Here is a 44,571-nt window from a genome sequence, read left to right as displayed (position 1 = left end):
CATCAATACCGACAAATAAATATTCTCTAGTTTGCTGTTTCGTTTCATTTTTAAGTAAAGGTAAACGTTTGGTATCAACGTGTAGCATTTCTCCCGGATAGGTTTTGTTATAGCGTTTAGCTTGCCGCCTTAATTTATCTTCAATCGATTTTTCGACTTTAACCAGACGGTTAATTCCATAACGAATGGTTTTATAACGTTCATTCTTACTGGTTAAAGGCACAAAAAGCTTCAATCGGGCTTTCCTTAGTACATTATAAATGGTAGGCCGACTGACCATAAAGCGTTTTGCCAAATCAGTGACCGTTATTTTTTCTTTATGATATAAGCGCCATATCTCTTGTCTGTGATAAGCCGTTAGTTTTGTTTTTTTATGTATACTCATTACAGTAGTTTCTCAAATTACTGTAAACAACGCTAGTAAATCCTACAACTAAAATTTTATTAAAAAATTTAAATTTAAAAATATTTCATATGTTTTTGTATTAATTTTAAACTTTTTTTTATCTCTATTACATCTTTTAATTTTTCTGCTTCACTAGGTATATTTCGAATCAATAAATTTGCATTTTTCTTTAATAGGTTAAACAAATAGGTGCATTCTATTTTACCGCTATATACTACTTCCTTTTTATCATATCTATTATCTATAAATTTAATATTACAGGTTTCACCAACAAAATGAACCTCAAAATAGAATGGTCCATCCATAAAACTAAAATGGGCTACATTATTTTTTTTAGCTATATTATTTTTTTTAATTTTACAAGCTTCTCTTAACCACCAATTTAATATAATGACAGTAAAATCATCCCATTTCTTGTCTGGAAAAAATATATTTCCGATTTGGAAATATATTTCCGAAAATATTTGAGTTGATACTTCACTTTTTGATACACGAATAGAATCAGGATTAATTATTAAATCAATCATTATAGGACTCCTTTAGGATAAGCAGTTTCAATTTTTTTAGTAACTTTATTTACCCAAATTTCAATTATCATATTATCAGATGTGCCTCGTTCCAATTCGTTCATCTTGAGATTTAAGGACTTTAATATTAGTATATGCTTCTCTGACAGCACGTTCAATTTGTTTTGGAGACATATTCTTAGGAAATAAATCTTTCTTTCCGCTTATTAATATTACTTTTCCTGCATACTATGTCGTTCAAAAATATGATCCATATCTATTTTAACCTTTTTCATACTAGGCAAATTAACTGGTTTCTTTCTTTTTGAAGGTACATAATTCCAACCCCACGGAGCAATACAAGTCAATCCATTAGCGGCATACTGATGCAGGTTAATTCCACCACAGCTAAACCAATCAGGTCCAACTGGGTAAAGCGTCCTATCTGGAGCATAATATCTGAAAGTATTGTAATATAAACTAGTTACTTGTCTAAATTCTATCCTTGATAATATGAATTATATTGTATCGGCTCATATACTATTTTCTGTATCATTATACTTCAAAACTAATAGCGGATTTTCTACAATAAGGTAGCAAAGAAATAAAAACTATGAATATTTAGATATGCGATCTTTTCTACATTTGTTAATTACTCTAATAATGAAAAAGCATGATGAAATTCTTCATTTTTTATCAAATCCTGTATCGTTTTATTTATTATTTTGTCATTTAAACTTTCAACAATAATCATATCTGATGCCCAAAAATATAAGCCATTACAACACTCTTTTGTTTCTTTATACTTATTTAAAATAGAAATTATATTTTCGATAGTGAAAAATGTTGCAGTATACCGCTTTCCATTGTCTAAAAAAACTTCAACATCAACATTATCATTTACCAGATTAAGATCTTGATCATATTTTAAAATTTTAATATTCAAAATACTTAAGCTCCTATACCAAATACTTTTAAAACTTCATTGATAACTGTTTGCTGGTTAGCCTTGTTAGATTTACCTAAACCTAATATTTCAATTATACTATCATTTATTTCTCTAAAATAAACATATGCCCCATATCGATCTCTAGCTTCAGAAATTCGTTGGTTCCAATACCTAGATTTTTATTATTTAAAAAGCTGTTCTATTAAATGATCGATACTTGATTAATGCGATTTTCCTGTAATCTCGACTTCTTTAACAAGATTATTACTTTCTTATTCGCGAATGAATTTTAAACAACTCAAACCCCACGATTCAAGCCACAAACAATTCAACTAGATATGGCTGAGTAAATCTACCTATACCCAGATCATAATACCCTGAAAGTATTGTAATGTAAGCTGGTTTCCACTATCTAAATATCGTCCCTGATATCTGATTTTGTACAATTGATTCGTGTTCGATTTCCTGAATCCGTTTTATCCCAAAGTTGAAAGCTGCATTCCCTTTGCGGTCTATTTGATGTTTTTGATGCACCGAGCTAATAAAAATTTATTTCATCTTTATTTTTAATTCCATCTTTCATCTATATAGGGAGTTATACTTTCTATAATTAAAAACTTTGATTTACAGTAAAGTTGTAATTTGTTATGTTGAACTGTTATTTCAGAATAATCAGTAAAAGAATTGATGGTTGGTGAACAGAAAAAACCAATTTTTGAACCAGACATATTTAACTGAACTATCTCATTAAAAGTAATAATTAAATTTAATGCATTAAATTCAACTTTATCCCATTTTTTAGGGTAAATTTTGGGGATTTCCTTGCAATTTAAATGACATTTAAACTCTGAATAGCTGTCAAATGAAACACTATTCAATTCAATAGATTGAAAATTAAATTCGTTATTAAACATAAATTGAATTTTTTCTCTGCCTAATGCATTTTCAAACCACATATCAATTCCTTTAGAGAAATTATGATGACCAGGAGTTCCAGAAACATAACCAGTATCCTGATTATTTGAAGGTCTAACATTATATTTGATTCAGTACCATGACTCTGTTCTGTTTTAGAGTACCCAAAACTATACTCTTGAATGAAGGTGGATTTTCTTTTTTTATCAATACATTCACTTTATTGCTGACCATTTCCAGCAATCATAATATTGCTATCTCGTAAAGATGACCGTGTAATGGTGATTGATTGGCATACCAACACCACGCTTACCTATCTAAATGCATCTCTTCGACTTTTACCATCATACGATGTTTTCTTATTTTTTAACCAAATAGATCAAACCAAATCAACCCATTAGGCACATAATGATACAGATTAACCTACCCCAACAGCTGAATCGAGATTATCAGGATAAAGCGTCCGCAGTTGAATATGTATTTATTTTATTTTTTCATTAAGAATATTAATAAACAAATTATATATATTCTGGCAAAAATTTGAATTTTCAATTGCTTCAGGTAACACGAGTAAATAATAACATACATTATCAAAATGCAAATTTATATCATAAGGTTCAAAATCAGAATCATTATCAAATTCAAATAGTGTAGCGATTCCATTCAACGTTGTATTTTTTGCCTCAACTCCAAAACAACCTTCACCATTAATATCCAAATTATAGCCATTCTCAAGGTGATAATCTTGCATTTCATCATTTTTATAGAAAAATAGAAATTCTTCATCTCGAAAACTATCTTGTTTATATTTATAATTAATAGACGCTATTTTTTTGATCAATGAAGAAAATACATCATCTATCAACTTATTAGTGTAAAAGCCATACATAACACCTGTCCATTCAGTCATATATTTATCTCCTAAACTGTTTGCATCCGGAAATGCAGTATTTAATATCATCTCGAAGCTTATTTGTAAATACCCCAAACGCAGTACACAACTCGCGTAGAAAATTAAACTGCTTGTTTTAGTGTTTTATACTCAATCGGTGTCATGTTATTTAATACCTCATGCGGTCTTTCGGTATTATAAATCGTTAACCATGCTTCAGTTATTCTCCTTGCTTGTGCTAAGTTGTTAAAAAGATATAAATCGAGTACTTCAGTACGATAGGTACGATTAAATCGTTCAATATAGCCATTTTGATAAGGGCACCGGGCTAGATATAATCAATGGTTATATCATGTGATTTAGCCCAGTTTATCTAAAATAGCCACGATTTGATGTTCAGTCATTTTTTTCATAATTAAATCCCCCATTTCTTTTATCATAGAGAATTTTCTACTTTTTTGCTGTACTATTTTAGGGAATAGTTACACTGAGCCTAATCGTTTCTCAAGAGCTAGATTTAAGTATAAGGGTGATGGATATCAAATATATGGACATGGCACGGATTTTTCCGCGGAAGCCAAATGGCTAACATCTAACTTAGCAAATGGTCTAATGGCTTGTATTACCAATACCTTAAATAAGCAGAATCATAGAACTGATGTAATATGGGAACCTTTTCGTAGTGACAATAATGGGGCTCAGATTTTATTAGATGGCTCAGGATATTAATTTATGAACGAGAATATACTATACAATTTTTTGAAAAATAAAACAACCTATTTAGATTATGACGATGAACTAAAGCTAATGGATATTATGACTAAACTACCTATGAGTTGGCTCATTAAAAATAAAAAGGAATTTATTGATGCTTTAGAGGAATTAGAGATCTCACATACAGAAACTGGATTTTTATATCAAGAGGAATGTGACGATATTATATTTGATAATTTTTGTGAATGGCTAAAAGAAGTAAATAATAAAACTGGCATAGCGACATTAATCTATATTAAAGATTTGAGTTCGGAAGGACTAGATGAATTTAGAAAAAATCTTAGAAAAGATGAAAATACAAATAAGTAAGATCTAAACAATATTAGATCTAAATCTTTATACGTCTTGAATTGGTATTCAGGGGTGTTATTATCATAATTTATTAAGAAAAATGTTTAGTCAATAAATATTTAACAAAATAAAAGGCTATTCATTAATACTAGAAAGTACCGGAAGAACTAACCGATGCAAACGGCGAAATACTGTGGGAATGCAGCTTTCAGCTATGGGGAAAAACTGATTCATGAAATCGAACACGAATCAGTAGAGCAAAACCTCAGATATCAGGGACAATATTTAGACAGGAAAACCAGTTTACATTACAATACTTTCAAGTATTATGCTCCGGATATAGGCTGATTTACCCAGCTAGATCCGATTGGGTTGCTGTAAGGGGGTTAATCTGTATCAGTATGCGTTTAATGGGGTGGTTTGAATTGATCTGTGGTGGGGGAGTTTACCAGAAGATATGTATAAAACGATTTTCAACTTAAGGCTTCTATTGAAAGTAAATATCCAGGAATTTTGGAGATAGTTTTATCCGGTAAAATGGTGTTTTCCTAGGAAAAGCACTGACTGGGATTGATTGGTCAACTAAATGGTACCATCATGAAAGAGTCGGTGGTTTATTGCAGTTAGTTGGCAAGAAAGATCATAACTCTAGATATCTTGATTATCACCTTAAAGGCTTATGAAGGAAAGAACTCATGGGGCGGTGGTTCGTATTGTAGTGAAATTTGAGGATACCAATGAATAGCTTTAAATCTATATATGAATTAATAAAGAACCTTAATCTTCTAGACCAAGGGGAATGGATTTATGCAAATTTAAATTCGTGGAATAGTAATCCAGAATATACAGAGTTTTATTATATTCCATGGGATTACATTCAAAATTTAGATGATGATGAGATATATCTTGATGAAGAAGATATGGAAATGCCTCTTGCTGTTAAAGGATTAAATTTAAGAGGATGGATGCTGGTTGGTTCTTTAGACTATGTAACCCAAAATAAATCAGACTTTGAGCATGATAATAAATGGCTGATTGATGAAATAAATTATTATCGAAATAATGATACATTTAGAACATAAATATAAATTTGGCAAAATTAATCTAATTCTTTTGCTCATCCATTAATTAATTCACTAATTATTTAATAATAACAAAGATTAGCGGCTAATTAAAAAAAACGATACCTAGAGCATACTGTTACACTATTATTATAACCCACAGGGCACATCGCTACTTATCCCGCCAATGATATGAAATTTGGTGAATATCAAAAGCTACTTAATCGAATTGAATGGAATTAACTTATAAATGGCGAAACTTATTATTGATGAAAAAGAAGCATTTACAGATTTAAAAAGAATAATGCGATCATGGAATCTGAATGATAACTCAGAGAAATTAATGGATGAATTTTTCGAAAAACTAATCCAATTTAAATGGAATAGAAAAAAGATATATAATTTTACATTTGTGTATATAAAAGATAACTTATCTGATTTGGATTACAATGATATACCCGCGGTTGCTTTTGATTATTTAAGTGATATAGAGACATCAATTATTGGTTATTGTAGCTATGGTTCAATTTTGAAAATTCCTGATGAACCACAAAATCCAGATGAACTAATAGCTTATGTTAGAGGTGAAAAATGGAAAGATTGTGTTGAGTAAAATATTTAACAAATAGGAGAACTAAACTAAATGAATTTAGAAAATGCAAAAAATACATTAAAAGAATTTATTATGGCGATGAATCACTGGGAAGTCCATTATTATCCATTAGTAAAAAATGATTTATCGAATGATGTTCGTTTAAAAATGATTAATAATTTAAATTTTGTACAAAAAAAGAACGAAAATATGGTAGGCAAATTTCATTAGGGTGTGGAAATCCGCCTGAATATTCGCCAGATGAAAAGATATTAAAAACTAAGGAATTAAAAGGCAATAAAGCAGCTATTTATACTCAAGAACAAAATGGGGTAGAAGATCAATTTTGTAAATATCCCAAACTTAGTACACAACTCACGTAGAAAATCATGCTGCTTGTTTTAGTGTTTTATACTCAATCGGTGTCATGTTATTTAATGCCTCATGCGGTCTTTCGGTGTTATAAATCGTTAACCATTCTTCGGTTATTCTCCTTGCTTGTGCTAAGTTGTTAAAAAGATATAAATCGAGTACTTCAGTACGATAGGTACGATTAAATCGTTCAATATAGCCATTTTGATAAGGACTACTAGGCTGGATATAATCAATGGTTATATCATGTGATTTAGCCCAGTTTATAAAGGTTTTTCCTGTAAATTCTGGTCCATTATCGACCCGTATTTTTAATGGATACCCTCGATATTCAGCCAGTTTATCTAAGTAACGGGTAATCCTTCCTGTTGGTAAGCTTACTGCAATATCAATCCCTAACGCCTCACGATTAAAGTCATCGATAACATTGAATGTCCTAAAGCGACGCTGATTACGACTACTGTCACTCATAAAATCCATTGACCAACATTCACCTTGTTTATTGGGTGCTGATAGCCTTTCTGGGCTTCGTGGAGGAATGCGCTGTTTACGCTTTATCCTGAGATTAAGCTTTAATTGGCAATACACCCGTTTATGATTCCATTTATAGCCGAGCTTTTTGATACGATTAAAGCATTTAGGAAAGCCCCAGCGTAAATGCCTGTCCGTGATAGCATTCAACACCGAAATAATCACTGAATCATCCTGTAACTTAGGTTGATAATAGTAAGCACAACGGCTTAAGCCAACAATGGCACAACTCATAGCAATAGTAACTGAATGATTTTGTTTTAGTTGCTGTGCCCACGTTTTACGTGCCTTTGTGGGCACTAAAGCTTTTTTATTATTTCTTCCTACAGCTGGGATTTTAAGCTCAGTTAGGCAAACATCTGCTTAAGCTTGCGGTTTTCAGCCTCCAGCTCCTTTAAGCGTTTGATATCCGAAGTTTCCATTCCGCCGTATTTTTCTCGCCATTTATAGAAAGTTGAATTACCCATGCCATATTTACGGCACAGTTCTTTAACCGGAATACCCGCTTCAGCTTCTTTTAAAATAGCCACGATTTGATGTTCAGTCATTTTTTTCATAATTAAATCCCCTTTTCTTTTATCATAGAGAATTTTCTACTTTTTTGCTGTACTATTTTAGGGGATAGTTACAAAGTTAAATAATGCTTGTTGAATTTAGGTGGTGAAAAGATGAGCTATATAATTTCAATAGAAGAAAATACATATAATATGCTTGATTATCTCCATGATATATCCATGGATTTCTCACTATTTAATGAGGGGATTAGCCTTAAAGGTCTTGATTGTACTTTAAAATATAAAGCTAAGAATAAATCCTGTTTTAATAAATTAAAAAAGTGTCACATGCTATCTACTACTGGACCTGAGTTAGTTAGCCTGGAGCTCAGGGCTATTCTTGAAAGTGTAGTGCCAACAGAAGTTGAATTTTTTAATGCCGAAATAATATATGGAAATGAAATTTTTGATGGTTTTAGTGTGATAAATCCCATAATAAAGATAGATTGTTGTGATATGAACAAAAGCGAATATCAGTTGACTAATTTCGATCCAAATAATCCTGCTTACATGTTTTTATATACAGTAATATTAGACGATATACCTGATGGTTATAATATTGTTAGATGCAAAGAACAACCAAATTTAATTGTGATCAATAATAAAGTAAAATCGGCTATTTTAAGTGCTGGCTTACAGGGAATTAAATTCTGTAAGGAAATTGATTTGACATATAAAGATCGGACTATATGTGAATCGAGTTGAATATATTTTCAATTAGATTAGTTATAAAAAATTCTAAAATTGTAACTATCCCTTAAAATAGTGGAATGGCAACACATATTCAAACAACAAAATTAAGGAGTGGTTGTTAGTTAAACTCTATCGGTGGCAAATAACATAACGATGAATGCAACCATTTGTGATTGTACCAATAAGCATAGGCTGCAAAAGATTGTCGCAATTCTAAGGAAAAAATAATAATAAAAGGAGAAATGTTTAAAGTTTCAAAAAGTGAACTAATAAATTTTATTCAAAAATCAATAGATATGGGTGATATGCGAGAATTTCTGATTTCACCGATTTCGACCAATAGTAAAAAGGAAGTTCTATATTTAACAGAAGATTCATATTATTTATATGAACCTTAGTTTTATTTAATTATACATATAGAAAGTAAATACATCACGACAACCTAGACAGGATGGTAAGCAAAAAACACAGCAAACACGGCCAAACCGATTACCGCCACGACGAGCACGGCCGAACCCAAACCAAACAGAGCATCGGCGCCACCCAGCACTACCACTACGACGCCGAACACCGCCTGAGCGAAGTACGCATCGAACAGCTCAACAAAACCGAACGATACCGCTACCTCTATGACGCCCTTGGCAGACGCATCGAAAAACAGAAGTTAGACCGCGAAGGCAAACCCTACAACCGTACCCGCTTCCTGTGGGACGGCTTAAGAATGATTCAGGAAACCGGCCCGAATCACCCCACCAGCCTGTATATCTATATCGACCAGAACAGCTACGAACCACTGGCGCGGATAGATAAACGAGGTAATGACCCAGAAAGAGTCATGTACTTCCACACCGACCTCAACGGCTGTCCGGAAGAGCTTACCGATGCAAACGGGTGTATTGCCAATTAAAGCTTAATCTCAGGATAAAGCGTAAACAGCGCATTCCTCCACGAAGCCCAGAAAGGCTATCAGCACCCAATAAACAAGGTGAATGTTGGTCAATGGATTTTATGAGTGACAGTAGTCGTAATCAACGTCGCTTTAGGACATTCAATGTCATCGATGACTTTAATCGTGAGGCGTTAGGGATTGATATTGCAGTAAGCTTACCAGCAGGAAGGATTACCCGTTACTTAGATAAACTGGCTGAATATCATGGGTATCCATTAAAAATACGGGTCGATAATGGGCCAGAATTTACAGGAAAAACCTTTATAAACTGGGCTAAATCACATGATATAACCATTGATTATATCCAGCCTAGTAGCCCTTATCAAAATGGCTATATTGAACGATTTAATCGTACCTATCGTACTGAAGTACTCGATTTATATCTTTTTAACAACTTAGCACAAGCAAGGAGAATAACCGAAGAATGGTTAACGATTTATAATACCGAAAGACCGCATGAGGCATTAAATAACATGACACCGATTGAGTATAAAACACTAAAACAAGCAGCATGATTTTCTACGTGAGTTGTGTACTAAGTTTGGGGTATTTACATAAGCTGTCTTCTCTGTCTAAATATTGTTCCTGATATCTAAGGTTTTGTTCTAATGATTCGTGTTTGATTTCATGAATGCCCTTACCCCAAATCTGATAGTTGCATTACCACAGTATTTCGCCATTCACATCTGGTAGTTCTTTCTGGCTGCCGTTCAGGTTAGTATAGGAATACAAGCTGGTAGGATAATTCAGCCTGTTTCCTAAGCTATCCTTAAACAGTCCCACAGGAACAGGTATGGTTGTAGTGTTTGCCTTCGTGGGTTAGGTAAAGCTTACTTTTACAGCTGTGCTAGTAACCTTTATTGTTTCGCTATTTTAAAACTATCGTATTGTATATACCCATAATGATTCTTTTTTTGTTTTAAAAAAATTAGAGGAAGAAAAGTCGATATCATTCTTTTTTGAATATGAAAGTAATAGATCATAGGTAACCCTATCTCTAATTCGCTTTTTATTATATTGTTCTTTGTCTTCAAACCACAAAAGATCACCTTTTTCATAAAAAAGCCATTTATCTTCTTTCATTGCCCTAACTAAGCGGACAGTTTCTCCAGAATCAGTAAAACTCATCTCTATTAAAGGGTAAGCTCCACTTAGTATCCTAAATGATAGATAGCTTGAATGGTTTGCTTCCGTTATACAATAAAGTAAGGAATCCCAACCATCAGATAAATTAGATACAAAGATTAATTTATTATCATTCACACATGAATAATAAAAAGCTCCTACTGGTGGGAAATAGCCACCTTTTTGAATATTCAAATGTATTTCTTCAATTAGTTTTCTACTTTTTTGAGGCTCATACAACCAGTTTAATCCATTCTGAATAATACTTTCAATCTCTGTGAGATTACTATTAACTATGGAAAACGCTAACATCTTATTCATATCTTGAAAAGCCATTTAAAATATTTCCTGAATCGTCAATTAACTAAAATGTATTTCTGGCATTAGGATCAAGTCTTGGAATTATATTTTGATGTCCAAGGCTACCCTTTAATATTGTATCCACTTCAATATTATGGTGTTTACAATCTAAATCAAATTGAATATCTGGTCTATTTTTACCAACTACATTACCTTTTAATATCTACTTTCGGATGGTTCTAGCACCGTGATTTTTAGCATCCTTAATAATATTGTCAATAAAATTATTATGAGCTAATCCATCGTATTTTTTCCATTACCATGATTTGGACAAGCAGCCCCCCCACAGTTCCACCCAACAAACCATTAGGTGCATACTGATACGGATTCAAGCCACCCAACAGCCCAATCAGATCCGGCTGAGTAAATCTACCTATATCCAGATCATAATACCTAAAGGTATTGTAATGTAAGCCAGTTTCTCTGTCTAAATATTGTCCCTGATATCTGAGGTTTTGCTCTACTGATTCGTGTTCGATTTCATGAATCAGTTTTCCCCATAGCTGAAAGCTGCATTCCCACAGTATTTCGCCGTTTGCATCGGTTAGTTCTTCCGGTACTTTCTAGTATTAATGAATAGCCTTTTATTTTGTTAAATATTTATTGACTAAACATTTTTCTTAATAAATTATGATAATAACACCCCTAAATACCAATTCAAGACGTATAAAGATTTAGATCTAATATTGTTTAGATCTTACTTATCTGTATTTTCATCTTTTCTAATACTTTCTCTAAATTTATTAAGTCCAACACTTGAAAAATCATCAATATACATTAATGTAGGTATGCCGGTTTTATTATTTACTTCTCTTAGCCATTCACAAAAATTATCAAATATAATATCGTCACATTCCTCTTGTAATAAAAATCCACCATCCGTATGTGAGTCATGTAATTGGTCTAAAGCACAAATAAATTCATCTTTATTTTTAATGAACCAACTCATAGGTAGTTTAGTCATAATACCTATTAGTTTTAGTTCATCATCATAATCTAAAAAGGATGGTTTATTTTTCAAAAAATTGTATAGTATATTCTCGTTCATAAATTAATATCCTGAGCCATCTAATAAAATCTGAGCCCCATTATTGTCACTACGAAAAGGTTCCCATATTACATCAGTTCTATGATTCTGCTTATTTAAGGTATTGGTAATACAAGCCATTAGACCATTTGCTAAGTTAGATGTTAGCCATTTGGCTTCCGCGGAAAAATCCGTGCCATGTCCATATATTTGATATCCATCACCCTTATACTTAAATCTAGCTCTTGAGAAACGATTAGGCTCAGCCCTTCAATTGTTTGCTATTTCTCTTTATTTGGCACATATATCGATATTTTATTAGATTTCCCCTCCTTTATAAACATAAATAGGTTGCATTGTTCCTCTTTCGCCATTTTCTCCAAGACAAAAGGTAAAGTCTTTATTAACAAAATAGATAGCAGGAAATAAACCATCATTTCTATTTTCAAGATATGATAAAAAGTTTTTCAAAGAAGATAAAAATAAGTACATATTTTTTCCTTTTCCATCGACTAATACATAACCCTGTATATTTTTATCTATATCAAGATTAGTAATATCAATCGCCCCTTTTGGCGCTATATAGTGATTCCATAAAGGACCATGAGTCTTTATATCTTTTTTAACAAAAGGTTTTCTGAAAGTATGAATAATAACTTTTCTAATTTCTATTGCTTTATCGTTCTCAATGTTTGTACCAAAAAAATTGGTATATGTCGAAAATAATAGGTCCATAAATTAATTCCATATATCATAAAATACATGTCCGTCTGCCCCTTATTTAGTCTGCCAGTCATACCATTTTATATGTTGAAGATCATTATCGAATGGAACTGTAGATTCTGGAATTCTATGATATTCATAGCCTCAGTTTACAGTTTTAGGGTGTAGTTTATTATGTGAAAAACCTTCACCAAAAATATCTTCAATTAGCTCTCAAGTATTGCGCTCATTTGGAACACGTATATTGTGAATGTTATTGCCATCATTATCAGTTACATATACTCTAGTCATTCTTAATTTTCTACTGCTTTTTGCTATGCTTTTATTCCTGGCTTTGCATTGCAGACGGATTTTGCGACCGTTTTTAAACTGGTATTTAGCACCAGAGAGGGTATAATACTTTTCGATGCTGTCAGATAGTTATGTTAAAATAATTATGCCATTTGAACAAAAAAAAGACCCGCATTATTAAAATCATCAATTTTCTTTTTTAAAAATAAATACCCAATAGCATCAGATAAAAATAATGCTCCACCATCATGAACTGGAATATCTGATGAATATAATTGACCAATAAAATCATATTGTTGCATTAATTTTTCACAAGCAACAATTCCCTTGGGTATTTTATTTGACAAAAAAGAAAATGTTGGATAATCACTATTCTTTAATTGTGTTTTTTTTAATTCAAGATATTGAGGAGCAAGGCTATTACTATTTTCGCATAGCTTTGATATGCCTGTTAACGTTACTCTTGTAAATCCTGATTTTAAGTGATCGAGTTCTGCATCATCACCAAAATAAACAATATCGTCTAAGAAATATCTATTTTCATTATAAGTTGAAAATACGGAAATATATTTATCTTTAGGAAGATTAATTCCACTAATAGAATCAGATAATTTATCATTATCAATTGTGAATAATAATGTTAAATTTTCACCTAATGGATTTTGGGGCCACTTGCCATCAATAAATGCACCTCCTCCAAATTTGATACCACTATTTTCATTTGATGAAGGTATAAGTTCATATACTTGTTGCATGATATCTCCATTAACAACATTTGCTAATTTTTTATAAAATCTATCTGTTTTTTTTCAGGAATACCAGCTCTTTTCAGAAAATAAATTTGTAAATACCTCTAGACTTAGTACACAACTTACGTAGAAAATTAAGCTGCTTGTTTTGGTGTTTTATACCCAATCGATGTTATGTTATTTAATGCCTCATGCGGTCTTTCAGTGTTATAATGTAATCCAGACCTTATCTAAATACTATCTCTGATATCTAATAAAATCTTGCTATATTGATTCATACTCAATTTCCTGAATACCCCTGCCCCATAACTGAAAACTGCATTTCCTCAGTATTTCGCCGTTCGCATCGGGCAGTTCTTCTGGACAGTCGTTCTATGCGGACTTTGCTCAGGTGGTGTTCAGCGTCATAGTGGTAGTACTATTAGCCAACCTAATTTAATTTCAGTTTTTCTTTTTAACTTAAAAATATTTTTTCAATATATTCGCTTACTTTTGAATTAATATTACTTATATACTTCATGTCTTCATAAGAGCCAAATTTTAAAGCACCTTCTAAGTTATCATGCAGGACTAAAAGATTATATGCTAATTCCTTTGAAATAAAATCTTTTTCTTTATAATTAGTTACCATTTCATCTAGTGAAGAATAGAGATCATTCATTGTTTTTTCATCTAACTTATTTAATAATCTAATTTTTCCAACTACGTCGATAATCTTTTCATTAACATCAGAATTTATAATGTTCATAAAATACCTAATTAGTTACATGTCCTGCAACCATATATTATTCGAGTTTAGTTAAAAAAGTCCAAAAGTTATGTTTTCATCTTGTCTAATAACTCTATAGACTTTGCCGTTTTTTATACAACCAAACTTTCTTTGCTAATCGATTAATTCACGTTAGAGAATTAGGCGCATACAGAAACAGATTAAATCTACCCAATAACCCAATCAGGTCTAGCTGAGTAAATTTACCTATATCTGGGTTTCAAATAATAAAATTAAACAGACTTTTTTAGTGATAATCCAAAATCGATAAATCCCTCAGAACTTATAACAAGACACCATTTATTTAAAGAATCAAAAAAATAATGATGTTGAGGGATGCTTTCTACAGCAAAAGCTAGAAAACTATCAAATTGATTAAATTTTAAATGTACTGCAAAATTTAAAGATGAATCATTTATATAGTAAATATCTCCGCTTTCTCTAATTTTAGCGGATATATCATTATCTATAATAAATTTTTTTATTGTAAATAACCAATTAGAATAGCTTCCAAAAAGTTGATTACTTTTGTGTTTAAGAGTTTTTGACCAATCAATTTTGGTTCCTTTCCACTCAAACGAATTAGATAATTGGTATGCAATATTTTCCCAGTTATCGATCAACTCTGCTGGTTCTGATAATTGAGAAAGTTTAATTTTTATTTCATCATCAAAAGTCATGAAACTCTCCATGGCTTAGAAGGAAGTTTAAATCTAAGCTACTACACTGTCGCTGACTGCTATTTAGTTTTACTATAAACTACTGTGATGCATTTCCCTACGTCTATTTATTTTTATAATAATTATAATAAATATGCTGTTCCACTGTTAGTTTATGTGCCAATTGACTCGTTTTATCTCATTTGTAATCCGCCCTTTGCACCAACTTGTATAGCTATAAAACAAAATACTACTAATAGATAATAATTATTTATATTTACTAAATTTTTCTACCCAGCCTTTTTTTGTGAATAGTTCACCTGATAAACCATCACTGATATCAACAATATTTTTTTCATTTTTACCTTCTTGAGATATTAATAATCTTATACTTTCTTCATTTTGTTCTAGCATATCTAATGTATTGTAAATAACACTATCAATAGCAGTCAGTACTACTTTTTTTAAAATTTCAATCTGATGTTTATCAAATATTTTTAATTCATTATTTAATTTAACCATATTTGCAGATTTAATTTTACCTTGAACCATTCCTTCAAATTCAAAAATTGACTGATCTCTAACACGACTAATGAGCTTTTGACCAAAAATATCAAGTAATTCTTTATCTAGCATATTAAGACTCTCCGGTTTAATTCCCATGGATTTCCCCATAACTGAAAGCTGCATTCCCACAATATTTCACGGTTTGCATCAGGTTGCGCCGATGGTCTGTTTGATATCGGATGATGATACTTATCTGGTGCTGGTGGCCATCGCCATAAAAATGAGGCTAAGGCCAAATATATCCCTGTTATTTAAATAATTTATATTATTGCAGAAATTTAATAAATTAGAGATCTAAAAAATTGTCATATTCAGAATAATAATTTAATGCTTTTATAAATTCATTTGTAGTAGCTGAAGGTTTCTGATCTATAACTGAATCGACTACATCAGCAAATTGTTGACCTGAGTAAAGATAGTTTAGTTTCTTTTTTAACACAAGAGGCGGATAAATTTCTTTTCCATTATCATCTACATCTGGATAGTCATCAATGTAATAACTTTTATTACTTAGCAAATCTTCATCAGATTCACTATAGAGACAAAAATCATCACCTCTTTCAATATTGCCTTTCACATAAGAGATAATATCCTTTATTGGATAAAGATTACCTTTAACAAGCATAATATTCATACTCCGTAATAGAAATTATTTAACAAAGTTTCTTACTGATAAAATCATTTAAAATTCATTTTGATTATTCTTCTACATATCACGGCCACTTTTATAAATAACATCCGTTGTTGAAATTTTTAATGTTTCATTAAAGACCTAACTAAAGAAATTTGCTTATATCAAAATAAGAGTTCCCATGAAATCATTGTGTAAGTCAGCTTCTATTTTTAAATATCAACTTTAAAATTGATACTTGTGGTGCCTTTTGATTATCAAATGATTTAATTAAAGAAGAATAGTTTGAAGTTATTTCTTTGGTTAAAACGGCAAAGTTCCTTTTATACTCCCAAAATGCTCAACATTGACATCCAATGATTTAAAATAATTAAAAGCATCGATTATATTTGAGAATTCTTTAATTTCTTCTGTACCATAATCCTCAATAATTTCCATCTTTTTCTATGATATAGAAAAAATACGTATTATATAATCCATTTTTCTTTTTCAGTGCGTATTGGAATAAATAGCATTCACCATCTATTTCCTTTACTTCATCAAATCCTCTAACCTTGCCTTTTTCTATGACAGAAATTAAATGTTCAATTGAAAAGTTATTCATCTATATCGATACTCACCATTGTTCCATTTGAACGTTTAATGCTTATATGGAGCAAAGAGCTATGCCCTGTTCCTTTAGTGTCGTCATAACCATATTACACGACAGATATTAGAATCAATAGAATAATTTTTTTGTAACAAATTTTACCACTTTTTTTTGATTTTACACTAATTTGTAGTTCCTTGAGGGCCTCCTTGTAAAAATTTAATGTTTTTAGGTTTTACAAAAAATTAAATACCTTTAAATATTATTAAAAGGGTAAATTAATTTTTTTATTAAGTTTTTCTTCAATAAGCATAGATAATTTCTCAAATAATGTTTCCCAAACCTGTACATACTCTATTTTACTGATAGAAAGTTTCATATCAGGAATTTTTCCATTATATATACCTACATCTGGTCCCTTCTTATATTCAAGTTCTACACCTTTATCATTAATGTCATAATAGAAGTAAAAATCTGAACCTTGCTCACAAAACCAAATATCATCTTTGCCTGTCCAATTATTTTTTACTCGTTTGATTGACTTAACTATTTCTTCATAACATACTGTTATATCAGGATAAAGATAAAGATCAATATTTACTTTGTAAGTGCCTTTCAGTTTAATAAAAAACTCACAATCAACATATCTTCTCAATTCTTCCAATGCATATTGAAAATGAGTTAGTTCATCATCTATATCATTATCAATATCGCCTATAGGATTTTTATATTTAATATTGAATATGGTTTCCATTTTAGTTTCCATGAATATATGACATAATTTTTACTTTGAGGTATTAATAAAAACACCTAGTCACAGTATACATATATATTTAAACCATCATTGAATGATTTTTCCAGAAAATCAATGAAATGAATAATTGTTTCAAGATGTAATTTTTTTGTTTTAATAAGGCTTTTTAATTCCTTTATCAAAGGCTGAATTTCACCATATAAAATGGTAGTATCAGCATAATAATCATCAATTTTTTTTATTATTGGATACTGACTTAATGGTTTCGCATTATTGAGTAATTTATCATAATCAAATTTCCTAAATGAAAATACTGGTGTGCTTTCATCTATTTTCTTTTCATTTTTTGATGCCATAAAATCCAAAGCCATAAATACCTCATATTTAACTTGATGAGAAGCCTCTATTCCTTTTCCGTTTATCATTACCACTATTCAATCCCACTGATGGTTTCAAGCCAATCCATCACACACTGACACAGGTTAAACCTGACTAAAAACCTAAAACGGATCAAGCTGAACAAAGTGGACAATATCTGGAGCATAATACCTGAAAGTATTGTAATATAAGCCAATTTTTATGTATAAATATTGTCTTCAATACCAACTGGGAGCAGATTAACCTGACGGCTATTATTTATAAACCATATAAATCATCTAGATCATCTTCACACACTAATTTAGAAATAAATTCATTAAAGCTATTGCATAGAAAAAGAGTACTCTTATCTTGATTATCCGTTAAAGATAAATTGTCTGACCATGTGTCAAGAGTATAGTAGTATATTTTTCCATTATTAATATCGATGCAGAAATAATTACCACCTGCGTCAATCGCAAAAGGTAAAAAAGTTTCCGGTAATAACTTTCTACCCCATAAATCTGCTGCTTTAAAAGGCATTAAATAGTTCTTGTTATTATTAAATTTTTTATAGTATTTAACAGGTATGAGCTCATGGATTGCAACCCATTCAAATTCACCTTCAGGATCCAGCCAAGCATTATTCTCTGGCATTCCACCATTGTGGTGTAACAGGAATTGTCTTAATTGAACAGGAATTTTTATCTTTAAAAGTTTTTCAATCTCATTTAGGTCAGCGGTATTAATTGCTTGTTCTGAGTCATAGAATTTGTTGCTTGCTCTTGGTTTAATATCTTCATCTTCAACGGTTTTTTCTTGATCTTGCTCTTCATCATAAGTTAAGGAATTCAAAAAATTTTCTAATGAATCAGATAAATAAATGCTATTTTTTTTAAAATTTTGTTCTGTATTTAGCGTATCGTCCCATTCTAGTCTGAGATATTGATATATCGCACCAGTATTAATATTTATACACAAAAAACCATTGCTTAAATCGCGAGCAAAAGGTAACAGCTCCTTAGGTAACTTTTTATCGTCCCAATGTTTGAAGGCAATACCTTCCATGATAAAATCTGGGTCATTTTTAAATGCTTTATTATATTTTATAGGAATAAAATTAAAAACTTGAAGTTTGTATGGAGGAACAGTTGTTTTCCAAATATCTTTATATACCATTCCGCCATTACAATTAAGGTAAAGCTGTTTTAAAGAATCTGGAATTGTGATACCTAACTTCTTTTCACAAGCATTTAAATCTTTATCAGTCAGTTTTTTTTCGTAGTCATAAAAATTATCTATATTAATCATATTAATTCCCCAATTATATTACATCTGTAATTATCGTTCTAAAAATTGTTCAAAAAGTACAAAATTCATCTACTATATAAATAGAATGAGATGTTAATTTTTAGATAAATGCTATGATCCAACAAATATTAAATAATATAAAAAATGGTCCAACTATTTTAACGTTATCTCAGATAATAGACATAATAAAATATCTTCAAGCAATTACAGTTGATGAGATTTTAAAAAATGATAAAGCTTTTTTGGAGATATTAGATTTATTAGTTGATTCTTATTCTGATTCTGCAATATTTGAAATCGATAATGATAATAAATTATTTTTACATCATTTTAGTGATTGGCTGCTCAAATTAGGGAAAAAATACCCGCTTGGTAAAAATCAAGATAATTTAAGCTCTTATTCAGATATGTTTTTAAAAGAAATGCGCAATAAAAATATTACTCGGGGATGTTGAGCTTTTGTATTCATCATGATCCTTCTTTACATTTTTAACCGTATCATACAACATGCTAATATCGTTATACCAATTGACGATATTTATAGACACTAGCAATATGACCCTTTCGTGAGTTTTTTATTGAAATATCTCATCACGGACAACCAATTCAAATTTGATAAAAAATACCTTCTAACGTGTTACAATACGCTTATTTATTATTCAATTTAGCCTGTATTTAGTATCCATTTTTATCTCTTTTTCCAAGTGGGTATTTGTCAATATTAGTCAGGACATAAATTCATATTGATCTTACACAGTGTTGTGAGAGTATTTTTCCGCTCTAAAATTGCTCAGGTAGAGCATTGATTTTATTGAAGTTTTTCATAAATGGGATTTTTTAGAAAAATCAAACAATTACATTATATTTTTGTTTTTTGATGAAAACTAAAGCTTGATTAAAACATTTTGGCTGTGCATCAATTTTATTTGATTTTTTACACTCTTTTTAATAAAAAGGATCCCTCCCTTTTTATGCGATCAGTGACAATTCATCACTTTGTCGGTATTATATTGGGCATTTTATTATAATTGGTTAGGTTTAGTGTGAATATTCAACAATTATTAACGCAACGTGTTTCGCAAGCTATGATTATGGCAGGTGCGGATAAGAACTGTGACGCTTTAATTAAACAATCAAACAAAGCACAATTTGGTGATTACCAAGCTAATGGCATTATGTCAGTTGCCAAAAAACTTGGTATGCCACCTCGAGATCTTGCCCAAGCTATTTTGCAACATTTAGATATCGATGATATCGCCGAAAAAGTTGAAATTGCAGGTCCTGGTTTTATTAATATCTTTTTGAAAAATAGCTGGATTGCTGAGCAAAATGAAGTTGCTTTAAGTGGTGATAAGCTTAATATTACTTTACCCGCCAAACCGCAAACTATAGTAGTTGATTATTCGGCGCCTAATGTCGCCAAAGAGATGCATGTTGGACACTTGCGTTCAACTATTATTGGTGATGCTAGCGTTCGTGTTTTATCTTTTTTAGGTCATAATGTTATTCGTGCTAATCATGTTGGTGATTGGGGAACACAATTTGGTATGTTAATTGCGTATCTTGAAAAGATGCAAAATGAACATGCCAATGATATGGATCTTTCAGATTTAGAGTCATTCTATCGCGTTGCTAAAAAACACTATGACGAAGACGAAGTGTTTGCCGAAAAAGCTCGTAATTATGTAGTGAAATTACAAGGTGGCGATGAATATTGTCGTGATATGTGGCGCAAGCTAGTTGATATTACCATGACGCAAAATATTGCCACTTATAAGCGTTTAAATGTTACGTTATCGCTTGAAGATACCATGGGTGAGAGTATTTATAACAGCATGCTACCTAATATTGTTGCCGATTTAAAACAGAAAGGGCTTGCGGTTGAAAGTGAAGGGGCGATTGTTGTTTTTCTTGATGAGTATAAAAACAAAGAAGGCGAACCGATGGGTGTTATCATCCAAAAACGTGATGGTGGCTACCTTTATGCAACAACCGATATTGCTTGTGCTAAATACCGTTACGAAACGTTACATGCCGATCGTATTCTTTATTATACTGATTCCCGCCAACATCAACATTTAGAGCAAGTTTGGGCTATTGTTCACAAAGCTAAGTATGTACCAGAATCATTAAAGCTTGAACACCATATGTTTGGTATGATGTTAGGTAAAGATGGTAAGCCGTTTAAAACCCGTTCTGGCGATACTGTTAAATTAAATGATTTACTAGATGAAGCGTGTGAACGCGCAACAACTTTAATTCGTAACAAAAATCCAGATCTTTCTGAAAGTGAGCTTGCAAAAATTGTCGATGCGGTGGCTATTGGTGCAGTTAAATATGCTGATCTTTCTAAAAATCGGACTACTGATTATGTTTTTGATTGGGATAATATGTTGTCATTTGAAGGCAACACCGCACCTTATTTGCAATATGCTTATACCCGTGTGTTATCAATTTTTAAAAAGTCCAATATTTCTGAAGATAGCTTAACAGCTAATATTAGTTTGGAATCTGATAAAGAGCGTGCTTTAGCAACTCGTTTAATTCAATTTGATGAGACTATTTCAATCGTGGCAAGCGAAGGTACACCGCATGTGCTTTGTGCTTATCTTTATGAAATTGCAACGCTGTTTTCAAGTTTTTATGAAAACTGCCCTATTTTAGCAGCCGAAAACGAAAGCCTGAAACAAAGTCGCTTAAAATTAGCTTCTTTAACAGCTAAAACACTTAAAACTGGCCTTGATATGCTAGGCATTAAAACTGTTGATAAAATGTAATTTAACCACCACCGATGTGAACGCATTGGTGGTGTTTTTTAATACATGCGTTTTAAGCTTTTGACTAAATATGTTTAGGTTTATTATTCGTCATCAAAATAAATTAATGGCTTTGTTACTATTATTTATTGCGATCCTTATTATTCGTTTGTTATCTCATGCTCCTCTTTCTGAATCACTTACTTTTTCAAAGCGCTATTATGATAATAATAACCAGCTAATTCGAATGACATTAGCCAATGATGATCGTTATCGTTTATGGACGCCTTTAGAAGATATTTCGCCTGATATTGTTAATGGTTTGTTACTGCACGAAGATCAGTGGTTTTATTATCATGTTGGCTTTAATCCATTTAGTCTAATTAGGGCTTTTGGAGCAACCTATCTTGGTGGTGGAAATCGTCAAGGTGCTTCAACCATTACCATGCAACTTGCGCGAATGCATTGGCGGTTAAATACTAAAACCATTGGTGGGAAGTTGCATCAAATTGCTAGGGCTATACAGTTAGAGTTGATGTATTCTAAACATGATATTTTAGAAGCGTATTTAAATTATGCCCCTTTTGGTCGCAATATTGAAAGTATTGGTGCTGCGTCATTTATCTATTTTAATAAACCACCTTCACAAGTCAATTTGCCCGAGGCGTTAACTTTGGTGGTATTACCTCAATCACCAACATATCGAGTTGATCGAAAAACAGGATTTGCTGGCAAAGCGTTAGTTAAAGCAAGAAATCAATTATTTGAGCGTTGGCAAGAAAAATATTTTGTTGATAGCAATATTGTCGCTCTTTTTTCGCAAAAGTTGGTTTTGCGTCAACCAGAACGAATGCCTTTTGGTGCACCGCATTTTATTAATCAAATCATTCAACAACAGCAAAGCGATGCTCAAGAAATTAAAACTACGTTAGATAATAATCTGCAAAAAATCATTAGTCGGCAAGTCAATTTGTTTATTGAGCGAAATCGCATAAAAGGTATTAATAATGCGTCGATAATTTTGGTTGATACCCAAACAATGAAGGTTAAGGCACTGATTGGCTCGGCTAATTATTTTAATAATTCTATTCAAGGTCAAGTTAATGGTACACTTGCTAAACGCTCACCCGGATCTACACTTAAGCCGTTTATTTATGCGCTTGGTATTGACCAAGGTGTTTTACATCCTCGTACAATTTTAAAAGATGTGGCCACTGATTTTGGTTCATACACGCCAGAAAACTTTGATCGTAACTTTCGTGGCCCTATTTCGGCAACCGATGCATTAATTCATAGCCGTAATATTCCTGCTGTATCGGTGGCCTCTAAATTACATAATCCCTCTTTTTATCAATTTTTGGTCAATGCCCATATCCAAAAACTCGCCGATGAGTCGCATTATGGTTTATCTTTAGTGTTAGGTGGTGGTGAAGTTAGTGCACAAGAGTTAGTCGGGTTATATGCCATGCTAGCCAACGAAGGTCGTTGGCAGCCATTGCAATTTATTGAAGCCGACGACTCACCCGAACCACAAAAGCTGTTAAGTCCACAAGCAGCATTTATGACCATTGATATGTTGAAACAAAATACCCGCCCACAAGATGTACTTAGCAAAATGCAAAAAAAGGTGGTACCCGTTGCTTGGAAAACAGGTACATCATGGGGATTTCGTGATGCTTGGACAGCTGGAACTTTTGGTAACTATGCTATGGTGGTTTGGCTTGGTAACTTTGATGGTAGTGGTAATAATGCCTTTGTAGGCGTCGATGCCGCCACACCGCTCTTTTTTAATATCGTTGAAAGTATTAACGCTTATTATCCTAACTTGCGTGAACCTAATCGCCCATTACCTCCAAATTTAAAGCGTATCGATATTTGTCTAACCAGTGGCAATCTACTGACTCAATGGTGCAAGGCAAAAGGTAAAACGTGGTTTATTCCGGGTGTGTCGCCAATTAATCCCGATACCATTTTTAGACCCGTTATGGTCGACAATCAAACAGGTAAAGCTGTTTGTCCTCCTTATGATTTAGCAACCTCTCACTTAGCTGTTTTTGAATATTGGCCGTCAGATTTAGCCGCTGTTTTTGCTAAAGCCGGGATTGCTAAAAAATCGCCACCATCAACCAAACATTGTCATTCATCACAAAATTTTTTAGGCGAACCGCCAAAAATAACTTCGCCTCTTAAAAATGTAGTTTATCAATTTAGAACCACTAAACAAAAAAATGAACAAATTAGTTTTACTGCTAATTGTGATGGTGATGTTAAATCACTTTATTGGTTTGTTAATAACAGTTTTATTGGGCAAACCGAGCCACGGAAGGCTCTTAACTGGATCCCAACACAAAGCGGGACTTTTAAAATTTTAGTGCTTGACGATATGGGTCGAAGTGATTCACGGAATATAAAAATCGAACTGTTTGATTAATTAATATGGTAGTTAACCCCAAATGTTAGCTACTATCATCTTTTAAGTTATATTACTTGTTTGGCAATATTAATCTCTAATCTATCAGTATGTTCTTTAGCAAAGTTGGCAAATTCAACAAAATGTGGCGTTGTGTTGTGAAAATCAATTGCCTGCTGTGATACCCATGTTTCGATCACAATAAAGATATTGGGGTTATCAATACTTTGGTTAAGCTCATAGTGCACACAACCTGTTTCGGCCCTGCTACCTGCAACTAATCGTTTAAATATCGGTTGAAATGCGTCATAGAATTCTAGTTTAACTGTGATTGTGGCAATAATATTTAATTGACTCATGTCAGTAGACTACCTATATTTCAAAATAAGTTGCTTGTGTAGTATACGCTTGCTACTGCTAATATCAAAAAGCAGTATTTAAGGTTAATAATCTCATTTTTGTGACAACTAATTATTGTTATTAAATAATTAGTTATGATTTTATTTCTTAATTTATTGGTAATTAACTTTATTAAAAACTATTTTTTGAAGTAAAAAATCTAAAAAATAATACTTTAACCATTTCATTTATTTATATATTTTATAAATTATAGTACTTGCTATTAAAAATATTTTGGTTAGAATTTCTGCAGTTTTTTATCGACACGGTGTAGGCACAATGATCAATTGTAACTCAGTAATCTTAATCATTAATATTATTGATTCCATTTTATCCTCCTTTTTGGGGGATTTTTTTTGCCTATTGCGTCCGATTTTATCAACTTCATTTAGATTGAATTGTAGAGGCATATTATGATTGAACATAAAAACATGTTATTAACCACAAGAGACCAAAGTTTAAAAGCCTATTTAATGAATAATATTAAGCAAAAAGGCGGATGGGTTAATGCACATATGCATGCTGATCGTGCTTTTACTATTTCGGTTGATAGTTTTGATGTCTATCAAAAACAGACTTTAATTGAAAAATGGGATACATTAGATAAAGTCAAAGCATCAATGAGTGAAGATGATTACTATCGCCATTTTAGTATGGCGGTTGAGCGTATGATTGAGCAAGGTGTAAGTGCCATGGGATCGTTTGTTGATATTGATCCTATTGCTGAAGAACGAGCAATTAAAGGTGCCTTAAGAGCACGAGAAACTTATAAAAATGACATCACCATTAAATTAGTTAATCAAACACTTAAAGGTGTTATTGATAAAGAAGCACGTTATTGGTTTGATAAAGGAGCTGATTTAGTTGATATTATTGGCGGTTTACCGCGTCGTGATGAGCGTGATCATGGTGAAGGTATGGGACTTAAACATCTTGATGTGTTAATGCAAACAGGTAAGTCATTGGGTAAAATGGTGCATGTACATGTTGACCAATTTAACTCACAAGATGAAATCGAAACAGAACAACTTACCGATAAAACTCTTGAGCATGGTATGCACGGGCGAGTTGTTGCTATCCATAGCATTTCTATCACCGCGCATAGTTTAGCATATCGCCAAAAACTCTACAAAAAAATGAAAGAGGCCAAAATGATGGTTATTGCTTGTCCTTTTGCTTGGATCGATAGCCCTCGTCGTGAAGAACAAGGCCCTACTCGTAACTCATTAACCCCTGTTGATGAACTGGCGGCTGCTGGTATTCCTGTTGCTATTGGCACAGATAATGTTAGTGATTATATGTTACCATTTTCAACGGGTAATATGTGGGAAGAACTTAAATTGTTAGTAACAGGATGCCGTTATACCGATTTAGACAATGTGATTAATGTGGCAACTAAGAATGGGCGAATGGTGCTAGGTATTGATTGATTTGAGATAGAACAAACTTATCAAAATAAGTTACTCATTCATATTTATTTTGAAAAAATGACACCAATATTGATTCTGTAAATAAATTTGTGTATTTGACTATTTTTGAACATCTCTAACGAGTAAAAAATAGGTTGAGAGATGGTAGTAGAACTATCCAAAGGAATAAAAACCAAGAAGATTTAGGTAAATTAACGGATATTATGAATAAATTGGTGATATAAACAGCATTAAATAAAAAATACCTCAGAATTTAAGTCATAAAAAATAACAGAAAAATGCGGTAGAACCTTTAAATCGTATTATTTGCCATACATCAAGAAACGTAAGGTTTTACCGACTAATGACTCAGTAAAAAAATCATCTAACTAGCGATACAACAAGATTCAAAAAATGGATTATGCAATTCCAAAAAAGAAAAGTGTAATGAGTCTGTTTATTACAGAGTTTGGTGACAAAACAACCATCATTTTAACTTGCAAATATACAAAACTTAGAATCGGTGCTATTTCCCAAAAAATAACTCTAATATATTGTCACTAATTTTTCTAACACCAACAAACTCAAGTAATATTCGCCTTGCCTCACCAGCATCTCCTCTATCAAGTGCAACCTGAACTTCTTCCGATGCGATAAAAAAACCAATTCCCCACATAGCATGCCCCAAAGCAGAAAGATAATTTGTGATTTTATCGTTAGCTGACGCTAGATAACGAGAAGTTCGATCAATACTTTTCTGCATTTCTGGCGATAAATTGAGATAAGTCTTTTTAAGATTGTCAAAATAATCATAAGTTATAAACTTTCTGTCAGGGCTATTAAATTTTAACCAAAATTCAATATTATCTGGCGCTAATTTAGTGCCTGCCGCATCTAAACCGGCAATATTTTTAATATGCTCAAAAGCACGCCCCATTCCCTCGGTTTGTTCGATAGATCTTAATACCGATGTTGGAATACCATTGACTGACCTCACTTTGGGATTATTCAATAATGCCGGTAATTCTGTGGCAGCAAAAACCCGCCCCGAGTCCATTCCAAACCCACCAAGTACACGAACATCACCCACTGCACCATCAACAAAGCGTTTAGAAATAGCATCCCATGCGCCATTAGGTTGACGGCTGCCATTGCTATTTGAGCCAAAAAGGAATTCATATGCTTGGCTAGGTAACTCATCCCTGCCCTTTACACCAAATATTTGCTTTAACTTGCGATTTAACGGTGAATCATCTACAGTAGCATCAGCTAAAAATTTAGATGCCTCGGTATTATCGATAAGGCGAAGAGAAGAGTTATTTTTTAATTGGTCGATAATCTGTGATGTATGCATGCCAGAATCTAACATCCCCGAATAGAGAATGGTAGTTTTTCCATGGGTATTTATATCTAATTGCTGTATTAAATCACGTAATCCATCGGCATCCTTGACCTTAAATAATCGTTTTTCCGCTTCCTCTTTAGTCAATCCCACCATATTGGTCTATTCCTCCAGTATAATAATTGATTATAGTGTTAGCTTACAAAATACTAAAAATTAAACTTAAAAAATGATTTCTTATTAGTTTCCAAATTTCGAATTCCTCTACATTTATAGATAGTTAACGCCTCTTTTAAAATGGTTAATAAATCCGCCTTTGACAAAGTAGGTAAACTACTGGGGTTCATTGACACTATTTCCCAAGCAAATTGTATCGGATATAGGTCAGTAGATACTGACTCACTAGGATCCAAATCACTAGAGTCCAAAATAAATTCAATATTCTGGCCATCAACATGCAGGATAAATACCTCCTTACTTGTTGGTTCAGGGATACCTGAAGGACTATCATAATTATGCACACGACCACAGCTAAATAACCAATACCCTCGTTCCTTATCCACACACCAAGCGTGTTGATGAACATCAAAACTGTTTAATAGGTTTGGCATTTTATGATTAGGCCAGATATTGTACTTATTCCATAAATTATCTAAATCATATTTTTTAGCATCTTCTTCCGACACATAGGCATTGACAAATGACATCAGTCACTCCTTAATTAAATTGTGTTAAATAAATTTGGGGTGTTTTATATAAATGCAGATAAATAGAATTATAAATAAGATAGTTGGTTTGTAAATAAACAAAAATAGACGATATAATAATTGATTATGTTGTTAGCTTACAAAATACTAAAAATTACATCTAATCAGTGATTTTTTATTATCATTTAAATTTCTAAGTCCGCGTTTATAGGCAGTTAACGCCTCTTTTAAAATGGTTAATAAATCCGCCTTCGACAAAGTAGGTAAACTACTGGGGTTCATTGACACTATTTCCCAAGCAAATTGTATCGGATATAAGTCGGTAGATACTGACTCACTAGGATCCAAATCACTAGAGTCCAAAATAAATTCAATATTCTGGCCATCAACATGCAAGATAAATACCTCCTTACTCGTTGGTTCAGGTCTATCAGAAGGACCTTCATAATTCCGCGCATAATTACAATAAAATAACCAATACCCTCGTTCCTTATCCACACACCAAGCATGTTGGTGAACATCAAAACTCTTCAATACTTCAGGCATATGAATGAACCAAGGATTGTACTTATTCCATAAATTATCTAAATCATATTTTTTGGCATCTTCTTCCGACACATAGGCATTGACAAATGACATCAGTCACTCCTTAATTAAATTGTGTTAAATAAATTTGGGGTGTTTTATATAAATGCAGATAAATAGAATTATAAATAAGATAGTTGGTTTGTAAATAAACAAAAATAGACGATATAATAATTGATTATAGTGTTAGCTTACAAAATACTAAAAATTACATCTAATCAGTGCTTCCTCATTAGCTTCTAAATTTCTAATTCCACTACATTTAAAGACAGTTAACGCCTCTTTTAAAACGGTTAATAAATCCGCCTTCGACATAGTCGATAAACAACTTGGATTCATTGACACAATATTCCAAGCAATTTTTACAGGAAAGGAGTTAGCATATTCCAAACCGATCGCTTGCAAATCGCTAGGTTTCCAACGGCCAGCTCCCAGAATAAAATCAATATTCTGACCATTAACATGCAGGATAAACACCTGCTTATTCGTTGGTTCAGGGAGACCCGAAGGACTATCATAATTCAGCACCCAACCACAGTTAAATAACCAATACCCTCGTTCCTTATCCACACACCAAGCATGTTGGTGAACATCAAAACTCTTCAATAGTTCAGGCATTTGAGTGAACCAAGGATTGTACTTATTCCATAAATTATCTAAATCATATTTTTTAGCATCTTCGTTCGAGACATAGGCATTGACAAATGACATCAGTCACTCCTTAATTTAATTGTGTTAAATAAATTTGGGTTCTGTTATATAAAATATAAATGCAGATAAACAGAATTATAAATAAGATAGTTGGTTTGTAAATAACCCAAAACAGATTATAAGTATTCATTATTAGGTCATGATTTGATTAAATTATTGTTATAATTTGTTTAATAATTGATCGGTAACAATATTGAAATACGATTGAAAGTTATGCTGATATTTTGAAGGGGATAAGTCGATTTGAATTTAGAACATTTTAGAGGATGGTTGTTTTGCCATGGGTATTTATATCTAATTGCTGTATTAAATCACGTAATCCATCGGCATCCTTGACCTTAAATAATCGTTTTTCCGCTTCCTCTTTAGTCAATCCCACCATATTGGCCTATTCCTCCAGTATAATAATTGATTATCTTGTTAGCTTACAAAATACTAAAAATTAAACTTAAAAAATGATTTCTTATTAGCTTCTAAATCTCTAATTCCACTACATTTATAGACAGATAATGCCTCTTTCAAAATGGTTAATAAATCCGCCTTCGACATACTAGGTAAACTACTCGGGTTCATTGACACAATTTCCCAAGCAAATTGTATCGGATATAGGTCAGTAGATACTGACTCACTAGGATCCAAATCACTAGAGTCCAAAATAAATTCAATATTCTGGCCATCAACATGCAGGATAAATACCTCCTTACTCGTTGGTTCAGGGATACCGGAAGGACTATCATAATTATGCACATAACCGCAACTAAATAACCAATATCCTCGTTCCTTATCCACACACCAAGCGTGTTGATGAACATCAAACTTCTTCAATAGTTCAGGCATTTTGGTACCAAAGCGGCGGTACTTATTCCATAAATTATCTAAATCATATTTTTTGGCCTCTTCTTCCGACACATAGGCATTGACAAATGGCATCAGTCACTCCTTAATTAAATTGTGTTAAATAAATTTGGGTTCTGTTATATAAAATATAAATGCAGATAAACAGAATTATAAATAAGATAGTTGGTTTGTAAATAACCAAAAACAGATTATAAGTATTCATTATCAGGAGACAAACTGATTAAATTATCATTATGATTTGTTTAATAATTGATCGGTAACAATATTGAAATACGATTGAAAGTTATGCTGATATTTTGAAGGGGATAAGTCGATTTGAATTTAGAACATTTTAGAGGATGGTTGTTTTGCCATGGGTATTTATATCTAATTGCTGTATTAAATCACGTAATCCACCAGCATCCTTGACCTTAAATAATCGTTTTTCCGCTTCTTCTTTAGTCAATCCCACCATATTGGTCTATTCCTCCAGTATAATAATTGATTATAGTGTTAGCTTACAAAATACTAAAAATTAAATTTAAAAAATGCTTTCTTATTGGCTTCTACGTCTCTAAGTCCGCTACATTTATAGACAGTTAACGCCTCTTTTAAAATGGTTAGTAAATCCGCCTTCGACAAAGTAGGTAAACTACTGGGGTTCATTGACACTATTTCCCAAGCAAATTGTATCGGATATAAGTCGGTAGATACTGACTCACTAGGATCCAAATCACTAGAGTCCAAAATAAATTCAATATTCTGGCCATCAACATGCAAGATAAATACCTCCTTACTCGTTGGTTCAGGTCTATCAGAAGGACCTTCATAATTCCGCGCATAATTACAATAAAATAACCAATACCCTCGTTCCTTATCCACACACCAAGCATGTTGGTGAACATCAAAACTCTTCAATACTTCAGGCATATGAATGAACCAAGGATTGTACTTATTCCATAAATTATCTAAATCATATTTTTTGGCATCTTCTTCCGAGACATAGGCATTGACAAATGACATCAGTCACTCCTTAATTTAATTGTGTTAAATAAATTTGGGCTCTGTTATATAAAATATAAATGCAGATAAGCAAAATTATAAATAAGATAATTGGTTTGTAAATAACCCAAAATAGATTATAAGTATTCATTATCAGGAGACAAACTGATTAAATTATCATTATGATTTGTTTAATAATTGATCGGTAACAATATTGAAATACGATTGAAAGTTATGCTGATATTTTGAAGGGAGCAGTAAATTGAAATTTAGCAGATTAAAATTTAGTAAATGTGAATTTAGAGCATTTTAGAGGATGGTTGTGTTGCCATGGGTATTTATATCTAATTGCTGTATTAAATCACGTAATCCATCGGCATCCTTGACCTTAAATAATCGTTTTTCCGCTTCCTCTTTAGTCAATCCCACCATATTGGTCTATTCCTCCAGTATAATAATTGATTATAGTGTTAGCTTACAAAATACTAAAAATTAAACTTAAAAAATGATTTCTTATTAGTTTCCAAATTTCGAATTCCTCTACATTTATAGATAGTTAACGCCTCTTTTAAAATGGTTAATAAATCCGCCTTTGACAAAGTAGGTAAACTACTGGGGTTCATTGACACTATTTCCCAAGCAAATTGTATCGGATATAGGTCAGTAGATACTGACTCACTAGGATCCAAATCACTAGAGTCCAAAATAAATTCAATATTCTGGCCATCAACATGCAGGATAAATACCTCCTTACTTGTTGGTTCAGGGATACCGGAAGGACTATCATAATTATGCACACGACCACAGCTAAATAACCAATACCCTCGTTCCTTATCCACACACCAAGCGTGTTGATGAACATCAAAGCTGTTTAATAGGTTTGGCATTTTATGATTAGGCCAGATATTGTACTTATTCCATAAATTATCTAAATCATATTTTTTAGCATCTTCGTTCGAGACATAGGCATTGACAAATGACATCAGTCACTCCTTAATTTAATTGTGTTAAATAAATTTGGGCTCTGTTATATAAAATATAAATGCAGATAAATAGAATTATAAATAAGATAGTTGGTTTGTAAATAAACAAAAATAGACGATATAATAATTGATTATGTTGTTAGCTTACAAAATACTAAAAATTACATCTAATCAGTGATTTTTTATTATCATTTAAATTTCTAAGTCCGCGTTTATAGGCAGTTAACGCCTCTTTTAAAATGGTTAATAAATTTGCATTCGACATAGTAGGTAAACAACTCGGGGGCATTGACGCAATATTCCAAGCAATTTGTATAGGAAAGGAGTTAGCATATTCCAAACCGATCGCTTCCAAATCGCTAGGATCCCAATCGCTAGCCTCCAAAATAAACTCAATATTCTGACCATTAACATGCAGGATAAACACCTGCTTATTAGTTGGTTCAGGGATACCAGAAGGACTATCATAATTCAGCACCCAACCACAGTTAAATAACCAATACCCTCGTTCCTTATCCACACACCAAGCGTGTTGGCGAACGTCAAAACTCTTCAATTGCTCGGGCATTTTTATACCCCAACGATTGTACTTATTCCATAAATTATCTAAATCATATTTTTTGGCATCTTCTTCCGACACATAGGCATTGACAAATGACATCAGTCACTCCTTAATTAAATTGTGTTAAATAAATTTGGGCTCTGTTATATAAAATATAAATGCAGATAAACAGAATTATAAATAAGATAGTTGGTTTGTAAATAAACAAAAATAGACGATATAATAATTGATTATAGTGTTAGCTTACAAAATACTAAAAATTACATCTAATCAGTGCTTCTTCATTAGATTCTACATCTCTAAGTCCACTAAATTTATAGACAGTTAACGCCTCTTTTAAAATAGTTAATAAATCCGCCTTCGACATACTAGGTAGACAACTCGGGTTCATTGATACAATTTCCCAAGCAATTTTTATAGGAAATGAGTTGACATATTCCAAACCGATCGCTTGCAAATCGCTAGGTTTCCAAGGAGTAGCTTCCAAAATAAGCTCAATATTCTGGCCATTAACATGCAGAATAAAAACCTGCTTATGAGTTGCTTCAGGTAAACCAGAAGGAGTATCATAATTTAAAACATAATTACAATTAAATAACCAATACCCTCGTTCCTTATCCACGCACCAAGCGTGTTGGTGAACATCAAAACTCTTCAATAGTTCAGGCATTTTGGTACCAAAGCGGCGGTACTTATTCCATAAATTATCTAAATCATATTTTTTGGCATCTTCTTCCGACACATAGGCATTGACAAATGACATCAGTCACTCCTTAATTAAATTGTGTTAAATAAATTTGGGTTGTTTTATATAAATGCAGATAAATAGAATTATAAATAAGAATGTTCCAAGTCAGAATGTTTTGTTTTTTATGTATATTCATTACGTTTTTTTCTCAAAATAGTGTAAACAGCATGACTAATTTCTACACTTAAAAAAATGTTTTATAAATTTTTTGATATACAAAAATATGACTAAGATCAAATTAATCACATTATTTATACAAATATTCAGCTAAAGCAACGCTTAAATCTTTTTTGTTTTTTGTTATCGTGTATTATAGCTAACTAAGCGATGTTTTTATAAATTATAACCAGAATTCTAATAAAAAAGATTGTACACAAATTAAGTTTTGCTTATTAGTTAGAGGAAATTATGAAAAGAGTTTTTATTATGATCCTAGATTCGTTTGGTATCGGTGGCGCTGAAGATGCAAATAAATATGGCGATGAGGGTGCTGATACTTTAGGACATATTGCTGAAGCTTGTGCTTTAGGTAAAGCTGAGCATGGTCGTAGTGGTCCATTAAATTTACCTAATTTAGGCAAATTAGGCTTAATCGAAGCGGCGTATGAATCAACTGGTCATTATCCTAAAGGTATGCAAACTGAAGGTGAAATTATTGGTTCATATGGCTATGCAAGCGAGATTTCCTCAGGTAAAGATACTCCATCAGGACATTGGGAATTAGCTGGCGTGCCAGTTCTTTTTGACTGGGGTTATTTTACTAATACCACTAATAGCTTCCCTCAAGATCTTTTAGATAAAATTGTCTCTCGTGCAAAACTTCCTGGTTACCTCGGTAATTGTCACTCATCTGGTACAGTCATTCTTGATGAACTTGGTGAAGAACATATAGCATCTGGCAAGCCAATTTTTTATACTTCTGCTGATTCTGTATTCCAAATTGCATGTCATGAGGAGGCATTTGGTTTAGATAAACTTTATGAAGTCTGCGAAATTGCACGTGATGAGCTAAATAAAGGTAATTACAACATTGGCCGCGTTATTGCTAGACCTTTTGTTGGCAAAAAAGCGGGCGAATTTGTGCGTACGGGTAACCGCCACGATCTTGCTGTTGAACCACCAGCACCAACGATGATTAAAAAACTAGTTGATGAAAAACAAGGTATCGTAGTGTCAATTGGTAAAATTGCCGATATTTATGCACAAGTTGGAATTACCAAAAAAGTAAAAGCAACCGGTCTTGAAGCTTTATTTAATGCGTCACTAGAAGAAATTAAGCAGGCTAAAGATAATACGATTGTATTTACTAATTTTGTCGATTTTGACTCTTCTTATGGGCATCGTCGCGATGTCTCAGGTTATGCCGCTGCTTTAGAATATTTTGATAGTCGTCTTCCTGAGATGTTAGCGCTTATCCAACCTGGCGATCTGCTTATTATTAGCGCCGATCATGGTTGTGATCCAACTTGGTCAGGTACCGATCATACTCGCGAACATATACCTGTCATTGTCTACGGAGATAGTGTGCCTGTTGGCTCTTTAGGTCATCGTGAAACATTTGCCGATATAGGACAGAGTGTTGCCGATTATTTTAATTTATCGCCAATGGATTACGGTAAATCTTTTATAAAAAAATAAATAATTTAAGTTTAAGTAATATCGATTTCAAAACAAATATCAGGAGAAGTTAATGTCTACCCCGCATATTAATGCTGTTGATAATGCCTTTGCAAAAACCGTTTTAATGCCCGGCGATCCGCTACGAGCAAAATTCATTGCAGAAACCTTTTTAGAGAATGCAACAGAAGTTACTAATGTAAGATCCATGTTGGGTTTTACTGGTTATTACAAAGATAAAAAGGTTTCAGTTATGGGGCATGGAATGGGTATTCCATCTTGTTCAATCTATACAACCGAACTAATTAAATTTTATGGTGTTGAAAACATCATTCGTATTGGTTCATGTGGTGCAATTAGCCCTAATGTCAACTTGGGGGATGTTATTGTTGGGTTAGGTGCTTGTACCGATTCAAAAGTCAACCGTTTACGTTTTAAAGATCATGATTTTGCCGCTATCGCCGATTTTGATTTAACTTGTAATGCCGTTAATGCAGCTAAAAAATTGGGTGTGAATGTTAAAGTTGGTAACCTTTTTTCTGCTGACCTTTTTTATAGTGTTGAACCTGATATGTTTGATGTTATGGAAAAATACAATATTTTAGGCGTCGAAATGGAAGCTGCTGGCATTTATGGCGTTGCGGCTGAATATGGTGCAAAAGCACTGGCTATTTGTACAGTTTCAGATCATATCCGAAAAGGCGAAGCAATGTCAGCAGAACAAAGACAATTAGGGTTCAAAGAAATGATCACTGTTGCACTGGAGTCTGTTTTATTAAATCAAAACTAAAAAAATGGCAGGTTAATCTGCCATTTTTTATTTTGATCAAATAATTATTTTATTGATATTTAGATATTAGATTATAGTAAATCTCGTTTATTAAGGAATTATAAATGAATATTCATTTTAAACTTAGGGTTATATTTTTCTTACAATATTTTATCTGGGGAAGTTGGTTAATAACTCTCGGTTCTTATATGATACGTAAATTACAATTTACTGGTCTTGAAGTAGGATCGATATACGGAACAATGGGTATCGCATCTTTATTTATGCCTGGCTTACTTGGGATTGTAGCGGATAGATGGATACCTGCTAACCGTTTGTATATGCTTTGTCATTTAATCGGTGCTTTAACGCTATTTATTGCGGCTTCAGTAACATCTCCTTTCATGATGATGATTGTGATATTGATTCATTGCCTAGCTTTCATGCCAACCATCGCCATTTCAAATTCAATCGCTTATTCTTGCTTAGAATCACGTGGACTTGATGTTATTACCGAGTTCCCTTGTATCAGAATTTTTGGCACCATTGGATTTATTGTTGCTATGTGGCTTGTGAGTCTTTTAAAATTAGAACTGAGTAGCATGCAACTTTATATTGCAGCTGCATCTGCTTTATTACTCAGCCTTTATTCATTCTTGCTACCATTGATTCCAACAACAAAAAATAAAACTGAAGAAAAAAACATCATTAGTTCATTAGGGTTAGATGCTATTGTTTTATTCAAACAACCACGAATGGTTATATTTTTTCTATTTGCAGTTTTATTAGGCGGTATTTTACAAATAACCAATACTTTTGGTAATCCATTTTTACATGATTTTGAAAGATTCCCTGAATATGCTGATAGTTTAGTGGTTAAATACCCTTCTATACTGTTGTCTATTTCTCAAATGTCAGAAGTCGCATTTATCTTATTTGTACCTTTTTTTATGAAACGTTTAGGTATTAAATACGTTATGCTAATTAGTATGCTTGCTTGGGTTGCTCGTTTTGGTTTATTTGCTTATGGCGATCCATCTCTTTTCGGTTCTGTTTTACTTCTCCTTTCAATGATTGTTTATGGTTGTGCTTTCGACTTTTACAACATATCTGGCTCAATGTATGTTGAAAAATCGGTATCGCCAACCATTCGTAATAGTGCTCAAGGATTATTTATGACCATGACTAATGGGTTCGGTGCTTATTTAGGTTCGGTAGGCAGTGGTTATGTAGTCGATTATTATACAGTTGGAAACGTTACAGAATGGCAAACAGTTTGGCTTATTTTTGCAGGTTATGCTTTGGTTCTAGCAATTGTATTTATGTTGATCTTTAAAAACGAAAAGCCTAATCCAAAAACTATTTAAATCATTAATTAATTATTCTTTGTGTGGTGGAACTTTTTCCCACTCAATCAATACGTAGGCAACAATACATTTTGTTGCCTTTTTACTAACAATTAATTATCGTAAAAATTTGATTTACCGCACAAAAATATAAATAAGTGATGCAAAAGATATAGCAGATAAGTATCTTATCAAGTTAAAATAACCCAATTAACAATGATATACATGTTATTAAAAATTTTTTAATAAGCGTTTAATGTCATTGTTAGTAAAACCAATGTTACTAAAGCCAATTTAGCTCATTTAAAAATAGATTAAATACCTAATGAACGATCAAATGATACCTAAAGTTATATTGCACGAACATGTTGAAGGCAGCATTACCCCTGTCATGGCTCATCAGTTAGCGCAAAAAAATAATATTCCTTTTCCTAGTACACTATGTTACAAATCTGGTCAATACAATGCCAAAGAATATAAAAATGGTAGATATTTGTATGACGAATCCAAATTTGAAGAATTTATTAATACATATGATACCGTTTCTAGCTTTCTAAAAGATCCTGAAGATTATTATTCTATTACTTACGATTTTCTTAATAGAAATGCTAAACAAGGGTTAATTTATTGCGAGCTATTTTTGTCCCCCTATCATATTTGCACAACCGAAGTTAATGGAAAATTAATTTGGGATAAAGAAAGGTTTAATAAAACTCTTTTCTACATGGACAAAGCGATTATAAAAGTACAAAACGACTATGATATTACAGTTAGATATCATGTTATTGGTGTTAGACACCTAGGCGCTAAAGTTGTTTATGATACGTTGTGTTTTATTCAGCAAAATCATCACCCTTTTATTACGGGATTTAATATTGCTGGTAACGAAATGGCTGGGCATTTTGATGATTTTAAAGATGCACATAAGTTGGCTACTCAGCTGAACTTAAAAAAATCGTATCATGCTGGCGAAATTGATTCAGATGAGAGCATTATTCAAGCTCTTAAACACGGTGCAATCAGAATCGGTCATGGTATTCGTGCCATTGAAAACAAAGCGCTTATTTGTGAACTGGTCGAAAAAAAAATCACTCTAGAAATTGCTTTAACGAGTAATCGGATTTTAGTGAATGAATTGCATGGCGATATTTATCAACATCCTATAAGGCAACTTTATGACCAAGGTGTTCGCATTACCTTAAATACCGATGATGCAGGGATTTTTGGTACTGATATTGAAAAAGAATATAGTATCGCCCAATCCATATTTGCATTTTCACGATTAGAATTGCTTGATATAACGCTATGTGGCATTCAAGCCGCATTTGTTGAAGATATGGTTAAAAGTCGTTTAACTGAGCAAGTTCTTTTATGTTTTTCATCTGATGATAGACAATTGCTTAAAAAATTTATTAATGACAAAAAATATCATCCAGCAATCATTGAACGATTTTTAGAATATCAGAAGCTGTTACTAGCCATACCCGTTAACTAATTTAGTTGTCAGAATAATAGGAGATTTGCATGAAAAAAAATAAGTTAATTTTACCCTTTTTAACCCTATTTATATCTGGCGTTGTTAATGCCGCAACTGTTGATTTAAGGATTATTGAAACAACCGACTTGCATGGAAACATGATGAATTATGATTATTTCAAAGATCAGTCTGTTGATTCTTTTGGATTAGTAAAAACTGCTAATTTAATTCATCAAGCAAGAAGTGAGGTAAAAAATAGTGTTCTTGTTGATAATGGTGACCTAATTCAAGGTAGCCCAATGGCTGATTATGCCGTAAAGAAGGGTTTTAATGATGGCGATATTCATCCTGTTTATAAAGCGCTCAATACACTTAATTATAGTGTGGGTAATATTGGTAACCACGAATTTAATTTTGGATTAGAATTTCTACAAAAAAGTCTTTCTGGGGCTAAATTTCCTTACATCAACGCTAATGTTTATGATGCCAAAACTCAAAAGCCATTTTTTACACAATATATTATCTTAGATACTCCTGTTATTGATAGAAACGGCAATAAGCACACGATTAAAATCGGCTATATTGGTTTTGTCCCTCCACAGATTATGCAATGGGACAAACTTAATCTTGATGGCAAAGTTGTCGTCAAAGATATTACAGAAACGGCCAAACTATTAGTCCCTGAAATGAAAAAACAAGGCACTAATGTTATTATTGCTATTCCACATTCTGGTGTTTCAGCTGAACCTTATAAAGCATTAGCTGAAAATTCGGTTTACTACTTGAGTCAAGTAGAGGGTATTAATGCAATTATGTTTGGTCATTCTCACGGCATATTTCCTAGTGAAGATTTCAAATCATTACCAAATACTGATATCAAAACTGGTAACATTAATCATGTGCCTGCTGTTATGCCCGGACATTGGGGTAGCCATTTGGGAGTGGTGGACTTAGTTCTTGATGGTGATAAATCAAAATGGCAAGTGATTTCAGGTAAATCAGAAGCTAGACCAATCTATGATGTAAAAACTAAAAAGGCACTTGTTAAAGCCGATCAAAAAATCGTCGACATTCTAAACAAAGATCACCAAGGAACACGTGAATTTGTTAGTAAACCAATAGGTAAAGTTTCAACCGATATTACGAGCTATCTAGCATTGGTTGAAGATACATCTGCCTTACAAATTATTAATGATGCACAAATCGATTACGTTAAGCAGTTTATTAAAGGGGATCCTGATCTTGATGGTTTGCCCGTTTTATCGGCCATTGCACCATTTAAAGCTGGCGGCAGGAAAAACGATCCTAGCGCTTTTGTTGATGTTAAAGGAGGTAATTTATCGTTTAGAAATGCTGCAGATATTTACCTTTATCCTAATATTTTGTCTGCTGTGAAAATTACAGGTAAAGATGTCAAAGAGTGGTTAGAGTGTTCAGCTGGTGTATATAATCAAATTAATACTAATTCATCACAACCACAATATTTGATTAATTGGGATAAATTCAGAACCTATAATTTTGATATTATTGATGGAGTGAATTATCAAATAGATGTAACAAAGCCACCCCGTTATGATGCAAATTGCCAGTTAATTAACCCTACATCTGAAAGAATTAGGAATCTGACTTATCAACAAAAAACAATTGCTCCTAACCAAGAATTCTTAATTGCCACCAATAATTATCGTGCTTATAGTGGTATATTTCCAGGTACTGGTGAAAAAAATGTCAAATTTAATTCTCCTGACGATCTAAGAGTAATTCTTTCAGCCTATATTACCAATACTACCCAAAAATATAGTATAACGAATGTTACCATCGACAATAATTGGCAAATTTCTCCAATTATTAGTAACACAAAATTAGATATTCGCTTTGAATCATCACCAACAGATGAAGCTAAAACCTATATCGAGAAACATTCACTATACCCTATTCATTTTATCGATACAGATACATCTGGTTTTGGTGTTTATAAGATAGATTTGCAGTCTCCTGTTAACTCTCAACCTAAAATTTAGTTAGATTTATTACGGCCAAAAGGATTATTAATATGAAAATTGAAAAACTGATTGAACTTGCTAAAACAGCCCGTTCTAAAGCTTATGTACCTTATTCTAAATTTCAGGTTGGTGCCGTGCTAATTACTGAAGATGATGAAGCAATTTTAGGTTGTAATATTGAAAACGCATCTTATGGACTAGCAAATTGTGCCGAAAGAACGGCAATTTTTAAAGCGGTTTCTGAAGGTAAAACAAAATTTAAAAAATTGGTGGTAATTGGAGATACTGATGGGCCTATTTCACCATGTGGAGCTTGCCGTCAAGTTATTAGTGAGTTTTGCGCTAAAGATATGCCTGTTATTTTGACCAACATGCAGGGAAAAATTCAAGAAACAACAGTTGGAGAATTATTACCTTGGTCTTTTTCACCAAGTGATCTTGATTAACATTATTTTTTAACAATAAAAAATAATAATTAGGACTTAAAATTTATTTTGTATAAACAAAGCAATACACTAATTTTATTTATTGATAGTAAGAGAGGATAGTAATGAGATTTGTAGATATTATAGAAAAAAAACGTGACGGCAATGTATTAACCACTGATGAAATCCAATTTTTTATCACTAATTATACCAATGGAACTATCCCCGATTATCAAGTTAGTGCTTTATTAATGGCAATTTATTATCAAGGTATGACTTCCAAAGAGTGCGCAGATTTAACCTCGGCGATGATGTATTCTGGCGATACTGTTGATCTGTCTTCAATCAAAGGCATTAAAGTTGATAAACATTCAACTGGCGGTGTAGGTGACACTACAACATTAGTTCTAGCTCCTTTAGTAGCAGCTTTAGATGTTCCAGTAGCAAAAATGTCTGGACGAGGGCTTGGTCACACGGGCGGCACCACAGATAAATTTGAATCGATTCCTGATTTTAAAATTGAATTAAGTAAACAAGATTTTATTAATCAAGTTAATAATAAAGGCCTTGCAGTTATTGGTCAATCAGGCAATTTAACCCCAGCAGACAAGAAACTTTATTCGTTACGTGATGTAACAGGTACTGTTAACTCTATTCCTCTTATTGCAAGTTCAATTATGAGTAAAAAATTGGCAGCGGGTGCTGATGCCATCGTTCTTGATGTTAAAACAGGTGATGGTGCGCTAATGAAAGATATGGCCGATTCAGAAAAATTAGCCCATGAAATGGTAAATATTGGTAATCAAATTGGCCGTAGAACCATGGCAATTATTTCGGATATGTCTCAACCTCTTGGTTTTGCAATTGGTAATGCTCTTGAAGTAAAAGAAGCAATTGATACGTTAAAAGGTCATGGTCCAGCCGATTTAACCGAACTGGTTTTAACATTAGGTAGTCAAATGGTTGTACTTGCCGATAAAGCAAAAACATTAGAAGAAGCCAGAATAAAACTTCAAGAAGTCATTAAAAATGGTAAAGCTATCGAGAAGTTTAAAACCCTAATTGAAGCACAAGGCGGTGATAGTTCGGTCGTTGATCATCCTGAAAAATTGGCTAGTGCACCTTACCAAATTGCCCTACCAGCCCTTAAGTCAGGTTATGTATCAAAAATTATCGCAGATCAAATCGGGATCGCTGCAATGCAATTAGGTGCTGGTCGCGCAACCAAAGAAGATATTATTGATCCCGCTGTTGGAATCGTGTTACATAAAAAAGTAGGTGACAAAGTTACTGAAGGTGAAGTTTTATTAACGATACACGCCAATACTGATAAGCTTGATACTATCAAGCAAAAATTATATGACAATATTACCATTAGTGATAACGCAACTGAGCCACAACTTATTTACAAGGTGATTACAGGATAATAGCTGTTATATAAGGATTTAGGAGATACCATGTACTATTATCAGTTTAATAAAAAATTATCATTACTTGTTTGTATGGGGCTATTTTCAGCCTCTTGCATGGCCGCTGTTTCCACAAAAAGCTCATCAGTTCCAACTTTAGAAAAAGACAAGTCTTATCAATTTACTATTTTGCATACCAATGACCACCACGGCCGTTTTTGGCAAAATGATATTGGTGAGTATGGGCTTGCTGCTCAAAAAACCGTAGTAGATGAAATTCGAAAAGAAGTTACAGCAAAAGGAGGGAAATTACTGCTGCTATCAGGTGGTGATATTAATACTGGTGTCCCTGAATCTGATGTACAGCAAGCCAAACCTGATTTTATTGGCATGAATGCGGTTGGTTACGATGCTATGGCTGTGGGTAATCATGAGTTTGATCATCCTTTGACTATTATTCGTGAGCAACAGAAATGGGCAAAATTTCCTTTTTTATCGGCAAACACTTACTTTAAAGGCACAGATAAACGTGTATTTGATGCCTATAAAATGTTTGATTTGAATGGTATTAAAGTTGCTGTGTTTGGTTTAACCACTGACGATACTATTTTTCTTGCTTCACCCAAAAATACGGAAGGCGTCGAATTTCGACAAACCTTACCCGAAGCACAAAAAATAATTAAACAGTTAAAAGATAATGAACACCCTGACATGATTATTGCTGTCACTCATATGGGGCATTATGAAAATGGTGAACATGGCTCAATGGCACTGGGTGATGTTGAATTAGCCAGAAATTTACAGGCCGGCGATTTAGATATGATAGTGGGAGGACACTCACAAAACCCTGTGTGTATGGCTAGTCCTAATAAACGTATTACCGAATATGTACCAGGTACACCTTGTGCGCCAGATCAACAAAATGGCACATGGATTGTGCAGGCCCACGAATGGGGGAAATATGTTGGACGTGGAGATTTTGTCTTTTTAAATGGCAAAATCACGTTAAAAAATTACCAATTAATTCCTATTAACCTTAAAAAAGAGGTTGATAATGGTAACAGTACCAAACGCCTTGAATATTACACGCAAGAAATTCCTCAAGATAAATCCTTACTTGAAAATTTAAGACCTTATCAAGAATTAGGTAAACAGCAGTTGTTAGTGAAAAGTGGCGAGTTAAAAGGACGATTAGAAGGTAATCGAGATGTTGTTAGATACCAACAAAGCAATATGGGACAACTTTTACTCAGTGCTTTTGTTGAAAAAACTAATGCAAACGTTGGCATTATGTCTGGGGGGATGATTCGTGACTCATTAATTGAAGGTGATATTACTTATCGTGATATTTTAAAAGTAGAACCTTTTGGTAACAGTGTGGTTTATTTCGAATTAACTGGCAATGAATTAATTGATTATCTAAAAGTTGCATTAAGTAAAAAGCAAGGTTCGGGTGGGTATGCACATTTGAAAAATATAAACCTAACAAGAAATGGGAACAATATTGAAGATGTAAAAATTAATGATCAACCGATCGATTTACAAAAAAACTATCGCGTTGCTACACTTGACTTTTTAGCCGCTGGTGGAGATGGCTATCCAATAACTAATACATCACCGACTTACGTTGATACGGGTTATCGCGATGCCGATGTAGTAAAACAGTATTTTGAGAAC

At 32.7% G+C, this 44,571-nt stretch carries 51 protein-coding genes and 3 pseudogenes (1 of these 54 cut by a window edge); 21 read left to right on the top strand and 33 right to left on the bottom strand.

Translation table 11 applies throughout. The annotated features are described in order from the left end of the window. From GYW75_RS11365 to GYW75_RS12850, 6 genes and pseudogenes are all read right to left on the bottom strand, one after another. On the bottom strand, positions 1–385 hold a 385-nt coding region (locus GYW75_RS11365; protein ID WP_174799418.1), incomplete at its 3' end, for an HTH domain-containing protein. Between the two features lie 74 nt (positions 386–459). Continuing rightward, positions 460–933: a hypothetical protein gene (locus tag GYW75_RS11360; RefSeq protein WP_174799417.1), complete on the bottom strand. Its 474-nt coding sequence runs from the start codon at positions 931–933 to the stop codon at positions 460–462. A gap of 631 nt (positions 934–1,564) precedes the next feature. Further along, positions 1,565–1,858, bottom strand: a complete 294-nt coding sequence (locus tag GYW75_RS11355) for a hypothetical protein (protein ID WP_085166087.1) — start codon at positions 1,856–1,858, stop codon at positions 1,565–1,567. A 569-nt stretch (positions 1,859–2,427) separates the two neighbouring features. Beyond that, positions 2,428–2,817 carry an Imm50 family immunity protein gene (locus GYW75_RS11350; protein WP_065609578.1) on the bottom strand — a complete coding sequence of 130 codons (390 nt, stop codon included), beginning with the start codon at positions 2,815–2,817 and terminating at the stop codon, positions 2,428–2,430. Between the two features lie 440 nt (positions 2,818–3,257). Continuing rightward, positions 3,258–3,686 carry a hypothetical protein gene (locus GYW75_RS11345; protein ID WP_174799416.1) on the bottom strand — a complete coding sequence of 143 codons (429 nt, stop codon included), beginning with the start codon at positions 3,684–3,686 and terminating at the stop codon, positions 3,258–3,260. A 104-nt stretch (positions 3,687–3,790) separates the two neighbouring features. Further along, positions 3,791–3,988: pseudogene (locus tag GYW75_RS12850) on the bottom strand (integrase core domain-containing protein); the annotation flags it as partial. A 412-nt stretch (positions 3,989–4,400) separates the two neighbouring features. On the opposite strand from GYW75_RS12850, the gene GYW75_RS11335 reads away from it, so the two are divergent. From GYW75_RS11335 to GYW75_RS12840, 6 genes and pseudogenes are all read left to right on the top strand, one after another. Then, entirely contained in the window at positions 4,401–4,751 is a 351-nt protein-coding gene (locus tag GYW75_RS11335; RefSeq protein ID WP_174799415.1) for a hypothetical protein, read from the top strand. A 140-nt stretch (positions 4,752–4,891) separates the two neighbouring features. After that, a pseudogene (locus GYW75_RS12845) lies at positions 4,892–5,145 on the top strand (RHS repeat domain-containing protein); the annotation flags it as partial. A 325-nt stretch (positions 5,146–5,470) separates the two neighbouring features. Then, a complete protein-coding gene (locus GYW75_RS11325; RefSeq protein ID WP_065609572.1) occupies positions 5,471–5,815 on the top strand; it encodes a hypothetical protein in 345 nt (114 codons plus the stop codon). A 229-nt stretch (positions 5,816–6,044) separates the two neighbouring features. Beyond that, on the top strand, positions 6,045–6,407 hold the full coding sequence (locus GYW75_RS11320; protein WP_065609570.1) for a hypothetical protein: 363 nt from the start codon (positions 6,045–6,047) through the stop codon (positions 6,405–6,407). A gap of 30 nt (positions 6,408–6,437) precedes the next feature. Then, positions 6,438–6,617, top strand: coding sequence for a hypothetical protein (locus GYW75_RS11315; RefSeq protein WP_065609568.1), 180 nt, complete (start codon positions 6,438–6,440; stop codon positions 6,615–6,617). Beyond that, positions 6,608–6,769 carry an NTF2 fold immunity protein gene (locus GYW75_RS12840; protein WP_174799422.1) on the top strand — a complete coding sequence of 54 codons (162 nt, stop codon included), beginning with the start codon at positions 6,608–6,610 and terminating at the stop codon, positions 6,767–6,769. The genes GYW75_RS11315 and GYW75_RS12840 overlap by 10 nt, the downstream gene beginning before the upstream one ends. 4 nt (positions 6,770–6,773) lie before the next feature. Here the strand turns inward: GYW75_RS12840 and GYW75_RS11305 are convergent. Continuing rightward, positions 6,774–7,846, bottom strand: a protein-coding gene (locus GYW75_RS11305; RefSeq protein ID WP_411579531.1) for an IS3 family transposase whose coding sequence is annotated in 2 segments (ribosomal slippage) — positions 6,774–7,639 and positions 7,639–7,846 — 1,074 coding nt in all. Because the reading frame shifts where the segments join, the coding sequence is not laid out codon by codon here. Between the two features lie 111 nt (positions 7,847–7,957). On the opposite strand from GYW75_RS11305, the gene GYW75_RS11300 reads away from it, so the two are divergent. The 3 genes from GYW75_RS11300 to GYW75_RS11290 all read left to right on the top strand — a co-directional run bounded on the left by GYW75_RS11300 (position 7,958) and on the right by GYW75_RS11290 (position 10,000). Then, complete coding sequence (locus GYW75_RS11300; RefSeq protein WP_202983977.1) at positions 7,958–8,548, top strand: imm11 family protein; 591 nt, start codon at positions 7,958–7,960, stop codon at positions 8,546–8,548. A gap of 439 nt (positions 8,549–8,987) precedes the next feature. Beyond that, positions 8,988–9,443 (top strand): RHS domain-containing protein, encoded by a 456-nt coding sequence (locus GYW75_RS11295; protein ID WP_174799414.1) that lies wholly within the window; start codon positions 8,988–8,990, stop codon positions 9,441–9,443. Then, positions 9,428–10,000, top strand: a complete 573-nt coding sequence (locus GYW75_RS11290) for an integrase core domain-containing protein (protein ID WP_174799413.1) — start codon at positions 9,428–9,430, stop codon at positions 9,998–10,000. The genes GYW75_RS11295 and GYW75_RS11290 overlap by 16 nt, the downstream gene beginning before the upstream one ends. Positions 10,001–10,364: 364 nt before the next feature. On the opposite strand, the gene GYW75_RS11285 is transcribed toward GYW75_RS11290, so the two are convergent. The 13 genes and pseudogenes from GYW75_RS11285 to GYW75_RS11230 all read right to left on the bottom strand — a co-directional run bounded on the left by GYW75_RS11285 (position 10,365) and on the right by GYW75_RS11230 (position 19,397). Continuing rightward, on the bottom strand, positions 10,365–10,946 hold the full coding sequence (locus tag GYW75_RS11285) for a hypothetical protein (RefSeq protein ID WP_174799412.1): 582 nt from the start codon (positions 10,944–10,946) through the stop codon (positions 10,365–10,367). A 323-nt stretch (positions 10,947–11,269) separates the two neighbouring features. Further along, positions 11,270–11,527 (bottom strand): annotated as a pseudogene (locus GYW75_RS12835) (RHS repeat domain-containing protein); the annotation flags it as partial. Between the two features lie 140 nt (positions 11,528–11,667). Continuing rightward, positions 11,668–12,018: a hypothetical protein gene (locus tag GYW75_RS11275; protein ID WP_174799411.1), complete on the bottom strand. Its 351-nt coding sequence runs from the start codon at positions 12,016–12,018 to the stop codon at positions 11,668–11,670. Positions 12,019–12,315: 297 nt separating this feature from the next. After that, positions 12,316–12,732, bottom strand: a complete 417-nt coding sequence (locus GYW75_RS11270) for a hypothetical protein (RefSeq protein ID WP_085166134.1) — start codon at positions 12,730–12,732, stop codon at positions 12,316–12,318. A gap of 422 nt (positions 12,733–13,154) precedes the next feature. Continuing rightward, complete coding sequence (locus tag GYW75_RS11265) at positions 13,155–13,766, bottom strand: hypothetical protein (protein ID WP_065610599.1); 612 nt, start codon at positions 13,764–13,766, stop codon at positions 13,155–13,157. Positions 13,767–14,214: 448 nt separating this feature from the next. Then, positions 14,215–14,508, bottom strand: coding sequence for a hypothetical protein (locus GYW75_RS11260; protein ID WP_085166133.1), 294 nt, complete (start codon positions 14,506–14,508; stop codon positions 14,215–14,217). A gap of 254 nt (positions 14,509–14,762) precedes the next feature. Continuing rightward, positions 14,763–15,209 carry a type IV secretion protein Rhs gene (locus GYW75_RS11255; RefSeq protein WP_174799410.1) on the bottom strand — a complete coding sequence of 149 codons (447 nt, stop codon included), beginning with the start codon at positions 15,207–15,209 and terminating at the stop codon, positions 14,763–14,765. 246 nt (positions 15,210–15,455) lie between these two features. Next, positions 15,456–15,851, bottom strand: a complete 396-nt coding sequence (locus GYW75_RS11250) for a hypothetical protein (protein WP_085166131.1) — start codon at positions 15,849–15,851, stop codon at positions 15,456–15,458. Positions 15,852–16,041: 190 nt separating this feature from the next. After that, positions 16,042–16,380, bottom strand: a complete 339-nt coding sequence (locus GYW75_RS11245; RefSeq protein ID WP_174799409.1) for a DUF7716 domain-containing protein — start codon at positions 16,378–16,380, stop codon at positions 16,042–16,044. Positions 16,381–16,689: 309 nt separating this feature from the next. Further along, complete coding sequence (locus GYW75_RS12600; RefSeq protein WP_255456993.1) at positions 16,690–16,824, bottom strand: hypothetical protein; 135 nt, start codon at positions 16,822–16,824, stop codon at positions 16,690–16,692. Between the two features lie 416 nt (positions 16,825–17,240). Beyond that, complete coding sequence (locus GYW75_RS11240) at positions 17,241–17,729, bottom strand: hypothetical protein (protein WP_174799408.1); 489 nt, start codon at positions 17,727–17,729, stop codon at positions 17,241–17,243. A gap of 56 nt (positions 17,730–17,785) precedes the next feature. Beyond that, positions 17,786–18,154 (bottom strand): hypothetical protein, encoded by a 369-nt coding sequence (locus GYW75_RS11235; RefSeq protein WP_085166158.1) that lies wholly within the window; start codon positions 18,152–18,154, stop codon positions 17,786–17,788. Positions 18,155–18,365: 211 nt separating this feature from the next. Further along, positions 18,366–19,397 (bottom strand): SMI1/KNR4 family protein, encoded by a 1,032-nt coding sequence (locus GYW75_RS11230; protein ID WP_174799407.1) that lies wholly within the window; start codon positions 19,395–19,397, stop codon positions 18,366–18,368. Between the two features lie 113 nt (positions 19,398–19,510). Between GYW75_RS11230 and GYW75_RS11225 the strand changes: the two genes are divergently transcribed. The 3 genes from GYW75_RS11225 to pbpC all read left to right on the top strand — a co-directional run bounded on the left by GYW75_RS11225 (position 19,511) and on the right by pbpC (position 24,584). Then, entirely contained in the window at positions 19,511–19,852 is a 342-nt protein-coding gene (locus tag GYW75_RS11225) for a hypothetical protein (RefSeq protein WP_174799406.1), read from the top strand. Positions 19,853–20,440: 588 nt separating this feature from the next. Then, a complete protein-coding gene (argS, locus tag GYW75_RS11220) occupies positions 20,441–22,174 on the top strand; it encodes an arginine--tRNA ligase (protein ID WP_174799405.1) in 1,734 nt (577 codons plus the stop codon). Positions 22,175–22,280: 106 nt separating this feature from the next. Continuing rightward, positions 22,281–24,584: a penicillin-binding protein 1C gene (gene pbpC, locus GYW75_RS11215; protein WP_238786475.1), complete on the top strand. Its 2,304-nt coding sequence runs from the start codon at positions 22,281–22,283 to the stop codon at positions 24,582–24,584. Between the two features lie 47 nt (positions 24,585–24,631). Here pbpC and GYW75_RS11210 read toward each other — a convergent pair whose 3' ends face one another. After that, complete coding sequence (locus GYW75_RS11210) at positions 24,632–24,922, bottom strand: putative quinol monooxygenase (protein ID WP_174799403.1); 291 nt, start codon at positions 24,920–24,922, stop codon at positions 24,632–24,634. Between the two features lie 453 nt (positions 24,923–25,375). On the opposite strand from GYW75_RS11210, the gene GYW75_RS11205 reads away from it, so the two are divergent. Further along, positions 25,376–26,392, top strand: coding sequence for an amidohydrolase family protein (locus tag GYW75_RS11205; protein WP_202961539.1), 1,017 nt, complete (start codon positions 25,376–25,378; stop codon positions 26,390–26,392). Positions 26,393–26,897: 505 nt separating this feature from the next. On the opposite strand, the gene GYW75_RS11200 is transcribed toward GYW75_RS11205, so the two are convergent. The 12 genes from GYW75_RS11200 to GYW75_RS11160 form a co-directional block, all read right to left on the bottom strand. Beyond that, complete coding sequence (locus GYW75_RS11200; RefSeq protein WP_174799402.1) at positions 26,898–27,869, bottom strand: hypothetical protein; 972 nt, start codon at positions 27,867–27,869, stop codon at positions 26,898–26,900. Between the two features lie 53 nt (positions 27,870–27,922). Continuing rightward, entirely contained in the window at positions 27,923–28,420 is a 498-nt protein-coding gene (locus GYW75_RS11195; protein ID WP_174799401.1) for a hypothetical protein, read from the bottom strand. 147 nt (positions 28,421–28,567) lie between these two features. Continuing rightward, positions 28,568–29,059, bottom strand: a complete 492-nt coding sequence (locus GYW75_RS11190) for a hypothetical protein (protein WP_174799400.1) — start codon at positions 29,057–29,059, stop codon at positions 28,568–28,570. Positions 29,060–29,206: 147 nt separating this feature from the next. Next, positions 29,207–29,716, bottom strand: coding sequence for a hypothetical protein (locus GYW75_RS11185; protein WP_174799399.1), 510 nt, complete (start codon positions 29,714–29,716; stop codon positions 29,207–29,209). Positions 29,717–29,975: 259 nt separating this feature from the next. After that, on the bottom strand, positions 29,976–30,098 hold the full coding sequence (locus GYW75_RS12595; protein WP_255306795.1) for a hypothetical protein: 123 nt from the start codon (positions 30,096–30,098) through the stop codon (positions 29,976–29,978). 53 nt (positions 30,099–30,151) lie between these two features. Further along, complete coding sequence (locus tag GYW75_RS11180) at positions 30,152–30,646, bottom strand: hypothetical protein (RefSeq protein WP_174799398.1); 495 nt, start codon at positions 30,644–30,646, stop codon at positions 30,152–30,154. A 259-nt stretch (positions 30,647–30,905) separates the two neighbouring features. After that, on the bottom strand, positions 30,906–31,028 hold the full coding sequence (locus tag GYW75_RS12590) for a hypothetical protein (RefSeq protein ID WP_255456991.1): 123 nt from the start codon (positions 31,026–31,028) through the stop codon (positions 30,906–30,908). Between the two features lie 53 nt (positions 31,029–31,081). Further along, the gene (locus GYW75_RS11175) at positions 31,082–31,576 is read right to left on the bottom strand and encodes a hypothetical protein (RefSeq protein ID WP_174799397.1); all 495 of its coding nucleotides are present in this window, start codon (positions 31,574–31,576) and stop codon (positions 31,082–31,084) included. Positions 31,577–31,864: 288 nt separating this feature from the next. Next, on the bottom strand, positions 31,865–31,987 hold the full coding sequence (locus tag GYW75_RS12585) for a hypothetical protein (RefSeq protein ID WP_255306830.1): 123 nt from the start codon (positions 31,985–31,987) through the stop codon (positions 31,865–31,867). 53 nt (positions 31,988–32,040) lie between these two features. Then, complete coding sequence (locus GYW75_RS11170; RefSeq protein WP_174799396.1) at positions 32,041–32,538, bottom strand: hypothetical protein; 498 nt, start codon at positions 32,536–32,538, stop codon at positions 32,041–32,043. 154 nt (positions 32,539–32,692) lie between these two features. Continuing rightward, the gene (locus GYW75_RS11165) at positions 32,693–33,199 is read right to left on the bottom strand and encodes a hypothetical protein (protein WP_174799395.1); all 507 of its coding nucleotides are present in this window, start codon (positions 33,197–33,199) and stop codon (positions 32,693–32,695) included. A gap of 154 nt (positions 33,200–33,353) precedes the next feature. Beyond that, positions 33,354–33,863, bottom strand: coding sequence for a hypothetical protein (locus tag GYW75_RS11160; RefSeq protein ID WP_065590892.1), 510 nt, complete (start codon positions 33,861–33,863; stop codon positions 33,354–33,356). Between the two features lie 393 nt (positions 33,864–34,256). On the opposite strand from GYW75_RS11160, the gene GYW75_RS11155 reads away from it, so the two are divergent. From GYW75_RS11155 to ushA, 8 genes are all read left to right on the top strand, one after another. Continuing rightward, positions 34,257–35,486 carry a phosphopentomutase gene (locus GYW75_RS11155; protein ID WP_174799394.1) on the top strand — a complete coding sequence of 410 codons (1,230 nt, stop codon included), beginning with the start codon at positions 34,257–34,259 and terminating at the stop codon, positions 35,484–35,486. A 52-nt stretch (positions 35,487–35,538) separates the two neighbouring features. Then, entirely contained in the window at positions 35,539–36,255 is a 717-nt protein-coding gene (gene deoD / locus GYW75_RS11150) for a purine-nucleoside phosphorylase (RefSeq protein ID WP_065589674.1), read from the top strand. A gap of 104 nt (positions 36,256–36,359) precedes the next feature. Next, positions 36,360–37,601, top strand: coding sequence for a nucleoside permease (locus GYW75_RS11145; RefSeq protein ID WP_174799393.1), 1,242 nt, complete (start codon positions 36,360–36,362; stop codon positions 37,599–37,601). Positions 37,602–37,905: 304 nt separating this feature from the next. Continuing rightward, positions 37,906–39,075 carry an adenosine deaminase gene (gene add / locus GYW75_RS11140; RefSeq protein ID WP_085163971.1) on the top strand — a complete coding sequence of 390 codons (1,170 nt, stop codon included), beginning with the start codon at positions 37,906–37,908 and terminating at the stop codon, positions 39,073–39,075. 29 nt (positions 39,076–39,104) lie between these two features. Continuing rightward, positions 39,105–41,078 (top strand): bifunctional 2',3'-cyclic-nucleotide 2'-phosphodiesterase/3'-nucleotidase, encoded by a 1,974-nt coding sequence (locus tag GYW75_RS11135; RefSeq protein ID WP_174799392.1) that lies wholly within the window; start codon positions 39,105–39,107, stop codon positions 41,076–41,078. A gap of 23 nt (positions 41,079–41,101) precedes the next feature. Then, positions 41,102–41,506 (top strand): cytidine deaminase, encoded by a 405-nt coding sequence (locus GYW75_RS11130; protein WP_370738295.1) that lies wholly within the window; start codon positions 41,102–41,104, stop codon positions 41,504–41,506. 104 nt (positions 41,507–41,610) lie between these two features. Further along, a complete protein-coding gene (locus tag GYW75_RS11125) occupies positions 41,611–42,912 on the top strand; it encodes a pyrimidine-nucleoside phosphorylase (RefSeq protein ID WP_174799391.1) in 1,302 nt (433 codons plus the stop codon). Between the two features lie 99 nt (positions 42,913–43,011). Then, positions 43,012–44,571, top strand: the 5' portion of a protein-coding gene (gene ushA, locus GYW75_RS11120) for a bifunctional UDP-sugar hydrolase/5'-nucleotidase UshA (RefSeq protein WP_366941236.1). Its footprint extends 57 nt past the window's final position; the window shows 1,560 of its 1,617 coding nt (coding positions 1–1,560); it begins with the start codon at positions 43,012–43,014; its stop codon lies off the right edge, out of view.

Source organism: Gilliamella sp. ESL0232 (assembly GCF_013346885.1).
Lineage (GTDB): Bacteria > Pseudomonadota > Gammaproteobacteria > Enterobacterales > Orbaceae > Gilliamella > Gilliamella bombi.
This window is presented reverse-complemented; position numbering and strand designations above follow the sequence as displayed.

Excerpts from the sequence above, each read along its gene's own strand:
- GYW75_RS11270 (WP_085166134.1), bottom strand. The coding sequence starts at position 12,732 with ATGGACCTATTATTTTCGACATATACCAATTTTTTTGGTACAAACATT.
- GYW75_RS11205 (WP_202961539.1), top strand. The coding sequence starts at position 25,376 with ATGATTGAACATAAAAACATGTTATTAACCACAAGAGACCAAAGTTTA.
- GYW75_RS11275 (WP_174799411.1), bottom strand. The coding sequence starts at position 12,018 with ATGAACGAGAATATACTATACAATTTTTTGAAAAATAAACCATCCTTT.
- GYW75_RS11360 (WP_174799417.1), bottom strand. The coding sequence starts at position 933 with ATGATTGATTTAATAATTAATCCTGATTCTATTCGTGTATCAAAAAGT.
- GYW75_RS11195 (WP_174799401.1), bottom strand. The coding sequence starts at position 28,420 with ATGTCATTTGTCAATGCCTATGTGTCGGAAGAAGATGCTAAAAAATAT.
- GYW75_RS11230 (WP_174799407.1), bottom strand. The coding sequence starts at position 19,397 with ATGATTAATATAGATAATTTTTATGACTACGAAAAAAAACTGACTGAT.
- GYW75_RS11240 (WP_174799408.1), bottom strand. The coding sequence starts at position 17,729 with ATGGAAACCATATTCAATATTAAATATAAAAATCCTATAGGCGATATT.
- GYW75_RS11260 (WP_085166133.1), bottom strand. The coding sequence starts at position 14,508 with ATGAACATTATAAATTCTGATGTTAATGAAAAGATTATCGACGTAGTT.
- GYW75_RS11315 (WP_065609568.1), top strand. The coding sequence starts at position 6,438 with ATGAATTTAGAAAATGCAAAAAATACATTAAAAGAATTTATTATGGCG.
- add (WP_085163971.1), top strand. The coding sequence starts at position 37,906 with ATGAACGATCAAATGATACCTAAAGTTATATTGCACGAACATGTTGAA.
- GYW75_RS11190 (WP_174799400.1), bottom strand. The coding sequence starts at position 29,059 with ATGTCATTTGTCAATGCCTATGTGTCGGAAGAAGATGCCAAAAAATAT.
- GYW75_RS11135 (WP_174799392.1), top strand. The coding sequence starts at position 39,105 with ATGAAAAAAAATAAGTTAATTTTACCCTTTTTAACCCTATTTATATCT.
- GYW75_RS11165 (WP_174799395.1), bottom strand. The coding sequence starts at position 33,199 with ATGTCATTTGTCAATGCCTATGTGTCGGAAGAAGATGCCAAAAAATAT.
- GYW75_RS11145 (WP_174799393.1), top strand. The coding sequence starts at position 36,360 with ATGAATATTCATTTTAAACTTAGGGTTATATTTTTCTTACAATATTTT.
- GYW75_RS11325 (WP_065609572.1), top strand. The coding sequence starts at position 5,471 with ATGAATAGCTTTAAATCTATATATGAATTAATAAAGAACCTTAATCTT.
- GYW75_RS11350 (WP_065609578.1), bottom strand. The coding sequence starts at position 2,817 with ATGTGGTTTGAAAATGCATTAGGCAGAGAAAAAATTCAATTTATGTTT.
- GYW75_RS11250 (WP_085166131.1), bottom strand. The coding sequence starts at position 15,851 with ATGGGAATTAAACCGGAGAGTCTTAATATGCTAGATAAAGAATTACTT.
- GYW75_RS11160 (WP_065590892.1), bottom strand. The coding sequence starts at position 33,863 with ATGTCATTTGTCAATGCCTATGTGTCGGAAGAAGATGCCAAAAAATAT.
- GYW75_RS11295 (WP_174799414.1), top strand. The coding sequence starts at position 8,988 with ATGGTAAGCAAAAAACACAGCAAACACGGCCAAACCGATTACCGCCAC.
- GYW75_RS11225 (WP_174799406.1), top strand. The coding sequence starts at position 19,511 with ATGATCCAACAAATATTAAATAATATAAAAAATGGTCCAACTATTTTA.
- GYW75_RS11175 (WP_174799397.1), bottom strand. The coding sequence starts at position 31,576 with ATGTCATTTGTCAATGCCTATGTCTCGGAAGAAGATGCCAAAAAATAT.
- GYW75_RS11185 (WP_174799399.1), bottom strand. The coding sequence starts at position 29,716 with ATGTCATTTGTCAATGCCTATGTCTCGAACGAAGATGCTAAAAAATAT.
- GYW75_RS11265 (WP_065610599.1), bottom strand. The coding sequence starts at position 13,766 with ATGCAACAAGTATATGAACTTATACCTTCATCAAATGAAAATAGTGGT.
- GYW75_RS11200 (WP_174799402.1), bottom strand. The coding sequence starts at position 27,869 with ATGGTGGGATTGACTAAAGAGGAAGCGGAAAAACGATTATTTAAGGTC.
- GYW75_RS11320 (WP_065609570.1), top strand. The coding sequence starts at position 6,045 with ATGGCGAAACTTATTATTGATGAAAAAGAAGCATTTACAGATTTAAAA.
- pbpC (WP_238786475.1), top strand. The coding sequence starts at position 22,281 with ATGGCTTTGTTACTATTATTTATTGCGATCCTTATTATTCGTTTGTTA.
- GYW75_RS12600 (WP_255456993.1), bottom strand. The coding sequence starts at position 16,824 with ATGGAAATTATTGAGGATTATGGTACAGAAGAAATTAAAGAATTCTCA.
- GYW75_RS11335 (WP_174799415.1), top strand. The coding sequence starts at position 4,401 with ATGAACGAGAATATACTATACAATTTTTTGAAAAATAAAACAACCTAT.
- GYW75_RS11180 (WP_174799398.1), bottom strand. The coding sequence starts at position 30,646 with ATGCCATTTGTCAATGCCTATGTGTCGGAAGAAGAGGCCAAAAAATAT.
- GYW75_RS11300 (WP_202983977.1), top strand. The coding sequence starts at position 7,958 with ATGAGCTATATAATTTCAATAGAAGAAAATACATATAATATGCTTGAT.
- deoD (WP_065589674.1), top strand. The coding sequence starts at position 35,539 with ATGTCTACCCCGCATATTAATGCTGTTGATAATGCCTTTGCAAAAACC.
- GYW75_RS12590 (WP_255456991.1), bottom strand. The coding sequence starts at position 31,028 with ATGGTGGGATTGACTAAAGAAGAAGCGGAAAAACGATTATTTAAGGTC.
- GYW75_RS11125 (WP_174799391.1), top strand. The coding sequence starts at position 41,611 with ATGAGATTTGTAGATATTATAGAAAAAAAACGTGACGGCAATGTATTA.
- GYW75_RS11155 (WP_174799394.1), top strand. The coding sequence starts at position 34,257 with ATGAAAAGAGTTTTTATTATGATCCTAGATTCGTTTGGTATCGGTGGC.
- GYW75_RS11285 (WP_174799412.1), bottom strand. The coding sequence starts at position 10,946 with ATGGCTTTTCAAGATATGAATAAGATGTTAGCGTTTTCCATAGTTAAT.
- GYW75_RS11170 (WP_174799396.1), bottom strand. The coding sequence starts at position 32,538 with ATGTCATTTGTCAATGCCTATGTCTCGAACGAAGATGCTAAAAAATAT.
- GYW75_RS11345 (WP_174799416.1), bottom strand. The coding sequence starts at position 3,686 with ATGACTGAATGGACAGGTGTTATGTATGGCTTTTACACTAATAAGTTG.
- GYW75_RS12595 (WP_255306795.1), bottom strand. The coding sequence starts at position 30,098 with ATGGTGGGATTGACTAAAGAGGAAGCGGAAAAACGATTATTTAAGGTC.
- GYW75_RS11210 (WP_174799403.1), bottom strand. The coding sequence starts at position 24,922 with ATGAGTCAATTAAATATTATTGCCACAATCACAGTTAAACTAGAATTC.
- GYW75_RS12585 (WP_255306830.1), bottom strand. The coding sequence starts at position 31,987 with ATGGTGGGATTGACTAAAGAGGAAGCGGAAAAACGATTATTTAAGGTC.
- GYW75_RS11255 (WP_174799410.1), bottom strand. The coding sequence starts at position 15,209 with ATGACTTTTGATGATGAAATAAAAATTAAACTTTCTCAATTATCAGAA.
- GYW75_RS11245 (WP_174799409.1), bottom strand. The coding sequence starts at position 16,380 with ATGCTTGTTAAAGGTAATCTTTATCCAATAAAGGATATTATCTCTTAT.
- GYW75_RS11235 (WP_085166158.1), bottom strand. The coding sequence starts at position 18,154 with ATGATAAACGGAAAAGGAATAGAGGCTTCTCATCAAGTTAAATATGAG.